This window comes from Paenibacillus macerans (assembly GCF_050565405.1).
In the GTDB taxonomy this organism is placed as follows: Bacteria; Bacillota; Bacilli; order Paenibacillales; family Paenibacillaceae; genus Fontibacillus; species Fontibacillus macerans_B.
Window position 1 is genome coordinate 1 of record NZ_JBNYYG010000014.1, and the last position, 57474, is coordinate 57474.

Consider the following 57474-nt stretch of genomic DNA (forward strand, 5'->3'; position numbering starts at 1 on the left):
GATTTTTCGTATATATTTCTCGCCTGATCCTTTCGGCATCCTGGGTTGGGGAAGCAGAGCCCCGGATGTTAATGCAACGCTAATGGCAGCAGGCCCAATTAGCCCCGGTTTGTTGTACGAAATACAACATTCTGGGATTTTCAAGCCGTTTTAGCCTTACATTGTTGTATGAAATACAATAATCGGAGAAAGGTTTGCGCGACAAAGGACCTCGCCAGCGGCGAGGTTTTTCTTATTCCCGCGTTCCTCCCGCGCCCCTCAGCCCCATTTGGCATCTTTCCCCGGAATGCAGTATACTCAGCATGAAATGATAGATAACTAGGCGCAAAAAAAGGCGGTATCGCATATGCTTGTTTTTCTATGTATCGTGATCATACTCATTGCTGGCATCCTCTTGTTTATCCGGCTGTACCCGGCTTTCGGCGGGAAACCTTCGACGGAGCAGCTCCGGCGTTACGCCCAATCTCCCAACTGGAACGGGAAGAAGTTTGCTTATCCCGAGGCCACCCGGTCTTTTCAGCCTTCGTCGGCCAATATGTTCTCGCTGCTGAAGGATTATATGCGCGGCAATCCGCGGGTGAGGCCCGACCGGCCGCTTCCGGTCGTGAAGCTGGACCGGCAGGCGCTGGAGAGCCTCGACCGGGATATGGCCGTTTGGCTAGGCCACTCGGCGCTGCTGCTGCATATCGGAGGGAGACGCCTCCTGCTGGATCCGATGCTCGGCCCGTTGCCCACGCCGGTCCCTCCTTTCGGCGGGAAACGGTACAACCCGCAGCTACCGTTCGGCGTGGAGGATTTGCCGGCAGTCGACGCGGTGATCCTGTCCCACGACCATTACGACCATTTGGATTACGGGACGATCAGGAAACTCAAGGACAAAACGGCGCGTTTTATCGTGCCTTTAGGCGTGGGCAGTCATCTGGAGCGGTGGGGCGTACCCCCTGAACGGATCAGCGAACACGACTGGTGGGAGGAACTCGAGTGGAGCGGTTTGCAGCTCGCCTGTACGCCGGCCCGCCATTTCTCGGGCCGGGGGCTCGCGAACCGGGACGGCACCCTGTGGTGCTCGTGGGTAATTGCATCGCCGGAGCGCAAGGTGTTTTTCAGCGGAGACAGCGGATATGGCCCGCATTTCCGGCAAATCGGCGAGAAATACGGCCCGTTCGATCTGGCCTTGATGGAGTGCGGCCAATACGATCCTCGTTGGATGGACATCCATATGCTGCCGGAACAGACGGTAGAGGCCCATTTGGACGCCCGAGGGGGCTTGATGTTCCCGATCCATTGGGGCGCGTTTACGCTGTCGCTGCATGATTGGAACGATCCGGTCCGGCGCGCGATAGCCGAAGCCGCGAAACAGGGCGTACCCGTTGTCACGCCGAAAATCGGCGAGCCGGTGTATATCGGGGACCTGACATACCCTAAAGAAGCATGGTGGGCATAAGCGATGACAAGCGAAGGGAAGGGGCTTTTCCGAGGTGTTGCACCTCGGGGAAGGCCCCTTTTTCTTTTTTCGCAAGGGTTGTAACGAAATCGGTGGCCGCTAGTCACAGGGATACCATTATTTTGCATGATCCGCTATCGAACCGGAATAATATAAACATCACGAGTAAGGAGCGGAGGAATGAATATCCTTAAGCGGTTGAAATCCTTCAAAAAAAAGGGCCCGATAACGAAGGCCGGCGCACCGGCCGGCAACGATCCAGCGGATGCACTCGCCGCCGCTGTCTCCGTGAACGAACAGGTGTTTCAACAAATTTTTGCCAACTGTTCCGATATCGTGTTCCGTCCGGTTACAGTTCGTGGGCGGACCCGCATGCTTTTGATTTACATCGATGGATTGGTAAACGCCAATATGCTGGACCAGGTTGTCTTAAAGCCGTTGATGTTCGAAGGCATGCCGGAAGGGGCGAAGAACGCCGATTTGTTGGGAAACGTCATTGAAGAACAGCTCGTCGCCATTGCTCAGGTAAAGAAGGTTCATCAGGTCAGCGAAATCGTTGAAGGCATCTTGCGGGGCAATATCGCCATTCTAACGGATGGAGAGAACAAGGCTTTGCTCGCCGGTCTGAAAGGATTCGAAAAGCGAGGTGTCGAAGAACCGGCCGCCGAACTGTCCGTCCGCGGACCGCGGGATGGATTTACGGAAACCTTACGCATCAACACCAGCCTGATCCGCAGACGCATTCGCAGCGATAAGCTCAAAATGGAGCCGCTTACCCTGGGCGAGTTCTCCCAAACGGATATCGTCATTGCTTATATAGAAGGCATCGTCTCTAATGAGGTACTGGAGGAAGTCCGCCGGAGAATCCGCCGCATCCAAATTGACGGGATTCTGGAATCGGGGTACATCGAAGAATTCATTGAAGATGTCCCGTGGTCCCCGTTTCCTCAAATTCAAAACACGGAGCGGCCCGACGTCGTCTGCTCCAGTTTGCTTGAAGGCAAAGTCGCCATTCTCGTTGACAATACCCCGTTCGCGCTGATTGCCCCGATGACTTTTTGGTCCGGATTCCAGGCGGTGGAGGATTATTACGAAAGATCCATGTATACGACTTTCGTTCGCTTCATTCGCTTCGCCTTATTGAATATTTCCCTGTTTCTTCCTTCGATCTACGTCTCGCTATCGACATTTCATCAGCAGCTAGTCCCTACGAACTTGCTCATCAGCATTGCGGCCGCCAGGGAAGGCGTCCCGTTTCCGACGGTTGTCGAGGCTTTGCTCATGGAGTTTATGTTTGAAGGTCTACGCGAAGCGGGCATTCGTTTGCCGAAGCCGGTCGGTTCGGCGGTCAGCATCGTAGGGGCGCTTGTCATTGGACAAGCCGCCGTGCAGGCCGGCATTGTCTCGGCCACCGTCGTGATTATCGTGGCCACGACGGGCATCGCTTCGTTTGCGATCCCGCGGTACAATCTCGGGGCGGCGTACCGGATGCTTCGGTTCCCTATTTTGATTTTGGCGGGGATTTTGGGCTTATACGGCGTCATCGCGGGCATGTTTCTCATTGTCATCCATCTCTTGGGTCTTCGTTCTTTTGGAGTTCCCTACATGACCCCGATATCGCCGCAATTTCCCGAGAACATGAAGGATGTATGGATACGCGCACCCCGATGGAGCATGCATCGGCGTCCCGTGCTTTCCACTGGGGCAAACAAACAGCGTGTACCGGAAGGCCAGCAACCAGGTCCGAGACGAGGGAGGACAGAAAGATGAACCGGATACGAAAAGGCAGTTTGTTCGCGTTCGTCATTTTGCCGCTGTTGTTGATGACGGGATGCTGGGACAGTTCGGAGGTCAACGATCTTGCCCTCGAGCTTGCATGGGGCTTGGACGCGGCGAAGGATGAGAGAATTCTGGTCAGCGCACAGGTGATTGTCCCCTTTTATATCGGCAGTGCGCGGGGAACCAGCGGCGGTGGTGGCGGTGGCGGCGACCAGGGAAAGCCTTATTTCGTCGCGAGCGGCATAGGAAAGGATACGCTGGATGCGGTGCAGCAAATGCAAACCAAGCTTTCGCGGCAAGTGTTTCGCGCCCACCGGCGAGTCATCGTGATTGGGGAGCCGCTCGCCAGAAAAGGGCTCAAAGAGGTGCTGGATACGTACAGCCGTGATCCGGCCCTCAAGCTGCGTAGCGACGTTTTTATCATGAAGGGAGGCACCGCCCAAGAGTTTCTGAAGGTTTCTTATCCGCTGGAGGACATTCCCGGCCTTGGGGCTTTAAAAGAATATGATCAGATCGGAACGCTCAAGGAAATGGGTTTCATCAACCTGATGATTTCCGCAACCAGTAAAGGAAACTGCCCGGCTTTGCCGGTTATTTCGATAGGTTTTGAATCGGGGAGTCAAGAAGGCGAAGAGGAGGAGGGTTCCGCCAGCAAGAAAGGCTTTCGTATTGATGGGACCGGGATTTTTGACAATGATCTGAAATTGCTCGGATTTATTAATACGCGCGAGGGCAGAATGCTGCGATGGGTCAAAGGGGATCTAAGAAAGCTGATCGTTACGGCCAACATTCCGGAGGATAAAGGCAACATCAGCTTAGATATGAACAAGTTGGACAGCAAGGTCCGGCCAATATTTCAAGACGACAAAATCAAATTCCAAGTCACGCTAACCGGTCAGGGCATGATTCGCGAGAACAACACGAGTCTGGACCTCACTCAACCGCATCATATCGCCTTGGTCAAAGAAGCGTTGGAAAAACAAGTCGAGGAGAGCGCCCTGGGGACCATTACCAAGGTGCAACAAAAGTTTGGCTCCGATGTTTTCGAGTTTGGCGAAACGATCCACCGAAAGCATCCGTCCCGCTGGAAATCCCTTATGAACAATTGGAACCGGGAGTTTCAGAAAGCCGAGGTTTCCGTCAAAGCGAATTTGACCATCCGGCGGATCGGCGTAACGGGATCCTCGCTGCATTTAAAGGAGGACAGCATCCAAAAATGAACAGATCATTTTTTTCGCAGCTTTGTCCGGATCCAAGTCACAATGAGCAGGATGGCTGGTAAGACGATAGTCATCGGCATCCAAATATAAGGAACCAGGATTTTAAAATGATGGAGATAAATATGCTCAGCGATGTTTCTCGACATCGTCATACCCAGGAATAAGGAGACAGCGGCCGCCGGGATGATGAGCGCGCGGTAATCCTTCATCTTCGTCAGTTGCTGAATGCCTTGGAGCGCGGTGAGCAGGTTGATCACGCTTTTTAACAAAGCCGTCGCAAAAAAATAGAGAACCCCGAACATCTGCAGGTTTTCGATGAAATTGCCTACGCTGATCACGCTCAGCAAGGTGTAAAGCGGATAGAGGAAACGCGAAAACAAGTCGCCGTATACCAAAACAGCCAAGAAGTCAAAGCTGGTGATGATGATCCCGGACAGCAGAGTGGCGAGCAGCGTGATTTTCGTGATCTTCCCCTGGTTTTTGACATCCGGCCAGAACATGGCGAGCGTGATCGTTTCCCCAAACGTCTGGGTGATTCCGCCCGGATAAACGACCTTCCAGATGGGTCCCCACCCCTTTTCCAAAACAGGTAAGATATGATGGAAATGCAGAACGCCCGAACCCATGAGCAGAATTGTCTCCGTCACGAACATCAGGATGACAATGGGGAAGATCAGTTCTCCCAGCCGTGCGGCAATCTCAATCCCGCCATAGACGCAATACGCGATGATTATGGTGAACAACGCCGTTATAACGATCAGCGGCGTTCCGGGCAAAATGGTGGTTGAAACCATATCTCGGATGTCCGCTATGATTCGCCCTGTAAGATACAAATACATAAGCGGGTACAAAAAGGCGATGGGCGTCCCGATCCAGCGCCCCAATTGGGCCGGAAACCATTCGACCAGAGTTAGGCCCGGATTCATGCGCATTAAGGCGATATATATTCCAATCACGCATAGGCCAAGCCCCAATGAACTCAGATCGCCGATCCACGCGTCCCGGCCGGCCAAGCCGCCAAACCCGAAGATGATGGTTGTCCCCAATTGAAAAATGAAGGTAATCGTAAATAACTGGTACGCGGAAATTTTGTAGGTCATATCCCCCTACCTCCTTAAAATCCAAAACAAAAGGAAGACGCATGGTAATCATTGTAACCATGGGGGAGATAGCACAAACCCTATTGACAAACCAACTATTACGTGTTACTTTATAGCTGTAGTAAGTAATACAGAATATCTGTCTTACAGAATAGCAAGGAGTGATTGTGCTGGAAAACCTGACGGAAATGCTCAAAGGCGTGCTTGAAGGCTGTATCCTTGAAATTATAAACCGCGGAGAAACCTACGGCTACGAAATCACGCGGCGGTTGAATGCTCTCGGCTTCACGGATGTCGTGGAAGGAACGGTCTACACCATTTTGGTGCGGCTTGAGAAGAGTAAACTCGTGGACATAGAGAAAAAGCCATCCGATATGGGGCCGCCGCGCAAGTTTTTCGTGCTCAACGACGCGGGGCGCAAGGAACTACGGAAGTTCTGGGAAAAATGGGAGTTCGTATCCTCAAAAATTAATGAGTTAAAGGAGAAGAGATCATGAATTTTTGGGAAAAAATCACAGGCAGCGACATGACGAAAGAATTTAAAAATTTTGAATCGCGAGTCCAAAAGCTGCCGGCCGATTATCAAGCGGCATGGGGGGAAATTATCGTCAATCTAATGCCGCATTCCGATTTCACCGGTCGCAACCTCATGCCCATTCTTGACAGTGTGCTTGGCCTGCTTGAAGAAACGGCGGCGGACGGTCAGAGTGTCCAAGAGGTTTTGGGTGACGATATCCCAGGATTTTGTTCAGCGCTGGCCGGCGAAGAAGGGGCAAAGTCTTTTCGCGACAAGTGGCGCGAGCAACTCAACCATAATATCGCTAAAAAATTAGGCAGATAGGAGGATCCACATGAGCATACAAGATATCATCAAAGGCAAAAAAGAGTGGCGGGCGCACGTGGCGCGTGTCAAAGCGCTCCCGCAAGATTATCAGATTGTTTATAAAGAGATTCAAAAATATCTCTTTAAGGTCGGCCCTGTCGAGCTAACCGACGGGACGGGTTTGCTCTCGGGGATCGTCGATCTGTTTGAAGAGGGCGCGGCCTTGGGGAAAGGCGTGCTCGAAGTGACGGGCAGTGACGTAGCGGCTTTCTGCGACGATCTAGTCAAAGATTCAAAAACTTTTGCTGACATCATTCAAGAATCTGCCCACCAAGAAGTTAACAAGACCATAAAAAAAGCGACGGATAAAAGAAAGTAAAAGGTCTGAGCCGATACCTGCGATTGAATCACAGGTATCGGCTCCTTCTATTCATTTTGGCAGCGCGGGTACGATCAGGATAATACCGGTAATCATGTAAGGGTGCCGGCTTTCTACATGAAGTCAAAGAAATACCGCGTCACGTGAAAAAAGACCGGCGACGTATAGGCCAAGCTGTCGACCAGGCTCAAATAGCTTTTTTGCAGGGCCTGGGCCTTGTCGTCATCGCCGATGAGCAAATCCCGCTTCAGCACAGAGACGGTCAGGCCGCCGATGAAGCCGCCTAGGGCGATCAGCGTACCGGCGAACAGGCCAAACGACGAGCCAAGCGGCGTAAGGAAGGGGGCGAGCAGATAAGCTGTCCCGGACGTAACCAGAAACGCGGCGACAAAGCCTTCCCACGTCAAAAGCGGATTGGCGGTCGGCGCCACTTTTCGCTTGCCGATATAATACGAGGCCAGATAGTGCACGATATCATTCAGCTGCGTCAGCACGACCAGAAACAGCACCAATCCCGCACCGTGCTGCGGCGTGGCGAACGGGAAATAGGCGAGATGGCTGAGACCGAACACCATCAGCATCAATCCCCACTGGACCCGGCTGACGCTGCGCAGAAATCCGGCCGTTCCTTTGTTGATCATGCGGGGAAGCGGCAGGAACAGGAACACGTACACCGGAATAAAGACGATAAACATGCCGTACCACTCGATAAATATCCAGTAAAACTGCGCCGGAATCGACAGGTAGGCCCACAGGTACAGCCGCCGCTCGGATTTGCGCGAACGGATCATGGAGAAATACTCTTTCAGCGCGAAAAAAGACAGCAGCATCACCGCCAGCAGCGACACGACCGGATTAAACAGGGTGGCCAGGCAAAGAATCAGCCACATGCCCCACCAGGTCCGCAGGCGCTGGCGAAAAGCCGAGTACTCCTTGCCGGGATGCCTCCGGTCCAGTACGAAATAAATGGAATGAATAGCCGTCAAGGCCACGAAAATCACGATCATCGTCCATTGCAGGTTGTTTATCATGCCAATCCCAACTTCCACAGGAGGTAGATTCCGCCAAAGGAATCATATGTTATTATGGAGGAATAGTCCACAAATGATAAGGGGAAATTTCGTCGATGTCAGCGGATCGCTCGGTGTTTATTTTGCTTACGAATACGGGGACGCTTTTCACCAAAATGATCAAGGGCTACACGGGAGCGCCTTACAATCATGCCTCGATTTCCTTCGACCGGGAGCTTTCGGAGCTGTACAGCTTCGGGCGGAAAAACCCGAATAACCCGCTCAACGGCGGCTTCGTGAAAGAGGATATCCAAACCGGCACGTTCAGCAAATATCCGAATACAACCTGCGTCATTTACGAGCTGAAGGTTACTCTGCGCGAGGTGGAGAAAATGGAGCGCGTGCTCCAGCTGTTCATCCGCAAGCGGCAAAAATATTTGTACAACATCCTCGGCATCATCGGCATCGCGCTCAAAGAGCCGGTAGAGTTCAGCAACTCGTATTTCTGCTCGCAGTTCGTCGCGGAAATCCTCGAGCGGTCGGGGATCAAGCTGTGGAACAAGCTGCCCGCGCTGGTGACGCCGGACGATTTCCGCCAGTGCGACCGCCTGCGATTGGTCTATGAGGGGAAGCTGAGCGAATACGAGCCTGGTTTTTGAAAGCCTCTTTCCATTTAGGAAAGGGGCTTTGCTAGGTTGGAGGGCCGGGAAAGCCCTGTAAAAATTTATTGACGCAACTCTGCTAGGATATTACAATCATCGACATGAACGGTCATGTTTTAACTACAAGCTGAAATTTACCTGCCCATTATCAAAGGAGACGTGGAAAGTATTCGTTACAAAGTCAATATCGTCTTGAAGAACATCGCCGTTCTTTTGCTATATGCGAGCTTCCTCTTCATTGAAAGTAGATTCTTTGCGGATATTCCCTATTCGATTCAGTTGCTCTTATGCGTCATCATGATTGTTCTTACCTATTTTGTCGCCTCGCCTGTATGGATGAAATCGTTCCCCAGAAAACGAAAATTTACGCTCTATCTGATGCTTAGCATCGTTTTGATTCTGAGCTACGCGTGGGATCTATTGAGAACGATAAATTCGGCCAATGTTTTTAGCATCGAGATTTTTATGGTTCCGATCGTATTGGCATTATTTTTCTTTTCCTTAAAGGAATCGATCATCGTTTTGATGACCTGCGTGCTCGCCAGCGCCATAAACGTGCTTGTTAATGTGGATAAGATTAAGATGGACGCGGTTTTCTCGGGCTTGCTGCAGGTCGGAATATGCGTCCTGATCATACTTGTTATGGATCGCGCCTTAAAAGTAAGATCACTGCTCTTAAACAAACAGAACATTTTGGTGGAAAATTCGCGCGCCTTGATCATCGGCATTGATCGCAATGGCAGGATTGACCTGTGCAATCCGGCGATGTGCCGAGCGCTGAACATGAAACAGTATGAAGTCGTGGATTATTTTTTTTGGGAAGTCGCCTCCCGCGATATCAACAAAGATTTGGATCATGTCTTTCAACTGCTTGCCCAGCGCAAAAAAATCAATCAGCTTGAAATGGAACTCACGGACAGACACCTCACTTCCACTTTTTTGACGGACACTTATCCGGTTGACGACGATGGTCTGGCCAGCGGGCTTATCGTCGTGATGAATGACATCACTGATAGGAAAATCGCGGAGAAGAAGCTCTATGAACTATCCGTGACGGACGACTTGACGGAGCTATCCAACCGGAGACATTTTGAGAAACGGCTCGATGAGGAAATCGCCAGATCCAACCGGTACGGTCACCCCCTTTCTTTAATGCTGATCGATCTGGACCATTTTAAACAGATTAATGATACCTACGGCCATCCTTTCGGGGATCTTGTTCTGACCACTGTAGCTAACCAATTAAAGCAGCATGTTAGGGATACGGATTTGGTGGCCCGGTGGGGCGGAGAAGAATTCGCCATTCTGATGGCCGAAACCGATTCGTGGGAAGCCAAGAATATTGGGGAAAGATTGCTGGAAACGATAGAAGCGACCTCGATACCGGTTATGGAGGGGGACGTGGATAGCGAGTTCGTGCATGTGACATTTTCGGCGGGGATCACCACCAGAACGTCCGATATGATCAAAGAACAAATCATCGAATCGGTGGACGCGGCCTTATATGCATCCAAAAACAAGGGCCGGAACCAAGTCACCCTCGGATAGCGGGAAGTGGAGGGCGAAAGGGCACAAATAGGGCCAATAAGGCCCTTATTTGTTGCCATAGCTACGCAGGTCATTTCTCCGCGATAAACACGCCGTAGGCTAGATGCTCGCGGTACCGCTGCAGGAAGGCTTCGTTTTCTCCGAAAAAAGCCGCGACGGCCGGGTTCTGCAGCGCCTCCAGGTCGATGAACCGGTAGGGGTCCCAGCCATTGTTCCAGGCAAACGGCGTTGTCTCGGCACTGGCATTGGCGTCAGCGGAGGCAGCTTCGGCGTGTCCGCCGCCCGCCGCCTCTCCGGTTTCCTCGGCCGCCGGCTCCCACAGCCTGCCATGCCTGCAGCCGGCGGCCTGCAGCATCCGCAGCCATTCCTCTGCGCCGGGCAGAAACGCGTTGCCGTACAGCGCGCGCATCTCCTGCTCCAGCGCGGGATGGTCGCGCGTCCGGTACAGCTCGCGATCCCACACCTGCCCGCCTTTGCGCAGCACGCGGTGATATTCGCGGTACGCCTTGACCGGATCGGCGGCAAAGATCGTCACCGATTCGGCGAAGACGACGTCATAGGCGTCGGACATGAGCGGAATCGCGGCGACGTCCCCCTGGATCCAGTCGATCTGGAGCTGCTGCAGTTGCGCCCGCCGGGCCGCCTTTTCCAGCATGACGGAGCTTTGGTCCATGGCCGTGACGCGAGCCCCCTTTTGCGCCAGCAGGCAGGCCGTCCTTCCCGTCCCGCACCCGACCTCCAGGATGCGCAGCCCCGGCTGAATGCCGATGTGTTCGACGAATTCCGCAGTCGCCGCAAATCCCCCGGGATGCGCCGAGCCCTCCCCGACGGCGGCGATGATTTCATGATAGTTCATTCCCTCCATAAGCCTCCTTCATGAGCCTGATGCACACCTCTCAACAGCAGAATATGCCGCAGCGCCCCCGGCGCGCTTAAGATAGGCTTTCACCCCGAGGGGGCGGATTCGGACATGGCCTGAACGCGCCGGCTTTATTTTTTCAATGGCGGGACACTTGCCCTTATCCGATAAGCGCCCGCCCGAATAGGATGAATGTGAGCATTCGAGAGGGGAGGCACGAATCCATTGCAACAGATCTATCCGGTTTGTGAAGAATCCTGCAAGCCGCACATCGGCAAAACGGTATGCGCCGTACTTCAGGACGGCAGATATTATGTAGGTACGATTACGGGCGTCAGCGACAAAGGCGTCGAGCTGAACGGGGGATACGCCTCGGACGCGAACGTTCTCTCCACCCAACCCGCCAAAGCGAAAAAGCAACTGCAGCACATGAAGTCGAAAACTAAAGCGCAAGCCAAGACCAAGGCGTTCGGTTATGGCCCGGGTTACCCGGGTCCGGGATACGGCTACGGTTACGATTATGGCCTGGGGCTGGACTGGGCGGCGATCGCTTTATTGTTCCTCATCCCGTTCTTGTTCATCTAAGAAGCTCGACGACGCCGGGTGGCATCGAGAGTCGATTTCGCGTCCGCGAAATTCGGCTCTTTTTTGTGCGCGAAATTGAAGTAAACGCCTCCAAGATTTTGATTCCCGTTGTATAATGGACTTGTAGACAAGTAGACAAGATTATTCGGAAAAGAGGTATGACCATGTTCAGAGCAACGGAGGATCAGGAATTCTACGAGCTGCTGAGTCCCACGATCCTGCCCAAGGCTTCGGGATTCCTGTGGAACGAAACGATGATGATTCACATGAACTGCCGCGGCTATGCGGTGGCCCAGTTCATGCAGCCGGAACCGGCGAAATATTCGCATGCGCCGAACCTGGAAGCGAAGACGTTCATGCAGCCGGAACAACCGTATTATGCGCACCATCCGGGCCGCTTCGTATTCGTGAAGGACGAGGAGAACGGCCGGGTGTTCTCTGCGCCGTACGAACCTGTCCGGGTGCAGGCCGACAGCTACGCTTTTGCGCAAGGAAAGAGCAGCATCGTCTGGAAAGTGGAGCATCAAGGCGTTTTGGTGGAAATGAGCTTGCGGTTGCCCAAAGAAGATCCGCTGGAGCTCTGGCGCGTGAAGGTCGCGAATACCTCGCAAACCGCCAGAAAACTGAGCGTATATCCTTATTTTACGGTCGGCTACATGTCCTGGATGAACCAGTCGGGCGAATACCGCGAGGACCTGCAGTCCATCGTCTGCTCCTCGATCACGCCTTACCAGAAATATCAGGATTACGATAAAATCAAACATTTTCGCGACAAAACCTTCCTGATCGCCGAGCATCCGCCGGCCTCCTGGGAAGTGAACCAGGAGGCGTTCGAGGGGGAAGGCGGCATCGCGATGCCGTCGGCGTTCGGACAGGACGAGTTGTCCAAGGGGGATGCGCGGTACGAGACGCCGGTCGCGGCGATGCAGTACCGCTTGACGCTGGCCCCGGGCGAGGAGCGGGAGTATCGCTTTGTATTCGGCCCGGCCCGGGACGAACGGGAGATCGCGCAGATCCGCGAGGACTACTTCCTGCGCCGGAACGCGAACGGCGAGGACGGCTTCGCAGCGGCCGAACGCGAATACGACCAATACATCCGGGAAGGCCGCGGCTGCCTTCGGATCAGCACACCGGACAAGGATTTGGACAACTTCGTCAATCAATGGCTCCCGCGGCAAATCTATTATCACGGCCAGACGAACCGACTGACCACCGACGCGCAAACCCGCAACTATTTGCAGGACCACATGGGGATGAGCTTCATTAAACCGCAGGTGGCGCGGGAGGCGTTCCTGACCGCGGCCAGCCAGCAAAAAGCGAACGGGTCCATGCCGGACGGCATCGTCCTGCATCCGGACGCCGAGCTGAAGTACATCAACCAGGTGCCGCACACCGATCACTGCGTCTGGCTGCCGATCTGCCTGAGCACGTATCTGGACGAAACGGGCGATTACGCGATTCTGGAGGAGCGGGTTCCATACGCCGACGGCGGGGAAGCCGAGCCGGTGCACGCCCACGTCGACCGGGCGATGCGCTGGCTGATGAACGATCGCGACGAACGGGGACTCAACTACATCAACCAAGGCGACTGGTGCGATCCGATGAACATGGTCGGCTACAAAGGCAAAGGTGTGTCCGGTTGGCTGACGATCGCCACGGCCTACGCGTTCCGGGTATGGGCGGACGTTTGCGAGGGCAGCGGCCGGCCGGAGCAGGCGCGGGAGTACCGCGCCGCCGCCGAGGAAACCAACGAAGTCGTCAACCGTTATTTATGGGACGGCGAGTGGTATGCCCGGGGCATCACCGACGATAACGTGGCGTTCGGGATCAGCACCGACAAGGAAGGACGGATTTTCATCAACCCGCAGGGCTGGTCGCTGCTGAGCGGCGCGGCCGATGCGGAGAAACGGGAGAAGCTGATGCGGGCGGTCCGCGAGCAGTTGGAAACGCCGTACGGCGTGGAGAAGCTCGCCCCTTCGTACACGGCGATGCGGGAGGACGTCGGCCGGGTAACCCAGAAGCATCCGGGCTCGGCGGAGAACGGCGCGGTTTACAATCACGCCGCGGCCTTCTATATCTACGCGCTGTATGCGGTAGGCGAGCGGGACGACGCGTTCCGGCTGCTGCGCAAAATGCTGCCCGGCCCCGACCGGGACGATATCGTGCAGCGGGGCCAATTGCCCGTGTTCATCCCGAACTATTACCGCGGGGCGTACCGGCAATTCCCGCGCACGGCGGGGCGCTCCAGCCACTTGTTCAACACGGGAACGGTGCCGTGGGTATATCGCTGCCTGATCGACGGGTTGTTCGGCGTGCAGGGCACGAAGGACGGCATCCGCATCAACCCGCAGCTGCCGGCCGATTGGCGCGAGGCCGCGGTATCCCGGGATTTCCGGGGGGCCAAGCTGGAGGTCGAGATGAAGCGGGAGGCCGGCGTGAACCGCACGGAGGTTTACGTGGACGGCGAGCCGGTGGAGGGCGGCATTCTGCGGAACGTGCAGCCGGGCCGGGAATACCGCGTGCTGGTGAAGCTGCCGGTGGAAGGGTAAGCGGACGTCCGGAGCTCAAGCAGACAGAAAGCGCAAGCGGGAGGGGATTCCCTCGCGGCTTGCGCTTTCTTTGCGTCGGCCCGGCCCGGGCTTACGCCTCCGTGCTGAACGGCGCGGCCGGCAGCCCTTCCCGATTGTACAAATTCGCGCCGGCGGGGTTGTTGCTCCAGGCATAGCGGACCTGGACCGGCCGCTTGATTTGCCCGTGCTTCACGACGACGGTATCCCCGTCAATGGCGGCATCGGCCTGGAGGAATGCGCCGTCCTCCCCGCAGACGGCAAATCCCCGAAGCGGCTCCCCGCCGCGCGTGGCCAGCCCGCTGCCGGCGTGGTCGAAATGCAGGCGGAGCGCCTCTTCCAGGCGTTCCAGCCACGCGAACAGCGGGCCGCTGCAGACCAGCTCCTCCTCGCCGTAGGCGAGCCGGCGGGCGCACAAGGCCAGCCGCTGTCCGAGCGTTTGTTTGTCCTGCGGATGCAGGTCGTTGTGTTCGCCGATATCGATGGCGACGGCCATGGCGGTGTTGGGGACGCCCAGTCCCTTACGCTGCTCCTCCCGGAGCTCCGCCCAGTTCGTCTTACGCTCGTCCTCCGGTCCGAAATTGGCCAACTGCACCGCAATCACCGGGAAATCGCCGATGTCCCAGGTATCGCGCCAGTCCTTGACCATCGCCCGGAACAAATTGGCGTACCCGGCGGGACGGCCCGTGTTGGACTCGCCCTGATACCATAAAACACCGGTGATCGGAACCTGCCGCAAGGGGGAAATCATGCCGTTGTAATTGCCCGCCGGCATGTAGTGGAAGAAGGTTTGCGCGTCCAGCGCTTCCGTCGCCGCGCCCACCCGGTACTTCCATATGCCGCGCAGGTCCAGCTCTTGCCCGCCGGCCTTCAGCTTATAGGGCATGTCCCGGACGAACGCCCCGGTGTTATGCGTCGTGATCACCCGGACGGCGAGGGTATTTCTCCCTGGCTTCAACACGCCTTGAGGCACGGTGTAGCGTCTCGGCGGGTACATATACCCCGTATTCCCGACGAGAACCCCGTTGACGTAGGCGTCGTCCGCATCCACGATCGTGCCGAGCTGCAGCTGCGCTTCGCCTGCGGCCATCGCCGCCGGGACGTCGATCTCCCTGCGGAACCAGACGGCGCCTCGAACGGCCTCCAGCTCGCTGCCTTCCCAAGAGCCCGGAAGCGCGAAGTCGTTCCAGCCGGTCGTCTCCCACGCTGCCCGATGCCAGCCTTCCCTTAGTCCGGCGTCCGCTTCGTTTAAGCGGGCCTGCCAACGCCGATTCCGCTCCTCGTCCCTTTGATTGGTAGCGATTACATATTCGTCGTCCTTGCATTGTTCCAGCGCGGCCTCGTATCCGCCGATGTCCCGCAACGTCCGCTCCGTCATCCAGGCCTCGATGGGGGTGCCGCCTACCGCCGTCTGAATCAAGCCGACCGGTACCCCGTAACGCTCATGGATCTCCTTGGCAAAAAAGAACCCCGCCGCGCTAAAGCCCAGCACCTCCTCCGGAGTGGCCGGGACCCATCGGCCGCCGGCCAGGTCCGTTTGCGGCGCATGAAAATCGTAGGCCTGCGGCACCGCGAACTGGCGGATCATCGGCAGGTTGACGCGGCGGACCTCCTCCGCCAGCAAATCCAGCGTCCGCCGGACCGGCAGCTCCATATTGGACTGGCCGGCGAGCACCCATACATCGCCGACCAGAATATCGCGGATCACGAGTTCCTCTTCCCCGGACGCAAGGATCATCTCATCGGGCCCGCCCGGTGCCAAATCCTCCAGAATCACTTTCCAGGCTCCATCGGCATCGGCCTTGCCCGAATAAGTTATCCCGCGGAACGAAACCTGCACCGTCCGGGAAGCATCGGTATGCCCCCCAATGGTCACTTTGGCCCGTCTTTGCAGTACCATGCCGTCGCTTAAGATGCCGGATCGTTTCATGGACGTTCATCCTTTCCGAAGTGTCTTTCCCATTCATCATATCTATGGGGCGTCCGGCAGGACTAGTCTTCTTTCAAAGCCGTTGGCTTCAAAATTTTACATGTTGCCCCTGTATTTCATCCAAACCGCACGGCTCCGTCATAAGCATTCTCAGTTCGACGGTGCTGAATTTGCGGATCGATTTTACGAAATACGAGCCATCCTATTTAACCTACAAAAGCCTGATTCTCATCAGCGATCATGTCGTCCGGTATGGCGCCGTCGGCACGCTGGTCGTAGGGTTCGTCTACGGATTTTTTACGAACTGGGGATTTTTCAAGCATCGGTGGGTCGGCGTGTAATTCGCGTTGTATCTCGTGCAGACGGTCATCGGTATCTTTGTGGTGGATAAGCTGATGGTGGCCAATATGGAGTTGCTGGAGACGGAGGGGGCGCTGGCCTTGAGCGATCCGGCGTTTCTGCAAAACCACGCGGTAAGGCTAGCTTTCGTCTGGTTTCAGGTCGCGGTCACCGTTTTTATCGTGATCATTTCCGTATGGAAGCCTTGGAAAAAGAAAAAAGCCTGACGGAAAAGGCACCTTGAAGAAGGTGCCTTTTCATAGATTCGGATGACTGGCTGTCCGGACGCTTTGCACGATTATCCCGTTTGATCAGATCATGGAGCAATGAAAGGGACAAACTCGGAGGAAGAACATATTTGGCGCAGATCTTATCTTAATCCCTAACCCTACCCCCTGCTCCTAGCTCCCTTAACAAAGGGGATAATCGTGCAAAGGAGCGTGAAGAGACAACAAGACACGAGATTTTGGTTTTGACTCGTTTTTATGCACATCGAGTATCTTGTCAGGTTTAATGCAACACTCCTGCACAAAAGGCCCTTATTCTTAAAACCCGAGCGGCAGGTACCTAATATCGCAAGAAATGCTTACTTTATCGTTAGCCCACATCGACCCGATCGATGTTCCGGAAGCTGAGGTAGGTGAGGAGGATGCCCAGCGCCGACAACGATAGCGGGATCGCGATGATCGAACTCAGGCTGACGCCGAAGTTGTTGGAGCACACCAGCGCCACAATGAGAATCGAGGAGACGATCGTGGTGGACACCGATTTCTTGCGCAGCCCGAAAGCCAGCGGCAGCAGGCTCATGCCGGCGGCTCCGAGGGCCTGCAGCAGCACGTTGAGGCCATGGCGGGCCAGCAGCTCCGCTTCCAGGGGTTCGGTCACGTAACCGACCGCGGAATTCAACGCCAGGAAGACGGCGTCGACGAATAGGTTGGCGAGGATCACGTTCGCCAAGGTCCAGGCGAAGACCATCGACAGCTTGGCGAAGATCAGCCGTTTGCGGTTGACCGGATAGGCAAACAGCAGGGCGATCGTCTTGTCCTTGAACTCGCCGATGATCAGCTTCGAGATCAGGACCGCGGCGTAGACGATAAATACGACGCGCACGAGCGTATCGATGAGGGTGAACATCTCCGCATAACCGTGGAAGATATTGTCCTCGATCGCATCGACGAAATACATCGTCGCCATCAGGGCGGCCATGATCAGATATGCCGTCAGCGCCCCCCATACGTAACCGGAGAAACGGCCCTTCTTCAATTCCAGCCTAATGAGATGCAGCATGCGACTCGCCTCCTTTGAGCATATCGAAGAAATATTCCTCCAGGCTATGATGCCTGCGGTTGATCGATTGAATCGGCACGTCGTTGGCGATAAGCCCTTTGGCCAGCGCCTCTTGGGATAACTTCGTTTCATAGATGCGGATGAGGTTGTCGCCCATTTGCTTGAAGTTCTCCACTCGCAGCACGTCCGCCAGGACAAAGGCCGCCTTGCGGACGTCCGAAGTCGCGATTTCCACGTATTCGGTGGTGGAGGCATGCACGCTTTCCATTGAGACTTCGCGGAGCAATCGTCCGCCGTCGATCACGCCGATCGTGTCGGCCACTTGCTCGACTTCCGAGAGCAAATGGCTGGAGATCAGCAGCGCGACCCCCCATTCGTCGCGCAGCCGGCGAAATAATTGGCGCATGGCCTGGATGCCTTCCGGATCGAGGCCGTTGATCGGTTCGTCCAGCAGCAGCAGCTCCGGCCGGGTCGAGATGGCCCGCGCGATCCCCAGCCGCTGCTTCATTCCCAGGGAGAACTGTTTGACCGGCTTGTCATGGGTGCCTGCCAGCTGCACCATCTCCAGCGCCTCGCGGATCGCGCCCTTCTTGTAATAACCCATATACTCGGCATGCAGCTCCAGATTTTGCTCAGCCGTCAGCTTCTCGTAAAACACAGGCGTTTCGATCAAATGTCCGATGCGCTTCAGGTGCTCCGTGGCACCCGGCGTCAGCTTTTCCCCGAACAGCTCGATTTCGCCGCCGGTTGGCATGGCCAGCCCCAGCAGCATCTTCATAACTGTCGATTTCCCGGCCCCGTTAGGCCCGAGAAACCCGTAAATTTCGCCGCGCCGTACGCTCATATTCACGCCGGCCACCACTTCCGCCGCTCCGTAGTTTTTGGTAAGCTGGCGCGTCCTTACGATTTCTTTCATGGTGTCACTCCCCTTGTTTTCATCTACACTTATCGTAACGGGGGAAACTCTCTTTTCTATGTCGGAGATCTTACTTATTTCTTACTTTGGACCGCGCCTTCGCATCAAGGCCGTTCCGAGCGGGGGAGGGTGACGGTAAAGCAGGTGCGGATGCCCGGCGTGCTCTCCAGCCCGAGGGTGCCCCCCAATCGTTCCGTGAGCCGCTTGGCGATGGTCAGGCCCAGCCCGCTGCCCTGCATATTCCGGTTGCGCGAGTCCTCCATAGTATACATCCGCTCGAACACCCGGGTTTGTTCCGTACGCGAAATGCCGCGGCCCCGATCGGTCACCCGGAGGTGCACGTCCTTCTCCGACAGCTGGAGCGACAAGCCCAGATAGCGGCCTTCCGCCCCGTAACGCATCGCGTTGGACAGCAGGTTGTCCAGGATGCGGGTTAAAGCTTCTTCGTTGGCATACACCCACGCCGGGTGCTCGGGCAGGCCGATGTCGACCTGGAAGCCTCGCTCGGAGAGAAGGTCGAAATAAGCCAGGATACGCTGCCGGCTTAGTTCCCCCGCATCGATCACCGACAGGGGGAGGTCCAAATCATCCGCTTCGAGCCTCGCCAAATCGAAAAAGGTGTTAATCAGCTCATGCACCTGAACGGTCTTCTTATGAATTTCCCCAAGCATGCGCCGGCGTTCCTCCGCCGGCAGGTCGGCCTGCTGCGAGAGCATCTCGGCATAGCCCATAATGACGGTGAGCGGCGTCTTCAAATCATGCGAGACATTCGATAACATCATGCGCATCGCCCGTTCCGTACCGGCGTAGTCCGCAGCCGATTGGCCGGCTCGGTCAAGCAGGGCATTGATCGCCTGCAGCAGCTCCCGCAGCTCGGGAAGGGGCGTATGGGTAAGGATGCGTTCCCGCGACAGGGGATGACGGATATCGGTCAGAGGCTCGAGCTTCTTGTTGATATAAGCCAACTCCCTGCGAAGAGCGCGGTTTGTCCTGCGTTCATGTATGTACAGCATCGCCAGGACGGCGATAGGGACCAACAGCAACCACCCGAACCCGGGCATTTACCGTTCCCCCAGCCGATAACCGATGCCCCACAGCGTACGGATATAACGGGGATTGGACGGATCGTCCTCAATCTTCTCGCGCAGCCGTCTCATATGTACGTTAATGACGTTGTCGTCGTTATAATATTCCTCATTCCAAATTTGCTGGTAGAGCATCGCCTTCGTATATACCCGGGTCGGATGCTGAAGGAACAGCTTCAGGATCTGAAATTCCTTCGGCGTCAGCAAAATCTCCTTGTCCCGTTTGGTCACTGTAAAATTATCGGGGTCGACCGTCATTTCGCCGATGGACAGCAGCTGCGAGGCGGGTTCCTGACCGGCCCCGCCCCGATTCGAGTATAACGTGGCCCGGCGGATGGAGGCCTGTACGCGCGCCGCCAGCTCCATCAGCGAGAAAGGTTTGGCGATGTAATCGTCGGCACCGATCCGCAGCCCCAGCGCTTTGTCAACCTCGCTGTCCTTGGCGGACAGGATCAGGATCGGGACGCTGCTCTCTTTGCGAATATGCTCCAAAATCTCCAGCCCGCTTCGTTTAGGCAGCATCAGATCCAGCAACACTAAATCGTAGCTCTCCGACGCGAATTGCCGAAGCGCGTGCTCGCCGTCATGGACCACGGTGATGCCATAGCCCTCTTTAGCCAAGTAATCCTTGACCATCGTGCTGATGGCGGGGTCGTCTTCGATCATTAACAGATTGCCCTCCATGACTTCGCCTCTTCCCGGTGGAATTTATCCCTATTCTAAGCCAGGGCGTTCTTTTCTACAAGAAATGAGCGCATGCGCGGCACCTGCTGAAATAACGTAGCATAGCGGACGGCCCTTGGGTTGGGGGAAAACTGTACGAGTTGGCCATTTGAAGAATGCAGGCGAACATATAAGGAAAAAAATGGCACTACTTCGGCAGGCGTTTGAAGCATTCGCGGATGACGGCCGTCGCGCTTCTATACATATACGTAAAAAATCTCCATCCTCCCTCTTTTCAGTAAGGAATTAGCGAGTTTTCCGGATTTAATTGACCGGACAGGCGTAAAATGCTACAATTTTTTTAAAAATTTACGTAAATTCCAGGTGAGGTGTAAAAATTGGCAACAATTAAAGAGATAGCCAAAGAAGCCGATGTCTCGATAGCTACGGTATCCCATGTCATTAATAAGACCCGTTATGTTAGTCCGGAACTGGTAGAGAGAGTGGAAGCCGTCATCAAGCGATTGGGCTACGACAAAAAAACTGCGATCACCGACGGTAAATTCAAAATCGGCAAGAAATCGGAGATCGCTTTAATTTTACCGGGCTTGTGGGGGACGCTGTATTCGCAATTGGCTTCCGCCATTTCGTCCTGTTTGACGGAGCAAGGCTATAACCTGACGGTGTATCTCCACCATGACGATATTACTCAGGAGAAGAATATTATTACCAATATCCTGAACAACAAGCGGATCGCGGGGCTCATTATCGTACCGGCCAGCACCGAGGCGAAGCCGTTCCAGAAGCTGGTGCAGCAGCAAATCCCCTTTTTGTTCCTGGACCGCAAGGTGAATCTCAAGGGTGTCGACAAAGTGCTGTCGGACAGCAAGGAAGGCATATACAGAGGATGCGTTCATCTATTGAAATCCGGACATGAGGAAATTGCCCTGATCATCGAGAAAGGCGACTTTTCCAGCATTGAGGATCGACTGGAGGGTTACCGTGAAGCGTTGAGCTCTTATAAAATCCCTTTCCGCAACGACCTTCTGATCGAAGTCGATCAGAACCGGCTGGAGGATTTCGAAAAAGGAATCAGGGAAGTCCGGGTCAACCACAAAAATCCGACCTTTGTGGCCAGCGGCAACCGGATCACACTCAATCTGCTCAAGGTTTTGAACAAGCTGGGGCTGGAGTGGCCGGCCGACGTTTCGGTCATTGGCTTTGGCGACGAGGAATGGTCGGAAATTATCAATCCGCCGTTGACCATGCTGAAGCAGGATACGAAGGAGATGGCTTTGCAAGCGGTCTCGTTGCTGCTGAACAAGCTCGATCCCGGTCCGGGGGAAGCCCGGGAAATCAAGGTTCAGATGGAGTTTTCCATTCAGAAGTCGACCCAGGTGATCGGCAAGGGGCCGTTTGGCGAGAAGCCGGTTTCGCCCGAGGGATTGACGCTGTCCAAGGAAGAGGCCGAAAAACTGACCGGCGGCTCCTATAAAGTCGGCATTTCCTTTCATTACGGCGGCACGGCCTGGACGAGGTTGTACGAAAACGGAATCCGCCATATTTTGGACAAGTACGGCATATCCATTATTTCCATTAGTAATGCCAATTTCGACCCCAATCTACAGGTTACGCAGTTGGAAGGCTTGCGGATGCAAAAGCCGGACGCGATTATCGCTATTCCGGTCGACGATGAGCTGACCGCGAAGAAGTTCCAGAGCATCTCGGCGGAAACGAAGCTGATTTTTATGAGCAATGTGCCGGAGGGCATGACTAAAGACCAATACTCCTGCTGCGTCTCGGTCAATGAACGGGAGAACGGCCAAAATACGGCGCTCCTGCTTGGCAATTATTTTAAAAACGAACAGAACGTAAAGATCGGGTTCATCGGGCACGGCGCCCCGTTTTACGGGACGCATTTAAGGGATGCCGTGGCGAACGACACGATCCGCAGCAATTTTCGCAATATTGAAATCGTCGACGAGCAATATTTTTACCAGATCGAGAAAACGTATGAAGTATGCAAGAAAATGATTAGGGACCATCCGGAAATCCAAGGGCTCTATATCTCATGGGACGGCCCGGCGCTGGAGGCGATCAAGGCGCTTAAGGAGCTGAAGCGGGAGGATGTGGCCATCTTTACCTTCGATTTGGACACCGAGATCGCCACGTATTTGGCCAAAGAAGAGATGGTTAAAGGCCTGTCCTCGCAAAGACCTTACGAGCAAGGTATTGCGGTAGGTTTGGCGACCGCCAAGGCGCTGCTGGGACGCGACCGGCATAAGTATATCGGGGTACAGCCCTATGTCGTGGAATCGAAAAATCTGCTGAAAGCCTGGAAAAATATTATTTTAGAGCCAGCTCCTACGGAAATCGAAGAACTAATTTTGAAAAAAATTACGTAAATAATAAAAAAAATATTAAGTTTAGTTAAATAACAAATAAAATGTTTGACACAACACTGGCCATATGATACATTTTACGTAAAGAAATTGGAAACGGTTTATTGTGCAGTGCAAACTGTGCACACAGTGAACAAACCGTGGACGTTCTTTCAGCACAAATTCACCTTGGGGGGCTGGTTTATTGTGAACAAACATTTTTTTAAGCTTGCTTTGATAGCGCTTACCGTATTGGCGCTTGCGGCCTGCAGCAACGGAAAAGGCACGGAAGCAGCGAATCCGGCAGGGAACGGAGATAAGGGCGGCGACGAGACTTACAGCTTTGCATTTTTAACGAATACCCAGAATAACACGTTCCAAACGGCCATGAACGAAACCTACGAACGATTGGCCAAGGAAAAAGGCTACAAATATACGATGCTGGACCCGGATTATGATTTGAACAAACAGATCAATCAAATGTCGGACGCCGCCAACCAGGGCTTTGATGCCGTGTTCGTCATCCCGGTCGACTCCGCGGGAATCCGCCAGGGCCTAGAAGCGATGAGTGACCGCAATATCCCGGTATTCAACGTCGATACAGCCGTCATTAAAGAAGATAGAGACCTGGTGAAGAGCATCGTCGCCACCGACGCCTTCATGGCTGGTAAACTGATGGGCCAACAAATGGTTAATGATTATCCGGATGGTGCGAAAATCGCGATTTTGGATTTTCCTTCCAATGAAAGCTGTGTTCAGCGGGTAAAAGGCTTCATGGAAGGCCTTGGCTCCCAAGTTTCAAAATTTGAGATTGTGGCCCAGCAGGACGGCAAGGCCGCCTTGGATGCCTCGATGCCGATTGCCGAAGACATCATCCAGGCGAATGCCGATATCGACGCTTTCTTTGCGATCAACGACCCATCCGCTTTGGGTGTGGCGGCGGCGATTAAGGCCAGCGGCAGAACCGACATCGGCGTGTATTCCATCGACGCTTCCCCGGACGGCAAGGAGGCCTTGCTTGACGGCTCGTTCACGGCGGTCTCGGCTCAGGTGCCGATTCAAATCGCCGAGACTTCCTTCAGTATGGCGGTCGATCATTTGGAAGGCGAAGCGGTAAGCAAGGAAGTTCTGTTGCCTTCTCATATCGTCACGAAGGAAATGGCGAAAGAAACCGCCGGCAAGTGGCAATAAGCGCCTTATTTAGAATGCAAGCGTTCCTTGCATTCTAAATTTTTTTTAAGATAATACGCTACGGAGGTGAACAACCTTGGCAGACAATCTGCTAGAGATGCATGGAATCGCCAAAAGCTTCGGGGGAACCCACGCGTTAAAAGGGATCGACTTCGAACTGAAAGCCGGCGAGATTCACGCCTTGTTGGGAGAAAACGGCGCCGGCAAATCGACGTTGATCAAAATCCTGGGCGGAATCCATAAACCGGACCGGGGGCAGATCTTTATCGGCGGCGAGGCCGCTAATATCGATAGCGTCCAAAGCGCTCGGGCTTACGGGATCGGCATTATTCATCAGGAAATCGTCCTTGTGCCATATCTGAGCGTGGCCGAAAATATTTTCCTGGGCCGCGAGCCGGTCAATAAATGGGGGTTCAAGGACGAGAAGATGATGCGGGACCAGGCCAAACGCATGATCGAGCAGCTCGGGCTGAGCATAGATGTCACTACACTGGTGGGCGAATTGACGGTTGCCCAGCAGCAGCTTATTGAAATCGTAAAGGCGATTTCTTTCAATGTGAAGATTCTGGTGATGGATGAACCGACTTCCTCGCTGTCCGATGAGGAGGTAAGCCGCCTGTTTGTCACGATGAAGAAGCTGCGGCAGCAAAACGTCGGCATTATTTATATCTCGCACCGGCTGGAGGAGTTGTTCAAAATGGCAGACCGCATCACGGTTATTCGGGACGGCAGCTATGTCGGAACGAAGCGGACCTCCGAGACCAACACGGAGGACTTGGTTGCGATGATGGTCGGCCGGGAGCTGGAAAGCTTCTATACCCGCACCTATTCCGTACAGGATGAGGAAGTGCTGAAGGTGGAGGGATTGTCCAGAGATAAAGTATTCGAAGACATTTCCTTCCGGGTGCGCAAAGGCGAGATTCTCGGTTTTTCCGGCCTGGTGGGGGCGGGCAGAAGCGAGCTGATGCAGACGATTTTCGGAGCATACAGGCATAACCGGGGACGGATTTATCTGAACGACGAAGAGGTAAGCTTCAAAAATTGTCGCCAGGCCATCGACAAGGGGATCGCCATGGTGCCTGAAGACCGTAAGGACCAGGGACTGGTCCTCGATAACTCGGTCGGCTTTAATATCACGTTAACCAATCTGGATCAATTGATGAGCAACCGGTTTCTGGTCAGCGAGAAAAAGCGAAGCCGGCAGATCGGCCAATACGTAAACGACCTGAACATTAAGACCGCCTCGCCGGACATCGAGGTGTCCAGTTTATCGGGTGGCAACCAGCAAAAGGTGGTCATTGCCAAATGGTTGGCAACCAAGCCGCAGCTTCTGATTCTTGATGAGCCTACCCGCGGGGTCGACGTCGGCGCCAAATCGGAGATCTATTCGATCATCAACCGGTTGGCAGGTGAGGGGCTGGCGATTATTATGGTCTCCTCCGATCTCCCGGAAATTATCAATATGTGCGACTCAGTATGCGTTATGCGGAGCGGCAAGCTAGCGGCGCAACTAAGCCGGGAGGAGCTATCCCAGGAGAACATTATGCGCTATGCGACAGGAGGATAAGAAACCGATGAGAACAAAAAATAGCGCTGTAACAGCGATGCTCAGAAATAATATAGGCATTATATTCGTATTATTGATTTTATGCGTGATTTTATCTATTGTGTCGCCGGTCTTCCTGACGACGGATAATTTGATTACCGTGCTGCGCCAGGTATCCAATAACGTCTTTCTTGCACTCGGCATGACGCTGGTCATGATTCTCGGCGGCATCGACCTCTCCGTGGGCGCCATTGTAGCCGTCTCCGGAACCTTGACCGTCGGTTTTATGGTGAATAACGGCATCCCAATGCCTGTGGCGATTGTGCTGGGCATGTCGATAGGCACGCTGCTCGGATTTTTTAATGGGGTCATCATCACTCAATTTAAATTGCCCGCTTTTATCGTGACCTTAGCGACCATGAACATTGCCCAAGGGATAGCTTATATCTACAGCGGCGGTCGGTCGGCCCGCATTACCAACGATGCCTATACCCAATTGGGGACGGGCAAGCTGTTCGGATTTCTGCCTCTGCCGGTTCTATATATGATCATCCTGATCGTGATCTTTATTGTGCTGTTGAACAAAACGAAATTCGGAACCAACATCTATGCGATCGGGGGCAATCGGGAAGCGGCCCGTCTCTCGGGCGTGCGGATCAAGAAGGTGGAGATTGCGGTGTATACGCTGGCCGGCCTGCTCTCCGCGCTGGCCGGTATCGTGCTCTCGGCGAGAATGTACTCGGGCCAGCCTTCGGTAGGCCAGGGCTACGAAATGGATGCCATCGCAGCCTGCGTGCTGGGCGGGGTATCCATGGCCGGCGGCCGGGGCCGCATCAGCGGAACGATCTTCGGCGTCATGATCATCGGCGTAGTGAGCAACGGCCTGAATTTGATGGGCGTCAGCTCATTTTGGCAGCTGCTGGTCAAAGGCCTGATCATTCTGATCGCCGTCCTGATCGATGCCCAGAAGGGCAAAAAACTCCCGTTCTCTTTAAAATTGAAATAACCCGCAGCTAATCAGCAGCGCTTAGCCCAACTTAGAATGAAGAGAGGTTATTACCTTGGATACGCGAGAACAAGCATTCAAATATAAATTTCAAATTATGCTGAACAATCCGGACCATCTACCGCGGACAAATGAACCGGTCATCACCAAGCTGAATTTCTCCGATTACCGGGTTCACCCGGGCAGCCTTGAGCTGCGCGACGATCAGGACCGTAAGGTCCCCTTTCAACTCGTCGATGTGATGCTTGACGGGGAATTTGTCCGGGAAGCGTCGATCGTCTACATCGTCAGCATGGATCGCCTGGTTGCCTCGTACTGGCTGTACGCCGGGGACGAATCCTTGGCCCGGTCCGATGAGTTTCAGGGCATTAGGCAGCTCGAAGTCGTGCAGGCGGACGGCTTCCGTAGACTGGATACCGGCTACTATATTCTGGAGCTGTGCTCCGGTACCGCCGATGGCACCTCTTATGGCAAATGGGGTATCCGGTATTTTGAAGCCAAGGAAGAGCGGAAAAATTTAATCAAGAACTATTCCAATGCGATCGGGGGATTTTACGGCCCCTTCTTCACCCCGAAGAACGGGCTGATCAACCCGCCGGAGCATACGAAGGTGGAGTACGTCATTGAGGCCGAAGGCCCGGTCTACTGCCGGTACCGCATGAATGGACAAGTGCCCGACGGCCTGGATGAAAATCTGAAAGGGAAGAAGTTTTCCGTGACCTGGGAGTTTTTCTACAATTCGCCCTGGTTCCGGAGAAAATACGAGGTCGACGATTTTTCCACCACGGTGGACGGCATTCCGGTCGTCAACAAAATTACCGTCGGGGACGAATTCGAGAGCGGGCAAGGCAACCGGGTGTTCACCTCCTTTGCTTCCTACGGGAGAACGTATTACCGGGAAGGCGATTTGTACGCCAATATTTTGTCCGAGGGGGTTCATCGGCTGCTTGCGGACGCCGACAAGCTGGGCAATGCCAAGCTGAAACAATATAGGGAGAGCATCGGGGACAATATCAACGAGGTATCCTGGGATTATTTCTGGCGAATCTTTTGTATCCGGGACGGGATTCTTACGCCGGATGAAATCAGGGAGCATATCGCCGAGATCATTCCCGAATCGCATCGGCAGGTGCATCGGGGCGAGCGGAACGAGAACGTCTTATTCCGGAAAACGGTGGATGTGAACGACGCTCCCGAGCAAACCATTTTCCCGATGAGCGCCAATAAAACCGCGGAGATTAACGACGAGACCAGCTATGCCATGGTGTGGTACACGAGCGAGGTGGTATCGCGCTATCAGATCGTTCAGCGGAACGATTCCGGCTGGGTCAACTGGGGAACGAACGGCGAGAACGAGCACCCCGAGCTGCCTACCGGCTCGACGATTTATTCGGCTTACGGCAAGTTCGGCGATTGGGAGAAGCAGGCGGACGCTATGGAGAAGAACATTGACTCCAAGCAGGGCCTGGCGCAAATGATTAACGATTAAAGCAAATCAAACGTTCAATCCATAAGGGATATTTTCAGGAAAGGGGTGGCTTGCTTGTATTTTGGGGCCATAGAAGCAGGGGGGACCAAATTTGTCTGTGCCGTCGGGAACGACGATTACGAGGTCGTCGAGAGAATCTCTTTTCCGACGACCGCGCCGGAGGAGACGCTGCGAAGAGCGTTTGCCTTCTTTGACCGGTTTGATCTGAAAGCGATCGGGATTGGCTCCTTCGGCCCCATCGACGTGACCCCCGGCTCCCGGACTTACGGCTATATTGGGAATACGCCCAAGCCGTTCTGGGGAAAATTCGATTTGCTCGGCAGCGTCCAAAGGAGATACGGCCTTCCGGCCGGCTGGTCTACGGACGTCAATATTGCGGCGTTAAGCGAGGCGGCCGTTGGCGCCGGTAAAGGTCTGGACAGCGTGCTGTATTTGACCGTGGGTACCGGTATCGGCGGCGGCGCTGTCATTCGGGGCCGGATATTGGAGGGATTCAGCCATCCGGAGATGGGGCATATCCGGATTCGCCGCCATCCTCTGGATTTCTTCGGGGGAGCCTGCCCTTACCACAGGGATTGCCTGGAGGGGATGGCCGCAGGCCCTTCGATCGAAGCCAGACTTCGCCAAAAGGGCGGCGAGATCGATCCCGACCATGAGGTGTGGGATTATCTGGCCGATTATTTGGCGCAAGCTTTGTACAATTATACGATGACGCTTCGTCCCGATATCATCGTGCTGGGTGGAGGGGTGATGAAAAGTCCGGCGCTGCTGCCGAAAGTCAAAGCCTTTTTGCCGGAGCTCATCGCAAGTTATGTGGAAATTCCGCCGGTCGATAAATATCTGGTCCATCCGCAGCTGGCCGACAACGCCGGCATTGTCGGCGGATTTATCCTGGCGGAGCAAGCGTTGGACGAACGGTAGACCTCATCGTGCACCGTGGAGCCTCACTGGATCGGTCACGGGATCCGCCTCAACTGATATGATTGCGTACGCAATAGTATGTTAATATGCATTTCTTGATTCTAGAGGGGATAACCGCATTGAGTAATTATGAAAAAATCTCCCAAGCGGCCAGGGAGCTTGCTTCGCGGCCGCCGGCCGACCAGATCGGCTACGAGGATATCCTGGGAGGGGAAGGTTTATCAAGAGCAGCATTGGCTGCGCCGCGATACTGATCCGCAATCGCTAACCCTCTATACACAAACCGTGCTTAACGAGATCATCCTGTCCTGGCTGCTTGCCCCAAGGGGCTGGAGCTGGAGAAATTCGCGCATGACGCGGCATTGCTGCTATGGGATGGGGTGTCGCCATAGGAAGCGCGGTTTAATCGTTACCCGGCTTCCCCGGTTTATCCGGTGGAAGCCAATTTTATGCCAATACCGTACCCGCAAATACGTTATTAATATAGATTGCATAATAGGAGTGACAGGCAGGCGATGTTCCATATTTTGTAGTTAGCGCTTCTTGCCCCCATCGAAGCGGTGGAGAAATTGTTCCCCAGAGAAACACCGACGGCAGAATTTTAAGAAAAACTTTATTTTTATCCCCATTTCTTCTTAAATAGTTCCCCTTATGCTAAAAAGGAAGAAAGGTTAGGAGGAAGCGCGCAATGAAGAAATGGTTTGTATGCCTGGTTATCCTGGTTCTGCTCGGATACGGGTTCACGAAATTCAAGACGAGCATGGCCGATTTCGGGGACATGTCGGACATCAAGAACGAAATGCCGCCGTCCGCCGGGAATGCCGCAGCACCAAACCAGTCCGGTTCGGCCTCTCGGGATGACCGGGAGTCGGCCGGGGACGGGTTTTCGATAAAGGTAACCCCCGATATGATCTATCAGGGCGATTTGCTGCTGGTGAATAAAGACTATCCCGTGCCGGAAGGGCTGCATCCCGAAGACGAGGCGGTGAGCCTGGTCAAGAATCCCGAGCTGATCGACGGTTTCGGCGTGCTCGACAACAAAATTTTGCTGTCCCCCCGGCTGACCGACAAATTCACATCCATGGTCAAGGCTGCCGGAGAGGAAGGGATCAATCAATTCCTGATCAGCAGCGGGTACCGGGATGAACAGAAGCAAGATGAATTGTACCGCGAGATGGGCTCCAAGCTGGCTTTGCCGGCGGGATTCAGCGAGCACAACCTCGGCTTGTCGCTGGATATCGGTTCGTCCCAGGCCGAAATGAACCAGGCCCCCGAAGGCCGGTGGCTGAAGGACAACGCCTGGAAATACGGGTTCATCCTGCGTTATCCCGACGACAAAACGGCGATTACCGGCATTCAGTTCGAGCCTTGGCATTTCCGTTACGTCGGCCTGCCGCACAGCGCGATCATTCACGAGAACGGATTGGTGCTGGAGGAGTACCTGGATTACCTGAAGGAGCGGCAGAAGGTGAGCACGACGGTTCAGGGTCAAAGTTACAAGGTGTTCTATTATCCGGTGTCCAAGAACCAGACGATTCAGGTTCCGGCGCAAGGCAAATACGAGGTCTCCGGCGACAATATGGGCGGCATTATCGTGACCGTGCGCGAGTAGTCAGGCTGCAAAACTAGACATCAGAAGGCGAGGGAAACGAATGAAAACGAAAAGTTGGCTGAATTACGCAAGCGTCCGGGTGCTGTTTGCCTTGTATCTATGGCTATTGGTCAAAATCATCCTGTTCAAGTTTCACGACGTAGGGCTTGGCTTTCTATGGAGACAATTGCAATACAGCTTGCATAACCCCGGGATGGTCTACTGGAGATTGCAGGAGGGGAATCTCGTCCCCATGAAGGAGATCGCGCGTTCGTTCGAAATGATGACCGGCCACGAACTGATCAACCTGGTGGGAAATGTAGCGATCTTCCTGCCGTTCGGCGTTTTGCTGGGCATCATGTTTCAAAAAGAAGGGATCTCCGGCATCGAGACGTTTATTTATGCGCTGGCCGTCAGCATGGGTCTGGAATGCGCGCAGCTGCTGTTCGCGATCGGCCAATTTGACGTAGACGATTTGCTGCTCAATGCGTCGGGAGCTTGCCTGGGATACATGTTATACAGAATCTACGCCATTCCGTTCAGGCCGCAAACCGCGTTCCGTGCCGGGGACGGCGCCGCATAAAGAAAAACCGCCGAACCGGCGGTTTTTTTGTGCGCGTGGATTTGCGGATGCGCCTATTAATCGGCGTAGGCTTCCTCGGGAGCGTCGAGGAAGATCGCTTGCTCCCGAGACGCGTTCGACGCGATCGCCGGTCCCGAGACGGCGATACCCGTCGGCAGCCCGGAACAGGCTTCCTTTTTACAAACTTTTTGTTAGTTGCTTGACAAAAGGAACTGACTAGGCTATCATTATCTCATATTCGAATAATCCAAATTAAGGATATTGAAGAAGTTCGCGATTTATGCTTGGTGGTGTGACTAATGGGTTTTTGGGGAAAATTATTTGGTAGCAGAACTACCACAATCGAGGAGGAAAATACGGTGTCGAAATTGAATATCGGGATTATTTTGGGAAGTACTCGTGATGGCCGCGTAAGTCCGCAAGTGGGAGAATGGGTGAAGAAACATGCCGATGCCCGCGGCGACGCCAACTATGAAATCGTCGATATCGCGGACTTTAAGCTGCCGCTGCTGGGCGAAGCGGACGCGACTGAGCAAGCAACCGCTTGGAACGCCAAGCTGGCCGGCCTGGATGGCTTCGTGTTCATCGTGCAAGAATACAATCACAGCATTTCCGCCGCTTTGAAGAACGCGCTCGACTATGCCCGCGAAGCTTGGAACGATAAAGCGGCAGGGATCGTCAGCTACGGTTCCGTAGGCGGCGCTCGCGCCGCCGAGCATCTGCGCGGCATCCTGGGCGAATTGTCCGTAGCCGACGTGCGCGTGCATGTAGCTCTTTCGCTGTTCACCGACTTTGAGAACTACAGCGTCTTTAAACCGGCCGATCTGCACCTGACCAACCTGAACGGCATGCTGGACCAAGTGAACGCTTGGAGCGGCGCTTTGAAGACGTTGCGTTAATTGCCGGCTCATCATACACGAACCCCTGCGCCTTATTCTAAAGCACGGGGGTTTTTGACAATCTTTTTCCAAGTGTTTATAATTCCTTGTTCTTCTGTTATGTCTCTATAAAGGACTATAATCCCCTTCTTATAAATAAAACGGCGGTGCGAGGAAGTTATTCCTGCACCGCCGTTTTATTTGATCGAGTTTTTGAATGAAGCTCGGCCTCCGGACGGATGCCGATTTCCATCCGCCGCAGGTGTTGCGGGAGGCGGGTAAGCAGTAAACTTGCACTATCAATGTTAGGAGGAATTCCATATGGCACAAATAACGAAAAAGGCACCGGGCAACGGCGATTGGGCGATCGAGGCGCAGGGCCTCGTGAAAACTTACGGAAGCCATCGCGCGGTGGATGGTGTCGATCTGAAGGTAGGTACCGGCTCGATCTATGGCGTACTTGGACCGAACGGGGCGGGGAAGACGACCACGATCCGCATGCTGGCCACCTTGCTGCGGCCCGACGCCGGTTCGGCGCGCATTTTCGGGCACGATGTGGTGAAGGAGCCGCAAATTGTACGGCAATTGATCGGCGTGACCGGCCAGTATGCATCGGTCGACGAGTCGCTCAGCGCGACGGAAAATTTGCTGATATTCTCCCGGCTGCTGGGGCTCGGACGTCCCGAAGCGAAGCGCAAGGCGGCGGAGTTGTTGGAGGAATTCGGCTTGTCGGAAGCCGCAAAACGGCCGCTGAAAAATTTTTCCGGCGGGATGCGGCGCCGGCTGGATTTGGCCGCGAGCCTCATTGCGCAGCCGCCGCTAATTTTCCTGGATGAGCCGACGACGGGGCTGGATCCGCGCACGCGGACGCAAATGTGGGAGACGATCCGCCGCTTGGTTCAAATGGGCTCGACTGTGCTGCTGACGACGCAGTACCTCGATGAGGCCGATCAGTTGGCCGACCGGATCGCGGTGATCGACCGCGGCCATGTCGTCGCCGAAGGCACCGTGGACGAACTGAAAACATCCGTAGGCACCTCGTCGCTGCAACTGCGGGCCAAAAACCCGCAGGATATCGAGTCTGTCCGGCGTATCATCGAACGGGTGCTTCAGGTTCGGTCCAATATCTCGGCCGAAGCGGGAAAGATCACCGCACCGATGGCCGAAGCCGACCGGGTCACCGATCTGTTGATCGCGCTCCGTGAGGCTGGGATTCCGCTTGCCGAGATGAGCGTGCAGAAGCCGACGCTCGACGAAGTATTTTTGACCATTACGGGCCATGGCGTCAAGGAAGCAGAATCGTTCGAAGCAGATGGAACAAGACAGGTGGAGGCGGTAAGAGCATGAATACGGCAGCAATTCATCCCGGCGCCGAGCGCGCCTTAAAAAATCGGGCCGGCTTCGGCCAGTCGGTACGCAATTCGCTAACGATGGCTTATCGGGGGCTACTGAAGATCCGGCGGACCCCCGAGCAATTGTTTGACGTTACGTTCCAGCCGATCATTTTCACCTTGATGTTTACTTATATTTTTGGCGGGGCCATTTCCGGCGACGTAAAAAGCTACCTGCCGGTGATCATTCCCGGCATTCTGGTGCAGACCGTCATCTCGACCTCCATCGTCACCGGTGTACAGCTTCGCGAAGACATGGAGAAGGGGGTGTTCGACCGCTTCAAGTCGCTGCCGATATCCCGGATCGCCCCGCTGGCGGGTGCTCTGCTTGCCGATACGATCCGGTATACGATCGCTACCGTGCTGACCTTTCTGATGGGCTATCTGATGGGCTATCGGCCGGAGGGCGGCATCGGATATGTGGCGCTTGCCGGAGTTCTCGTGATTGCCTGCTCCTGGGCGATCAGCTGGATTTTCGCTTTCTTCGGCGTCATCGCGCGCACGGCTTCCAGCGTACAGGGGATCTCGATGCTGGTGCTGTTTCCGCTGACGTTCCTGTCCAACGCGTTCGTGCCGGTCGACACGATGCCGAACTGGCTGCGGTGGTTTGCAAACGTCAATCCGGTTTCGCATTTAGTCAGCGCTGTCCGCGACCTGGTCAATTACGGAACCGCGGGAATGGATCTCACCTACTCGCTGGTTGGCGCCGCCGTCATCGTGGCCATTTTTGCCCCGATCACCGTACGCGCTTATATGCGGCGGACGTGAATGACAACGGCGGCTATTGTGACAATTGTCATATCTAGCAAGCCTCCAATTTTGCTAATTGTACCTTAGGAGGTGGATTGCGAAATGAAAGTCAGTTATCCATTGAAGGGAACCGCCGAGATCAAAGAAGTCAAAGAGTCCCTCAAGCCGTTTGGCGGACGCTGCGCCAAAATCGTAGAAGGAACGCTGGAATATCAAGTCAAAGATGAAAATGAAAAAGACGCGTATGAGGCCATGAAGGAAAAAGGTTACATCGAATAGAATATACTCGCAAAAAGAGGGTGTCCCCAGTCATTTCATGACTTTTAGGACACCTTCTTTTTTTTCAGGAGAGATGCACATAAAACGTGGCGGACTCGCGAACCGTGCTTTTGGCATAGATCTTGCCTCGATGCTGCTCCACGATCGATTTGGCGATGGCCAGCCCGAGACCGTAGCCGCCTTGCTTGCGCGCTCGCGAAGCGTCCGTCCGGTAGAATCGGTCGAAGATCCGCGGCAGGTGCTCGGGCGGGATGCCTTCGCCGGTGTTGGCGACTGCCAGTACCGCCTCGTTATGCTGCTTTTTCAGCGACAGAGTGATCGTCCCTTGCGGGTTGGCGTATTTGACCGCATTGTCGAGCAAAATCATGACCACCTGCTTGATTTGTTCCGGGCTGCCGTTCACCGTGAGCCGGGGCTCGATGTCGTATTCCAGCGACAGCTGCTTTTCGAAGATGACCGCCTCCATCGTCAACAAGACGCTTTCTACGGCCTCGCTCAGATTAAACTTGGCAAACATCACGGCCGCTCGGGCGTCGTCCATTTCGGTCAAATATAACAGGTCGCGGGTCAGCTTGGACATCCGTTCCGTTTCCGATTTGATGTAATGCAGCCATTTCGCCTGCTGCCGGATCGTATCCTCCGGGTTGGCCAGCAGTACATCCGCGTTGGTGTTAATGATGGCCAGCGGAGTTTTCAATTCGTGCGAGGCATCGGCGATGAACTGCTTCTGTTTGTTGAAAGCTTCCTTGACCGGAGCGATCGCCCGGTTGGCGAAGAACCGGCTGGCGAAAAACAACGCGACCAGCATCAGGAACCCTACCGCGGAGAAGGTGTAGATCAAGTTGGTCAGGATTTCTTTCCTGGCCGTCACGTCCAGGAAGACCAACATGTAGCCGTCGTTCGCCGGCCGTACGGTATAGATCCAGCGGCTCCCGTCCAGGCTGAATTGCCCGGTCTCGCGATCCTCGGCCACCGCTTTCTGCAAGGCCTGCTCGTAAAATTCCTCATCCATGTCGAACTTGGACTTCCAGGCGGTCATGTTGAAATCCGCGTCGGTTTGCAGCATGAAAGAGACCGATCTTTCCGGCGGCGCCTCTCCGGGATCAAAAGGCCCGTCGGCGTACGGCAAGCCGCCGACCGGGCCGCCGTTCGCCATGCCGCCGCTGTCCGCCAATCCTCCGTCGGCTTCCGTGCGGCCATCGTCCGGCGGAAACGTTGGGTCGGGTCCCCCTCCGGCCCACGGCCCGTTTTTGCCGGGGGATTTCTGATAAGAGTCCATGATTTTGTGCAAATCCATGTCGATATCGGTTTGGACGTCCCGGTAAGTAATGATGTAAATCGTGGCGAAGGCCACGAGCATCATGACGGAGATGGTGATCAGGTTCACGACCAGAAACCGGTTCCTCAGCTGGGTAAACATTACGGCGTCACCTCTAATACATAACCGACGTTCCGGATCGTGCTTATGCGAACCGCGGAATTCAGGAACGTCAGTTTTTTGCGCACAAAGGAAATATAGACCTCCACATTGTTGTGCTCCACCTCGGAATCGAATCCCCACAGCTTTTCGATGATCTGTTCCTTGGACGTGATGGCTTGCTTGCGGGACACCAGAAGCTCCAGCAACTCGCTTTCCTTCAGGTTCAATTTGATTTCCTTCCCTTGGGAGGAGAGCTTCAGGTTCGTCGTATTGAGTTCGATGTCCCCGAATTTCAACGCATCCTCCGGAACGACCTCGCCTTTGCGCCTTAACGCGGCCCGGATGCGGGCCATCAGCTCTTCCGTCGAAAACGGCTTGGCGATATAGTCGTCGGCCCCGTAGTCGAGCCCGGTCACCTTATCTTCGATTTCCCCTTTGGCGGTCAACAGGATCACGGGCGTGGAAACCCCTTCGGCCCGCAGCGTTTTCAGCACGCAAAATCCGTCCATTTCCGGCATCATCACGTCAAGCAGCAGCAAATCGTAAATCCCGCTCAAGGCGTAATCCAGCCCCGACCGTCCGTCGTGAACCACGTCCACGGAATAATGATGTTTCTTCAAAATTTGCGTTAGCGCCTCGGCCAAATGGACCTCGTCTTCCGCGATTAGTATTCTCATGGTGGTTTGCCATCCTCCGCTTGATTTTTTGATCCTTCTAATGAAGCCATTATAGCAGGATTACCTTTAGTCAACCTTAACCGGGACATGGAGTGAATTGAACCGCCGTTTCAAAGAAAGTTCAAAAAGTCGGTTTTTTAGCTACCGAAGCTTAGGCTTCCGATGTGCGTTTTTGCAAAACGCTTGAGGTCGGATGATGCCAGGGACTCCCTGTAGCGCGGCTGCGCGGGACTCCCGGTAGAGCGGCTGCGTAACGGACCGTAAAGACCTTATTTGCCCATTTCCCGGCTATTTCCCGCTGTAACGGACTCCAGAGACCTTATCAGGCGCTCAGGGCGGCTATTTCGCCGCTTTTGCCCGAAATAAGGTCTCCTCGGTCCGTTAGAATCGGAAACTATCCTAAAGCGGGCCAATAGCGTTCCTGGTGTCCGTTAGCTTGCTGGATCCTACGTGAGCAACTGAAATGTATCCGCAGGAAACATACTTCGGAGGCATGGGCTAGTCCCGGGTGAATTCAAGATTCGATGCCGATTAGACTCCGTGAAACTACTTCGTGATAAGAAAAACATCTATCGACGTACATTCCGGGAAGACAGACCGCGATTAGAGGCAGTTTTTCTTGCGATATAAGGAAGCTGATGCTTGAGACGTCTATTCTTTCTTATATCTTCAAAAGCCGGCTTTTTGAGACCCCTTATTAAGATTCATTAAAGGTTCGGGGATTAAGATACAACCATGGCAAGCGGAGACAACCCGCGGCACACGTAAAGCAGAAAGGAATGAAACGCATGGCGATCGAGGTATTCAACCGGTACGAGAACAAGTATGTATTCGACGATGCGGCTTACCGCCGATTCTATAATGATTTGCTTAACTATATGGAACCGGACGATTACAACAAGCAGCACGAGTTTTACGCCATCAGCAATCTTTATTTTGACACGAAGCATGACAGCCTGATCCGCAACAGCTTGGCCAAGCCCAAATATAAAGAGAAGCTCCGCCTGAGAGCTTACGGCGTTCCGGACCCGGATGCAAAGGTATACCTGGAGATCAAAAAGAAGGTGTTCGGGCTGGTCAACAAGCGCAGAACGGCGCTTCGGCTGCAGGAAGCCTATGAGTTCGTCAGGACCGGAAACGAACCGGAATACCGGAATGATATGAACAAGCAGGTCCTGCATGAAATTGCCTATTTCCTGCAGCGGTACGAATTGGAACCGAAGGTATACCTGGCTTATGACCGGAAGGCTTTGTTCTGCAAAAACAACCGCGATTTGCGGATTACCTTCGACACGAATATGAGAAGCCGGCGGTTTGACCTTAAGCTCGAACTAGGCGACTACGGCGAACCGCTCGTCGAGGAAGGGATTTGGCTGATGGAAGTGAAGGCCGAGAAGACCGTCCCGGTTTGGCTGGCCAAAATGCTCTCGGAGCACCGGATGTTCCGGACCAGCTTCTCCAAATACGGCAACGAGTACAAAAAAATGCTGAAATCCCGCGATACCGAAAAGGAGAGTGCCCTTTATGCTTGATTCCATCTTGAATGCCGGTTTGACGGCCGCCGATCTAAGCTTCACGAGCGCCGTCGTGACCATCCTGGTCTCGATCGCGCTGGGCGGCATCATCAGCCTGACCTACATGAAGACGAACCCCCAGGGGTATTCGCAAAACTTTACGCTGACGATGGTGCTGCTGCCCTCGATCGTGGCCATCATCATTCTTTTGATCGGCAGCAACGTAGCCAGAGCCTTCAGCCTGGCGGGGGCGTTCTCGATCATCCGTTTCCGCAGCGCGCCCGGCGATCCGAAGGATATCTCCTATGTGCTGTTTACGATGGCGGCCGGTCTGGCTTGCGGGGTGGGCTCCTTCGGGTATGCCGTTTTGTTCACCCTGATCCTTTGCCTGCTGATGGTGCTGCTGAACCGGTTCCGTTTCGGCGAACGGAAAACGCAGCAGAAAACGCTGAAAGTGACGATCCCCGAGAGTCTCGGATATGAGGAAGCGTTCAACGAGGTGTTCAGGAAATACAAGGTCGGCTACGAGTTGAAAAAAATCCGCACCACCGAGCTGGGCAGCTTGTACGAGCTGGTCTACGCCATCACGATCGATCACTTGACCAATCAGAAAGAGTTCCTCGACGATATCCGCTGCCGCAACGGCAATCTGGACCTCTCGCTGACGATGAGCCCTACGACCTCGGACTATTAATCACGACCTGAAAGGATGGATGAAAGATGAATCAACTTAGTTCATGGAGCATGGAAAGCAAATGGGGGATCGTGCTGTTATGCGCCTCGATGTTGTCGGCCTGCGGAGCGGCTTCGGCTACGGAGAATCAGGCGAAAGGGGCGACAGCCGCGGCGGAACTGACGGCTTCCACGGCAAACGCGCAACTGGAAGGGGCAACCGTCGCCGACCTCGTAACGTTCAAAGAGCTCGACACGAAGACGGATTGGATCGCGGAGACTTCGACGTCCATCACGCTGAACGGAACAAGCGCGACAGTGAGCGGTTCCGGGGCCGAAGTCTCGGGCAGCACGGTGAAAATTACGGCCGCGGGAACCTATGTCCTCAGCGGCAAGCTGAGCGACGGGCAAATCGTGGTCGAAGCTGCGGACGAAGACGATGTGCAACTGGTATTGAACGGCGTGGAGCTGCACGATAACGACAGCGCCCCGATTTACGTCAAAGCGGCGGGCAACGCGATCATTACGCTGGGGGAAGGCACGGAGAATGTCGTGTCGGACGGCAAAACCTACGTTTTCCCGGATGCAACCGCGGATGAGCCGAATGCGGCCATCTTCAGCAAAGCCGACCTGACGATCAACGGCACCGGCAAGCTGTCGGTCACCGGCAATTACAACAATGGCATCAACGGCAAGGATGACCTGAAAATCGTCGGCGGCACGGTGGAAGTCGAGGCCGTGGACGACGGCATCCTGGGCAAGGACATGGTGGCCGTACAAAGCGGGGATATCACCGTGAAGGCCGGCGGCGACGGAATCAAATCGACCAACGATATCGATGCGGAGAAAGGTTTTGTAGCGATCGCCGGCGGTGCGTTTAACATTACGGCGGACGCAGACGGCATCCAGGCCGAGACGATGCTGGTCGTCGATGGCGGCACGTTCAACATCGTCACGGGCGGCGGGAACGAGAACGGCGAAGCGAAAACGCGGGATAACGGCCAGGGCGGCCAATGGGGCAAGCCAGGCGCCATGAATCCCGCGGACGCCGGGCAAGCGGCGGCTGAGACGACCGAAACATCCGCGACGACGACCGCGGCCGCCGAAACGGAATCGCAGAGCAAGAAAGGCTTGAAAGGAAGCGGAGATATCATCGTCAACAACGGCAGCTTTACGCTGGACTCCGCGGACGATGCCGTTCACGGCAACGCTAACGTCAGCGTCCTGGACGGCAAGTTCGGCATCGCCTCCGGGGACGACGGCATCCATGCCGATGCAGCGCTAGCGATCGCGGGCGGCAGCATCGACATCACGAAGAGCTACGAAGGCCTCGAAGGCGGCGACATTACGGTGTCGGGAGGCGAAATCCGACTGAGCGCTTCGGACGACGGCGTAAACGTCTCGGGAGGCAATGACGCCGCCGCGATGGGCGGCAGCGAAGCACAAGACGCGTTCAGCGAATCGGCAAGCAACCTGCTGGCGATCAGCGGCGGATATGTATACGTGAATGCCGTAGGCGACGGTTTGGATGCCAACGGTTCGATCGCGATGAGCGGCGGCACGGTCCTGGTGAGCGGTCCGACCTCGAGCGGCAACGGGACGCTGGATTACGACGGCAGCTTCGAGCTGACCGGCGGCATTTTGGCGGCGGCGGGAAGCTCGGGGATGGCGCAGGCTCCATCCGACGCCTCGAGCCAGTACTCGGTGGCGATGACCTTCCCCGAAACGCAGCAGGCGGGAACGTTGGTTCACCTGGAAGATAGCGAAGGCAACGAGATCATGACCTTCGCGCCGGCGAAAAACTACCAGACCGTCATCCTCAGTTCGCCGGATCTGAAACAAGGCTCCTATGCCTTGTATACCGGGGGAAGCTCGACCGGCAGCCAACGGGACGGCATGTATGCGGACGGGAAGTACGCGGGAGGCACGAAGGCCGTTGCGTTTGATATTACCGACAGCATCACGACCTGGCTGAACGAATCGGGAGTTACGACCGGCAATGCCAATCGCGGTCCGGGCGGCGGAGGCGGCGGCCGGGGCGGCATGAGACCGCAAGGCGACCGCGGGATGCAAGAGCCCCCGGCAGACGTGCAGCCATAACGAAAGATCCGGCAGAGCTGTCTCAAGTCGCTTCGGCGTCTTTCGGGGCAGCTCTTTCGTTCGTTCCCGGCTTGTTTCCTCGGAGGTACGGAATCGGACGCTCAGAGAATATCAGGTGAATGAGGCGAGTGCTGCTGCGGGTCCTCTTTGCAGGTGATAGGCGTATGGATCATCCGGATCAGGAGAGCCAGCGTAAGCGGCATGGCCGACGGCGGGTAAACCAGATAGACATCGCGCCAGACGGGAGCGAATTTGTTCTTGTAATCATAAAGTCCCTTGAAATTATAGATCCGGTTTCCGTATTTATAGATCCACTTCGCCATCGGAAGGTCGAGTGCGTTGGCCAACGGGGCCACTCCCAAACTGCAGTAATCGTATTGGCGTTCCTTGGCCCACAGGAACAGGGAGGCGAATAAGACATCCATGGCCCCGTGCGGGCAAGCCTTCGTATAACGCATCAGGTCAACCGTCATTTGGCGGGCGACGGCGGGTTTTTGCCGTACCGTCGGAGACATGGGGAGGTCGCCGCCTAAGGAAGCGAACGCCTCGCACTCTCCGTCCGGACCCAAAAGCACGGCTACGGGGAAGCGGTTGACGTAGTCGCGGGAGAAAGCCCCTACGGAGAAGCTTTTCTCCTTCCGCTGGCCCAGCCATTCCTCGGAAACGGCTTGAAGCCGGTCCAGCAAGCGGTCCTCGTACGGGGGCAGCAAGACATCGAAGGAGAAGCCGGTCCGCTGCAATTTGCTCATCCGGTTGCGCAGCTTCAACCAGGCCTTGCCGGATAGATGGAATTCGGGCAGATGCACCTGGGCCTCCTCCCCGATTTTCAGGCAGTCGAAACCGAACTGTCTATACAGCGGCAGTAGGGACGCCTTGGCTTGGTAAAAGACCGGTATATGCCCGTTGACCCGGCAGCTGTCCGTAAACTGGGCGATCACCCGGGGGATGGCCTCGGGTTGGCCCAGGGGGTCTCCCAGCACGATGCAGCGGTTACCGGCGCGGCGGTACGCGAGGCACGCTTCGTGTTCCATGTCCCAAAACCATGTTTTATCGCCCAGGTAATACAAATGGGTATGCGAGTTGTGCCCGCAGCTCTGCAATAGACGATGGAGGCGGTGTTCGTGGCTTTTATGGCGTTCGTTATGAAATGGCGCGATATCGAGCAAAGGAACATCTCCTAAACAAGTTGATTCTAAGGTGATCGGATGTCGATTTGGGTCGAATAGTATTATCATCGGTTTTTGGGAAGGGCGATTGAAGAGATGGCGGCCTCGGGAACCATGGCACTTCATGGAAAAAGGGACCCGGGTTCGGGTCCCTTTCGATTCATGGAGTCCTGCCGCTTAAATCAGCTTATGCGCAAACCACTTCTTCCCGCGGAAACGCCAGAGGAAGATCGCGCCGCGCACGCCCCATTCGCAGCACATCGCCAGCCAAACTCCGAGGATGCCCAGGCCGAACGTGATGCCCAGGACGTATCCGAAGATCACCCGGAACAGCCACATCGTCAACATCGAAGTCACGGAGGTGAAACGCGAATCCCCCGCGGCCCGCAGCGCGGACGGCAGGATGAAGCTGACCGGCCAGAGGGGAATCTGGGCGATCGCGCTCACCAGCAGCACGAGGAAGATGTCGCCGACGATCTCGGACGGCGGTTCGAAAATGCCGACGAGCAGCTTGAAGAACGGCAGCAGGATCAGGCTGATCAAAGCCAGCGAACCCGAACCGAGCCAGAGGAAGGATTTGATGAACTTCCTGGCGTCGGGGATGTTGCCGCGTCCGATGCATTGGCCGACGACCGTGACGATCGTCAGCGACAAGGCGCTGGCCGGAATTTGGAACACCCCCGCCAGCGCGCCGCCGATGGCATTGGTGGCGATCGCGTAGGTGCCCAGGCTGACGATGAACACCTGGGTCAGCAGCTTGCCCCCGTTAAAGAACATCTGCTCCGCCGCAAAGGGGAGCCCGATGAACAGGATTTTGCGCAGCATCTCCAGCGGGAAATGGAACAGGTCGCGAAGATGCAGATGCAGCGAAGCCTCCATTTTGAACAGATAGTACAGGGCGCAGGCCGCACCGGCATAGCGGGCAATATTGATCGCCAGGGTCATGCCGAGCACGCCCATATCCATTAGCGTAATCAATACGATATTCAGCAGCACGTAAAGCAGGTTCATGATGAGCGATAGAGCCAGCGAAGCCCGGGTTTTGCCGATCCCCCGCAAGGCGGCGCACACCGCCTGGACCACCGCCAGGCCGGCATAGGAAATGCTGCTGCCGATCAGGTACACGCGGGCGCTGTCCAGAACATCGGCGGAGGCGGCGCCGAACAACAAGCTCAGGATCGGATTGTGAAAGCCGATCAGGAGCAGGGCGATCCCCAGGGACAGCAAGGACACCGAGGTCACCGTCGCCGCGGAAGCGCGGGAGACGTTTCGGTCATTGCCGCTGCCTTTGTACTGGGCGACCACCACCGTACCGCCGGTGGCCACGGCCACGAATACGTTGATCAGGAAGATGTTGAGCGAGTCGACGATGTTTACCGCGCTGACCGCCGCCACGCCGGACGAACTGATCATGGCGGTGTTGACCAGATTGAGGCCGATGATAAAAGCCTGGTCGATCAAGATCGGCAAAAACAAGGCGATGATTTGCCGGTAATCCATCGTCTCGCCGGACAGATGCTTTTCCAGAAAGGCGTTAGTTTTCTGACGTGCCAGAACCTGCTTCAATATTCATCACATTCTTTTCATATAATGGAGAACGCGCTTCGGGACGGGAATCGGGTCAGGCCCGGGATTTGAAGATGCCGAAAGGTTGGCCGACCGGCAAAAAGACGCGTCCCAAATGCGTGTTCAATACCGCTGCTCCGGCTCCGTATAACGAGAGGAGGGCAATGCCCATCTCGGCGAAAGCCGCCAGATTGTGGAAGAAAGCCGGAACGATTTCGAAGGCGTCCAGCGTTAAGCCCAGAAACAACAGATCGATCAGCACGAAAATAAAAAACAATACTTTATGGGTTTCCGTTGCCCCAATCGTCATGAACAGGGTGAAGATCAGATACCCGGCAAAAGCAAAGCCAAGCTGTTTGCCGTCCGCCGCATCGGCCAGGACGTTGCCGAACACGCCCAGCTTGATGAGCCAGGAACCGGCGGTCGCCAGCCAGAAGAAGGCATAGGCGCCGAAGGCGGTCATCCCGAAGGTGTTGTTATGCTTTGCGTCTTGGATTGCGGCGAACAGCTGCGCGCAAGCGCCAAGGAAGATGGCCCACGGGATGACAAGACTCAGGCCTTCGGTTAAGCCGAGCTTCTGCGAAGAAGCGACGAGGGTCACGATAGCAAGGCCAAACAAGCCGATAGCGCTGGGGTCGGCCGTGACGATTTTGACGTTGGAATGAGGTGCGTTGTGCATGTTAGTCTAGAAGCCTCCAAGTTAAAATTGCAGGATCATCCTGCCCGGTTTTTTACACTGACCTAGTTTACCGGAAAATCGTGTCTTCGTATAGGAAAGAATTAATATCGTTTTATTGACTGCTCTCCGGAAAATGATAACATGTAGGGGAAACGGCAAAAGACGACCTGGGAGGAGATTCTATGAAAGCGCTATTTATCGGGGGTACGGGAACGATCAGTTCCGCCATTACCGAACAATTGGCGGAAAGCGGATGCGAGCTATACCTCTTGAATCGGGGAAGACGGAATGAGGGATTGCCGTCCGGCGTACGGTTCATCCAGGCCGATATCAACAACGAAGCCGAAGTGGCGAGTCTCCTGGAAGGCCATGCCTTTGACGTGGTGGCGGACTTCATCGCCTTTGAACCGGCCCAGCTGGAGCGGGATTATCGCTTGTTTCAGGGGAGAACCAAGCAGTTCATCTTTATCAGCTCGGCCTCGGCGTATCAAACCCCCTTGTCGGATTACCGGATTACCGAGGGGACGCCGTTATCCAACCCTTACTGGGCGTATTCCCGCAACAAAATCGCCTGCGAGGATTATTTAATGAAGCAGTACCGCGAGCGGGGCTTTCCGGTCACGATCGTAAGGCCAAGCCATACCTATGACGAACGGTCCATTCCGCTGGGCGTTCATGGCGACAAGGGCTCCTGGCAGGTGGCGAAGCGCATGCTGGAGAACAAGCCGGTCATTATTCACGGGGACGGCACGTCGCTTTGGACGTTGACGCATAACCGCGATTTCGCCAAAGGCTTGATCGGACTGATGGGTAACATCCATGCCATCGGCGAGTCGATTCACATCACCTCGGACGAAAGCGTAACCTGGAACCAGATTTACGAGGTCATCGCGGACGCCTTAGGGGTGAAGCTACGCGCGGTGCATGTCGCTTCGGAATTTCTGGCGGCCTGCAGTCCCAATGATTTGCGCGGCGGGTTGCTGGGCGACAAAGCAAACACGGTCGTTTTCGACAATTCAAAGCTGAAGCGCCTGGTACCGGATTTTGTGGCGACCACGCGGGTGGATCAGGGCATCCAACGGACGGTGGAACATATATTGGCTCATCCGGAGTATCAAACGGAGGATCCGGAGTTTGACGCCTGGTGCGATAAAGTCATCGGCGCGTTGGAGGCGGCTGCAAAGGCTGTAGCGGAATAAGGTTGTTTATCTATAAACGGGTGTCCGTCTGAATAGACGGGCATCCTTTTTTTTCTGATGATTGTTACAAACGTCACAGTGCATTTGCACAATACATTTCGTCCCTTTATCAATATTTTTTTGGAGGGACAAACTTTATACTGAAAGCGTGTTCAACAATTGGGCAACTACTTCCACGTGACGGCGGGAGCCATGAAAATGACGATCAAACAGCGGATGGGCCTCATTCCTTACGAAGCCATCGTCGGTGGGACGATGACCATCGCGGCAACGTTAATCTACGGGTTTTTCTTCTAGGAAATCCGGTTTCTTTCCAAGATCATATAGGGGTGAGAAAATGAAAACGAAAACATTCGTGCTGGCGCCGGATTCATTCAAAGAAAGCATGACGGCCATGGAAGTGTGCGTGGCGATGGAAAAAGGTCTGCGCAAAGTGTTCCCGGCGGCGAACTATATTCATGTTCCGATGGCGGACGGCGGAGAGGGAACGGTACAATCTCTGGTGGATGCCTCCGGAGGGCAAATTTATTCCAAGGTGGTGAAGGGACCGCTGGGAGAGCCGGTTACGGCACAGTACGGCATTCTTGGGGACGGAGTAACTGCAGCGATCGAAATGGCTTCGGCCAGCGGAATTCATCATGTGACCAAGGGAAACAAGAACCCGCTAATTACGACCACGTACGGCACTGGAGAATTGATCCGCGAATGTCTGGATAAGGGGATAAAGAAGTTGATCATCGGCATTGGCGGGAGCGCGACGAATGACGGCGGCACGGGGATGGCCGAGGCGCTGGGCACCGGATTCCTCGATGCAGCCGGTCATGCTCTTCCCCGCGGAGGGGGATATTTGGACCGGCTGGAGCGGATCGATATTTCCGCGCTGGATCCCCGGCTCCAACAGGTGAGCATGATCGTGGCCTGCGATGTAACCAATCCGCTTTGCGGCGAGCATGGCGCGTCTCGCGTCTTCGGCCCGCAGAAAGGCGCTACCCCGGAAATGGTGCGGCAGTTGGACGCCGGACTGGCCCATTACGCGGAAATCGTCAAGCGGCAGCTGGATAAAGACGTGCGCGATATTCCCGGGGCAGGCGCTGCCGGCGGCTTGGGCGCAGGCCTGCTCATCTTCACGCAAGCCGTGCTTCGGAAGGGGATCGAAATCGTGATTGAACATACCGGCTTGAAGCAAAAGATCGCTGAAGCGGACGTCGTGTTTACCGGCGAGGGCGGCATTGACTTTCAAACGAAATTCGGCAAGACCCCCTACGGGGTGGCCAAGGCCGCGAAAGAATCCGGCAAAAAAGTCATTGCCGTAGCGGGTTATATTGGCGATGGGATTGAGGCGCTGTACGAGGAAGGAATTGACGCGGTATTCGGGATCGTCCCCGGCGCAGGCGAATTGGAGCAACTGCTGGCCGAAGGGCCGCAAAACGTAACACGCACCTGCGAAAATATCGCCAGGGTGCTCAAATTGAGCGAGTAGACCAAGACGGGCGGCCTCGAACCATTTGGTTCAGAGCCGCCATTCGTTACTTGTACAAAGACAGCAAACCATGCGTAAGCTCGAAGAGCTGCAGCAGATTTCGCGGGTCTTTTCCGGTCAGGGATTGAATCCGCTTCAGGCGGTATTGGAGCGTGTTGCGGTGAATATTTAAATCGGCGGCCGTGAAGGTGACGCTGCAGTTGTTGTTAATGAAGCTAGTTAACGTTTCCATCAGGTCCACGGTATCCTCCAGCTTGCCGACGACATTGATATTGCCTGTCAGATCCGCATGGCTCATTTTGACGAGGAATTCGACTTCTTCGAAGGAAATGGCTTTTGCAGGAAGCTTCAGGGCAAGGCTGATATTCATGGCCGATTTGGCCTGCCGGTAGCTCTCCGCGATATGGGCTTCCCATTTGCCGATGGAAATCAAGGCACCGGGTTGACTCTTCTTCATCAACCGTTTGATGAGCATATCCGTATCGGCCTGATTTTGCACCAAAATAAGATGGCTGTCCTCTTCCATAATAAAAGAAGGGTACGGCAGCAGCAGCTTGGACAGTCCGTCATCCAGCTTTAAGTTTTTAATGTACAGCACCAAGGTTTTTAGCAGCAGATCGATCTTATAGGCTGCCGCTTCTTTTTTGATTTTCTGGGAATAGGCGCCCTGATGGCCCAGCAGCATTTCCAGGAAAGCCTTTTTACGGCTCGCCTCATGGGCCTGATTCTCCATCGCGGTTTTCTGCTCGATCAGCAGTGATACGGTTGTTCTTACGATATTGCAAAAAGGCCGGACCTCGTCCGGATTGCCGCTGATCCCTATGACGCCGACGCGCCTGCCGTCGATGACGATCGGCTCGTTGGTGCCTTTTTTCTCAAAGCGCTTGTCCTCCCGCACCTCTACCATTTTCCCCGTAGCCAATGCCTTCACGGCTCCTTGGTGAACAGTGCCGACCCTTTCTTTTTTGCCACTCCCGACAATAATGCCTTGGTCGTTCATAATGTTAATGTTGTAGGGAATATCCATCATCATCTTATCCACGATTTCCTGGGCCTGCTTCTCGGAAAGCTGAAACATGCGGGGGCCTCCTTTTGAAAAAAAGAATCTGGCCGCAGCCAATTGTCCTCTAGCGAGAAGTATATCTCATTTGTGCATATGCACGAAATAAGAGGTTCTAAAATGGTAACGGACTGTGGCGACCTTATTCCCCGCAAATCTGCTGATAGCGGCCGGCCGAATATCTTCCGGGAATACGATTTTGCGGAAGCGCGCAGTTTATGGACTGGGCGCTTTTCTTTTGCCATTATGAGAAAAGTATAGTAAAATACAAAAATATAGTTAATAAAATGAAGCGGGAGGAAACATAGATGGAAATCGGCATCAGCACGTTTGTGGAAACAACGCCGGATGTGGTCACCGGTGAATTGATCAGCCATGCGCAGCGTTTGCGCGAGGTGGTGGAGGAAATCGTCCTGGCCGACCGGGTAGGGCTGGATGTGTTTGGCGTAGGGGAACATCACCGGCAAGATTATGCCGCATCGTCCCCTGCACTCGTGTTGGCGGCGGCTGCGCCGCAGACCTCGCGCATCCGCCTTACCAGCGCGGTGACCGTGCTGTCCTCCGACGACCCGGTGCGGGTGTTTCAGGACTTCGCCACCTTGGACGGCATTTCGAACGGACGTGCGGAGATTATGGCCGGACGCGGTTCCTTCATCGAGTCCTTCCCGCTGTTCGGATACGATTTGAACGATTACGACGAGCTGTTCGACGAGAAGCTGGATCTGCTGCTGAAGCTGCGCGAGTCGGAGAAAGTGACCTGGCAGGGCAAGCACCGACCGGCGATCCGCAATTTGGGCGTATACCCGCGTCCGGTGCAACAGCCGTTGCCGGTTTGGATCGGAAGCGGCGGCAATACCGAATCGGTGATTCGCGCCGGCGTGCTTGGCCTGCCGCTGGTGCTGGCGATCATCGGCGGCAGACCCGTCCAGTTCGCGCCGCTGGTGAAGATGTATAAACGGGCCGCCGCCCAAGCCGGGCACGACGTCTCGAAATTGACCGTCGCTTCGCATTCGCACGGGTTCGTCGCCGAGCGGGAGGAGGTGGCGGTCGAGAAGTTTTTCCCGTCCACGCAGGCGGTCATGAACGTGATCGGCCGGGAGCGGGGCTGGGGCCATTACGGCCGCTCCAGCTACGATGCGGCCCGCAGCCTGGAGGGCGCGTTGTACGTAGGCGATCCGGAGACCGTTGCGAACAAGATCATCTATCTGCGCAAGCATGTCGGCATTACCCGGTTCATGCTGCATTGCCCGCTGGGCACGATGCCGCACGAGGACGTCATGCGGGCGATCGAACTGCTCGGCACCGAAGTGGCCCCGCGGGTCCGGGAGGAAATTGCCCGCTGGGAGGCCGAAGGCGGGGAGGAAGCCTAAATTTCACAAATCTAGGGCCATACCGTTCTAAACAAGGCTGTCCGCTGAGGACAGTCCATCAAGCCATCACACCTCCGCCCGAAACGTTTTTCCCAGCGGCTCGCCAAGACCGAAATAATGCCGGAAGTTGTAGATCAACGGGCTCCATTTGCCCGGGTCGATGTGATGATCGCCAAGGATCATGTCCCGGTGGACATGGACGGCAACCGCCCGGGCTTCGATAATGGCAAAGAACGGCGAATATTCCGGCACGCGAACCGCTTCCACGACGGCCTCGATTTGCAGCGGGCACTCCCGGATGCGCACAGGCCGTACCTGGTGGGAAGCCGCCGGCGTTAAGCCGCTGACCGTATATTTGTCTTGTTCGTGCCTGAAGCCCATCGCTTGCTTGCTCTCCGGCACAGGCGATTTTCCTGTCGTCGGAGCCAGCCGCTCTACCTGCTCCCACAACGACGGATCGGGCAGATTGGCGACGCATTCCGGGCGGCGCTCCAGATTTTCGAAGGCTTTCCCGTTCACGCCGACGCCAAGCACCAGGATGTCTCCCAATGCCCATGAGGAAGAGATCGGGCTGATATTGGAGCTCCCGTCCTCATTTTGCGTGGTGAGCAGCACGACGGGCGTTCCATAATATAAAATTTGCGGCTGAATGAGCTTGGTCTCCGCGGTCTCTGTTTGAGGGTCCAGGTTCATCTTCGTTTCCTCCCTGATTCAATTCGATTCCTCCTCATTGTATAATGGGGACATTACCACTATCATCGAAGTATGGATTACATGCGCCAAAAGGAGGATGATCCGGCTTGAAACCAGTAACGGCAAATAACCAAGCGGCCATTGTCGCCTCGCTGATCGGGGATTCCAGCCGTTCGGCGATCCTGACCGTCATGCTGGACGGAAGGTACCATGCGGCCGGGGAATTGGCGCAAATGGCGGGAATTCAACCGCAGACGGCCAGCTTTCACCTGGCCAAGCTGACCGAAGCCGGCCTGGTCGTCGTCGAGAAACAAGGCCGGCACCGCTATTACGGCATCGGAAATCCGGAGGTCGCCCAAGTGATGGAGTCCCTGCTGTCGATCGCGCCGCCGGCGGCGATCAAATCGCTCCGGCAGGCGAACGAAGACCAGGCGCTGCGCTACGCCAGAACCTGCTACGACCATTTGGCGGGAACCCTGGGGGTTCGGCTCACCCATTGCCTGGTGCGGGATGGCATGCTTCGGGAGGGAACCGCGAGATTCGAGGTGACGGAGAAGGGTACGGCCTTTTTCGAACGTTTCGGCATCGATCTGCTGCAGGTTCTCCGCAAACGCCGCTCGTTCTCCCACAAATGCCTGGATTGGAGCGAACGGCGCCACCATCTGGCCGGATCGCTCGGCAACGCCCTGTTGGAGAGGTTGATCGAGCTTGGTTGGGTGGAGCGCCTGCCGCACAACCGGGCGGTCAGGATCACAGCGAAGGGGCAGGCGGGGTTGAAGGATACTTTTTCATTGGACATGGAACATCAGGTTTGAACAAAACGATGCCGGCCCTAACGCTGACCGATGCGGAAGAAGACCCGAAATACCGCACAAAGTACGCGGCTGTCCGGAAAAAATAAGCTGCAGGCCTAATTCGCATCGCCACTTCCCTTCGTATAATGTAGCAACGTTCGCGTGGAATCGATCGGGAAAGAAGGGGAGCATGATGTCAGCCAAGCCATCCAGGTCCAGAACCGGATCGGGAGCCGCCTCCGCGAAAACCGTAAAAACCGCCAAAGCGGGCTTATCCGGAAAGACCGGGAAGCCGCTGCGCCCGCTGGTTTCACAACCATCCGGGCTCCCGGCCCGCGCATATGTCAAGCAAGCGGCCAAAGCGGCGTCCGTCAGATCCGGCAAGAAGCCGGCTTTCGTGCCGGCGAATACGGCGGCTCGGTCATCAGGCCGTTCGGGGTCCGCTTCGTCCGCGAGATCGGCGGGCGGATCCAATGCCGGACGGTCTCGCGGATCGTCCTCCGGCGGGTCCGGCGGCAACGGGCCGACGCTCCTCAACCGGCGGCTGGCGGCATATGCCTGGCTCCAGGCGGTAGGGACCAACCTTACGGCGATCGGCCAGTCGAAGACGTTATCCACCCGCAGGGCGGTGCAGGAGGACGGAGAGAAGCTGATCATCGTCGGCAATGCCTTGCAGGCCATTGCCAACGGCGTGCAGGCGGATTTGACCTTGCAGCAGGGCAACACGGAGACGAACCGCCTGAACTCGATCGGCAACCTGCTGCAGTCGCTGGGAAACACCCTGCAGGTCTTTGCCGATCTGACGGACCCGGACAACGGCTGAGCACGGTGCTTACCACAGAGCTTATATCTCTTTTTTGTTACCGAAATCAGGATTTTTACAGGAATAGAGTGTCGCAGCGTCGTTAGAATTTTTATATCGTAGGATTCGCCATAATAGCGCTTATCATCAGCGTTAGAGTCAATCACCCGGGACTTGCCCATCATCCGCTGAAGAGAGCGGCAACCGAGGACGTAACCGAAAACGAAAATGGCGATGCAGGGAAACTCCCTTGCACCGCCATTTCCAATGTTTTTTCGGGCATGCGAAACTCCCGGGGGTTATTTTAATTTGATCCGAACCCGTTTCGTCGTGGCCCGTATGATCCATAAGGTAACGCCAACCAGCAGGAGCGTTCCGGTCAATGACCCCCAAACAGGGAAGTCCAAAATATCACCAAGATACACCACCCGTTGAATTGTCTCTTTGAGCTCGAACTCCCACATCACATCGGAGATGAGAATGACCGCAAGAGCCAGAACGATATACAACATCCCGCCGATCTTGCCGAACCGGTAAAACCCGGCGCCGATGAGATAACCGGCCACGTAATACACCAGAATATTCAAGCTGTAGACGAGGACGGTTAACGGCCAGGAGAAGTTCTCCCCGAGGAAGTTTCGCGTTTGCGCAACGGGGAAGAGGAGCTGCTGCAAGCTGCCGAGCACCCCGACAAACCCCATAAGAACCAAAGCTACTGCCGCCGCCGCGAGGGACGAACCGTAGAAGTACGCTTTGCGCGTGACCCCCTGCTTGACGAAAAAGGTCAGGAAGCCGGATACCGAGAGGATGCCGATGACCAGCATAAACACCTTGGACGGCTGATAAGCGAACGGCAGGAAATTTTGCGCGTCTATTTCTATTAATGCGTAAAACAGAATCACGAAGCTGATAAACCAGGCGGACCAAATGAGCTGGAGCCAGGACATGTCCCTGGCGATCATGAACGCGCGTTTGGCGTTTGTCACGGGTTTGGCGGCAGGATTAGGATTGAGTTTCATGGGAACCCTCCTCCCCGGTTAAATGGATAAACAAATCCTGCAGCGAGACCGGGCCGATATCCAAGCCTTTTTGTTCGGCGAGACGGCGCCGGGCTCCGCTGATTTCCCCATACACCATTGCCGCCTTGGTTCCCCCTAGTTGCTGAACGTTCAACGGCTTCATGCCGCGAACGAATTCATCGACGTCGGCAGCAGCTCCGGTAATGGACGCGCCGCGTTCCAGCAGTTCGTCGATCGGTTCATGGAGCAGCACCCGCCCCTTGTGCAAAATGACCACATCTTCGAACAAATAATCCATCTCCGAGACCAGGTGGGTGGACAGGATGATCGTTCGCGGGTGATTGGCATGGTCCTCCAGCACTTGTTTGTAAAAAATCTCCCGGGTCGGCGCATCCATCCCGCGGTAAGCCTCGTCGAAGATCGTCACCGGCGTGCGGTTCGCCAGCCCGATGACGGCGTTCAGGGCCGACTGCATCCCGCTGGACAGCTTCTTCATCGGCACGTCGAGGGGCAACCCGAACATCCGGGCCAGTTCATCGGCGTAAGCCCGGTCGAAGCCGGGCCGGTACCGCTCGGCTGCCTCCAGCATGCCTTTCACTTTTTCGCTCTCCTCGCTGTAGTTGGTTTCGTAAACGAAGGTGACCTGGGCCATCGTCCCGGCATCCTCGAACGGGTTGCGGCCGCCGATGCGCACCTTGCCCCCGGTAGGCTCCATGTAGGAGGCCAGCAACGACAGCAGGGTGGTTTTGCCTGCGCCATTCCTTCCCAGCAGCCCGTAGATCTTCCCGGGCTCCAGCTCCAGCGTGATGTCCGTTAGCGCGTTATGGCGTCCATAGGTTACGCTTGCCTGTTCCAGCGTTACTTCAAGGCTCATTTTCAATCCCATCCTTTGCTTGTTTCATCAGCAGGTACATGTCGTTCTCGGCGATCCCCAGCTTTGCGGCCTCCCGTAGCATCGGCAGAACGTATTCGTCGAGAAACCGCTCCTTGCGCTGCTCCAGCAGCTGTTCCTTCGCTTGCTCGGCTACGAACATGCCGACCCCCCTTTTCTTGTACAGAATTCCGGCGTCAACCAGCAGATTGATGCCTTTGGCGATCGTCAGATGGTTGATTTTATAGAACTGCACGAGCTGCGTCGTCGAGGGAATCTGCTCGTGCTCCTTCAACTGATCGTTGACGATCTGGTCTTCGACAAGCTCTTTGATTTGCAGAAAAATCGGCTTCTTGTCATCGAAAGACGGACTCAACGGGAAATCACCTCCATATCTCCTTATAAGTTATATGGTTATATAGTCATGTATATAACTATATAAATAAAAAAGCAGTCCGTCAAGCGCAAACCGCCCAAGGCTCCCTTTTAACGAAAAAACGGGCTGCTCCGGTCAACGAAGACTGGGGCAACCCGCTTGCCGCTAGATTCTATCCTGCAAAAACACCTTGATCTTCGCCAATGTGGCGGCCGGATCGATGTTTTGCAGCAAATAATCCGATTCTTTCTTGTGGACGACCTGCTCGGAATAGTTACGCAAATACTCTTCGACTACCTCGGGAGGCGCGCCTTCCCGCTCTTCCCGCAGCCGGATGTCCTCCTTGGTGACGTAGAGGAATACCCGGATCGCCTGCGGCCCGTATCGATTGCGAAACGCCTGCACGCCTTGCCAATTGACGACCATGAGGGCCGCACCTCGCTGTTCCAGCGCTTCCGCCAGCTCGCGCTCGGCGATGCCGTAGCTCCCCCGCTCTAAGCGGGCGCTTTGGCAAAATTCCTGCCGGTCCGCCATGGCTTGAAATTCCGCGTCGGAGACGAAATGATAATGTGCACCGTTCTGTTCCCCCGGGCGAATCGCGCGCGTCGTATAGGGCCGCACATAGGGGATGCCCAGGTCGGCGCTTAGCTGCGTAGCCACGCTCTTGCGCCCGGATCCGCTCGTGCCGGTGATGATGATCACCTTGGGCCGGTGGGCTGCGTCTTCGGGCACAGCCGAGTCGGCAGCGTTAGGGGCGGGTGCTGGTGGGGCAGGGGATGCTTTTGATGATTTCAGCCATTTCCACATGGTTCTCCATGCGCGCAAGCAGGCCGTGATCCCATCTTTCGCCTGTCCGCCGCACGGATTCACCTCCTTACCGAAATATTCTCTATACTTTATATTTCGGCAGAAAATGGCAAGCATGTTACCTGTTTGGCGAATTTGAGCCGATCCTGACCATTGCCCTATGAAAAAAGCCCGCGGGCAGGGGAATTCCCCCCTCCGCGGGCTTTGGCGTTCCGGGATTTGCCGGCCGGCCTGTCGCGCCGCCGGCTCTACAGCACCCGGCGCGCGGTGACGAAACGATCCCGCCACTGGCCGTCAAACTTCTCGATATGCACGCCTTGCTCTTTGGAATAGGTGTGCAAAATTTGATTATCGCCGATATAGATGCCGACGTGGCCGATATCCAACCCGCGCGCGCCGAAGAACAGCAGATCGCCTTTGCGCAGCTCGTCCAGGCCGACCTCCTTGCCTTCCTTGGCTTGATCGTAGGAAACGCGCGGCAGCCCGATCGAAAGCGTATCCTCAAATACGCGTTTCACGAAAGAAGAGCAGTCGAACGTTTGGGTCTGATCCGGGGAAGCTCCGAATTCGTAAGGCGTTCCCTCGAACGTTTTGCCGTAGGCGATCAGCTCGTCCGCCTGTTTGCCGGCGAGGGAATCGCTGGAATAGTCGGTGTATTTCGGCTTGGCCGAAACGTAGCCGCTTATCCCGTCCGGGGTGCGCACCTCCAGCCAGAAGGCGCCCGCCTCGCGCACGACGTGCAGCTTGCTGCCGGCCGGGAGTAATTCATTGCGGGCGGCTTCGCTATCCGCATCCGGCTCGCTCCGCAGGTTGACGCCCCATTCTACGGTGGTCTCATAGTCGTACGCCGAAGTAATCCGTACCGTTCGTCCGGCGCCGTCCCAGATCACCTCGCTGCCCAGCGCTTCGCTCACGAACCGCAGCGGGACGAGCGTCGCGCCGTCCGAGATTCGTCCGGGCATCGCGAGCGCCATCGTCCGGCCGTTCAGCTGCGCCACCTTGTCGCCGATCCGATACACCAGCGTCGCGTCGCCTTTGGTCGCCGTGACGGTTTTACTCGCACCGTCCCAAGCCAGCTTGGCGCCCAGCGCCTCGAACACGCTGCGCATCGGCACGAGGACGCTGCCGTTCTCCAGCACCGGCGGCGTCTCCGGCTGCAGCCGCTGTCCGTCCAACTCGATCGCTACGCCTCCTCCGCCGACGTCGGTCACGGTCGAAGCGGAAGTACCCGCGTTCCCGGCAGCTTCCGCAATTCCGGCCTGCAGCGGGGCGGATAATACGAGGGAAGCCGCCAACAGCCAGGCGATGGCGCATTTCCGTTTCGTTAAAACGGGTTTCATCACAATAAATCACCTATTTTCTGGATGGATTTATATAGTTGGACGAAACCGGGGCGGAATAGTTGTGTGGAAAATGTTACCTTCCGCCCGGCGAGAGCCGTTCCAGCCCGTTCATATACGGGCGCAGCGCCTGAGGAATGCGGATGCTGCCGTCCTCCTCCTGATGGTTCTCCAGCAGGGGAATCAGGATGCGCGGCGAGGCTACCGCGGTATTGTTCAGCGTGTAACAATACTGCAGATTGCCGTGCCGGTCCTTGAAACGGATATTCGAGCGCCGGGCCTGAAAATCCAGCAGCTGCGACGACGAATGGGTCTCCCCGTAAGCCTGCCGGCTGGGCATCCACGTCTCGATGTCGCATTGCTTATACGTTTTTTGCGACATGTCGCCGGTGCAAACCGCCATCACGCGGTAGGGGAGTTCCAGCAGCCGCAAAATTTCCTCGGCGTTATTCGTGATTTCCTGGAACAGCCGTTCCGACAGCTCCGGATTGTTTTCGCACAACACGACCTGCTCCACTTTCGAAAATTGGTGCACGCGGTATAAGCCATGCACGTCTTTGCCGGCCGAACCGACCTCGCTGCGGAAACAGAGCGAGGCCGCGGCCAGCTTGAGCGGGCTTGCGACGTCGACGATTTCGTGCTGGTAATAGGCGACGAGCGGCACCTCCGAGGTACCGGCCAACCAGCGATCCTCCTCGGCCATCCGGTAGGTCTGATCCTGTCCCAGCGGGAAAAAGCCGGTATTCAGCAGCGCCTCCGAGCGAACCATGAGCGGAACCTCCAGCAGCGCAAACCCTTTGGCCGCGAGCAGGTCCACGGCCAGCTGCTGCACCGCCCGGTGCAGCCGAACCCCGGCCCCGGCGAGGTAATAGTTGCGGCTGCCGGCCGTTCGGACGCCGCGGGGGATGTCGATCATCCCGTGCAGCTGGCCGAGCGCGACGTGATCCTTCGGCTCAAAGCCGATATCCCGAGGCTCGCCGACCCGTTTCATTTCAACGTTGTCGCGGTCCGACAAGCCTTTGGGCGTATCCGGCGAGACGATATTCGGCACGAGCTGCATCAGCCTTAGGTACTCGCGCTCCGCCTCTTGTCGTTCTGCTTCAAGCCCGTTAAGACGGCGATTGATCTGCTTGACCTCTTCCTTAAGAGGTTCGGCCTGGCCCGTCTCCCGCTCCCGAAGGTGCGCCTGAATCCGTTCCGTCAGCCTGTTGCGCTCCCTCCGCAAACGTTCCGTTTCCTGCAGCAAAACCCGGCGTTGGTCGTCCCAACGGAGAAGCCCGGCGATCGAAACCTCGATTCCTTTGTCCTCCGCTACCGATTGAACCTGCCCGGCATGCTCCCGAATCCATTTGATGTCCAACATGGCAATCCGCTCCTTTGCGATTGAAATACAAAAAGCGCCCTTCGTCCGATTGGGACGAGGAGCGCTGTATGCTCGCGGTGCCACCCAAATTGACCAAACCGGCTTTGATCCGGTTCGATCCCCTTTAGTTCCGCGGTAACGGGCGGACCCGGTTAGCTTAGGAGGAGATTTTTGCGCGTTTGGCGCGCTGTTCCCCTTGACGAAAACGCCTCCGAGTTGGATGCTCTTCATAGGCATGATTCCCAATATAGGTTTGTTACAGCAGTATACCGTAATGCAGCGATTGAATTCAAGAGGGAGGAGG

At 55.6% G+C, this 57474-nt stretch carries 54 protein-coding genes and 1 pseudogene; 34 read left to right on the top strand and 21 right to left on the bottom strand.

Annotated elements, in window-relative coordinates; all coding sequences use genetic code 11:
* Positions 1-346 precede the first annotated feature (346 nt).
* From ACQ4N8_RS11035 to ACQ4N8_RS11045, 3 genes are all read left to right on the top strand, one after another.
* Entirely contained in the window at positions 347-1444 is a 1098-nt protein-coding gene (locus ACQ4N8_RS11035; protein WP_430704407.1) for an MBL fold metallo-hydrolase, read from the top strand.
* 180 nt (positions 1445-1624) lie between these two features.
* Positions 1625-3214 carry a spore germination protein gene (locus tag ACQ4N8_RS11040; RefSeq protein WP_430704408.1) on the top strand — a complete coding sequence of 530 codons (1590 nt, stop codon included), beginning with the start codon at positions 1625-1627 and terminating at the stop codon, positions 3212-3214.
* Positions 3211-4443, top strand: coding sequence for a Ger(x)C family spore germination protein (locus ACQ4N8_RS11045; protein ID WP_430704409.1), 1233 nt, complete (start codon positions 3211-3213; stop codon positions 4441-4443). The genes ACQ4N8_RS11040 and ACQ4N8_RS11045 overlap by 4 nt, the downstream gene beginning before the upstream one ends.
* A 5-nt stretch (positions 4444-4448) precedes the next feature.
* Here the strand turns inward: ACQ4N8_RS11045 and ACQ4N8_RS11050 are convergent, their stop codons facing one another.
* Positions 4449-5543 carry a GerAB/ArcD/ProY family transporter gene (locus ACQ4N8_RS11050; protein WP_430704410.1) on the bottom strand — a complete coding sequence of 365 codons (1095 nt, stop codon included), beginning with the start codon at positions 5541-5543 and terminating at the stop codon, positions 4449-4451.
* Positions 5544-5713: 170 nt separating this feature from the next.
* Here ACQ4N8_RS11050 and ACQ4N8_RS11055 point away from each other — a divergent pair, with 170 nt between their 5' ends.
* Genes ACQ4N8_RS11055 through ACQ4N8_RS11065 form a run of 3 tightly spaced genes read left to right on the top strand, consistent with a single transcriptional unit; the run spans position 5714 to position 6745 of the window.
* A complete protein-coding gene (locus ACQ4N8_RS11055) occupies positions 5714-6040 on the top strand; it encodes a PadR family transcriptional regulator (protein WP_430704506.1) in 327 nt (108 codons plus the stop codon).
* On the top strand, positions 6037-6384 hold the full coding sequence (locus ACQ4N8_RS11060; protein ID WP_430704411.1) for a DUF1048 domain-containing protein: 348 nt from the start codon (positions 6037-6039) through the stop codon (positions 6382-6384). The genes ACQ4N8_RS11055 and ACQ4N8_RS11060 overlap by 4 nt, the downstream gene beginning before the upstream one ends.
* Positions 6385-6394: 10 nt before the next feature.
* Positions 6395-6745 (top strand): DUF1048 domain-containing protein, encoded by a 351-nt coding sequence (locus ACQ4N8_RS11065; protein WP_430704412.1) that lies wholly within the window; start codon positions 6395-6397, stop codon positions 6743-6745.
* Between the two features lie 113 nt (positions 6746-6858).
* Here the strand turns inward: ACQ4N8_RS11065 and ACQ4N8_RS11070 are convergent, their stop codons facing one another.
* Positions 6859-7773, bottom strand: a complete 915-nt coding sequence (locus ACQ4N8_RS11070; protein ID WP_430704507.1) for a phosphatidate cytidylyltransferase — start codon at positions 7771-7773, stop codon at positions 6859-6861.
* A 98-nt stretch (positions 7774-7871) separates the two neighbouring features.
* On the opposite strand from ACQ4N8_RS11070, the gene ACQ4N8_RS11075 reads away from it, so the two are divergent.
* Together ACQ4N8_RS11075 and ACQ4N8_RS11080 are read left to right on the top strand one after the other, a co-directional pair.
* The gene (locus ACQ4N8_RS11075; RefSeq protein ID WP_430704413.1) at positions 7872-8414 is read left to right on the top strand and encodes a hypothetical protein; all 543 of its coding nucleotides are present in this window, start codon (positions 7872-7874) and stop codon (positions 8412-8414) included.
* A gap of 162 nt (positions 8415-8576) precedes the next feature.
* On the top strand, positions 8577-9965 hold the full coding sequence (locus ACQ4N8_RS11080) for a diguanylate cyclase domain-containing protein (protein ID WP_430704414.1): 1389 nt from the start codon (positions 8577-8579) through the stop codon (positions 9963-9965).
* A 70-nt stretch (positions 9966-10035) separates the two neighbouring features.
* Here ACQ4N8_RS11080 and ACQ4N8_RS11085 read toward each other — a convergent pair whose 3' ends face one another.
* The gene (locus ACQ4N8_RS11085) at positions 10036-10821 is read right to left on the bottom strand and encodes a class I SAM-dependent methyltransferase (protein ID WP_430704415.1); all 786 of its coding nucleotides are present in this window, start codon (positions 10819-10821) and stop codon (positions 10036-10038) included.
* Positions 10822-11049: 228 nt separating this feature from the next.
* On the opposite strand from ACQ4N8_RS11085, the gene ACQ4N8_RS11090 reads away from it, so the two are divergent.
* Together ACQ4N8_RS11090 and ACQ4N8_RS11095 are read left to right on the top strand one after the other, a co-directional pair.
* Positions 11050-11409, top strand: a complete 360-nt coding sequence (locus tag ACQ4N8_RS11090; RefSeq protein WP_430704416.1) for a hypothetical protein — start codon at positions 11050-11052, stop codon at positions 11407-11409.
* A 164-nt stretch (positions 11410-11573) separates the two neighbouring features.
* Positions 11574-13958, top strand: coding sequence for a GH36-type glycosyl hydrolase domain-containing protein (locus tag ACQ4N8_RS11095; RefSeq protein ID WP_430704417.1), 2385 nt, complete (start codon positions 11574-11576; stop codon positions 13956-13958).
* Between the two features lie 91 nt (positions 13959-14049).
* On the opposite strand, the gene ACQ4N8_RS11100 is transcribed toward ACQ4N8_RS11095, so the two are convergent.
* Positions 14050-15906, bottom strand: coding sequence for a sialate O-acetylesterase (locus ACQ4N8_RS11100; protein WP_430704418.1), 1857 nt, complete (start codon positions 15904-15906; stop codon positions 14050-14052).
* 161 nt (positions 15907-16067) lie between these two features.
* On the opposite strand from ACQ4N8_RS11100, the gene ACQ4N8_RS11105 reads away from it, so the two are divergent.
* Both ACQ4N8_RS11105 and ACQ4N8_RS11110 read left to right on the top strand, forming a co-directional pair.
* Positions 16068-16247: a hypothetical protein gene (locus tag ACQ4N8_RS11105; RefSeq protein ID WP_430704419.1), complete on the top strand. Its 180-nt coding sequence runs from the start codon at positions 16068-16070 to the stop codon at positions 16245-16247.
* A 6-nt stretch (positions 16248-16253) separates the two neighbouring features.
* On the top strand, positions 16254-16472 hold the full coding sequence (locus ACQ4N8_RS11110; protein ID WP_430704420.1) for a hypothetical protein: 219 nt from the start codon (positions 16254-16256) through the stop codon (positions 16470-16472).
* Between the two features lie 370 nt (positions 16473-16842).
* Here ACQ4N8_RS11110 and ACQ4N8_RS11115 read toward each other — a convergent pair whose 3' ends face one another.
* From ACQ4N8_RS11115 to ACQ4N8_RS11130, 4 genes are all read right to left on the bottom strand, one after another.
* Complete coding sequence (locus ACQ4N8_RS11115) at positions 16843-17532, bottom strand: ABC transporter permease (protein WP_430704421.1); 690 nt, start codon at positions 17530-17532, stop codon at positions 16843-16845.
* Complete coding sequence (locus ACQ4N8_RS11120; protein ID WP_430704422.1) at positions 17516-18448, bottom strand: ABC transporter ATP-binding protein; 933 nt, start codon at positions 18446-18448, stop codon at positions 17516-17518. Before ACQ4N8_RS11120 ends, ACQ4N8_RS11115 begins: the two co-directional genes overlap by 17 nt.
* A 104-nt stretch (positions 18449-18552) precedes the next feature.
* Positions 18553-19509 (bottom strand): sensor histidine kinase, encoded by a 957-nt coding sequence (locus ACQ4N8_RS11125; protein WP_430704423.1) that lies wholly within the window; start codon positions 19507-19509, stop codon positions 18553-18555.
* Positions 19510-20217: a winged helix-turn-helix domain-containing protein gene (locus ACQ4N8_RS11130; protein WP_430704424.1), complete on the bottom strand. Its 708-nt coding sequence runs from the start codon at positions 20215-20217 to the stop codon at positions 19510-19512. It lies immediately after the preceding gene.
* A gap of 377 nt (positions 20218-20594) precedes the next feature.
* On the opposite strand from ACQ4N8_RS11130, the gene ACQ4N8_RS11135 reads away from it, so the two are divergent.
* From ACQ4N8_RS11135 to ACQ4N8_RS11195, 13 genes are all read left to right on the top strand, one after another.
* Entirely contained in the window at positions 20595-22601 is a 2007-nt protein-coding gene (locus ACQ4N8_RS11135) for a LacI family DNA-binding transcriptional regulator (RefSeq protein WP_430704425.1), read from the top strand.
* Between the two features lie 183 nt (positions 22602-22784).
* On the top strand, positions 22785-23768 hold the full coding sequence (locus ACQ4N8_RS11140) for a sugar ABC transporter substrate-binding protein (RefSeq protein ID WP_430704426.1): 984 nt from the start codon (positions 22785-22787) through the stop codon (positions 23766-23768).
* A gap of 76 nt (positions 23769-23844) precedes the next feature.
* The gene (locus ACQ4N8_RS11145) at positions 23845-25335 is read left to right on the top strand and encodes a sugar ABC transporter ATP-binding protein (RefSeq protein ID WP_430704427.1); all 1491 of its coding nucleotides are present in this window, start codon (positions 23845-23847) and stop codon (positions 25333-25335) included.
* A gap of 7 nt (positions 25336-25342) precedes the next feature.
* Positions 25343-26320, top strand: coding sequence for an ABC transporter permease (locus ACQ4N8_RS11150; RefSeq protein WP_430704428.1), 978 nt, complete (start codon positions 25343-25345; stop codon positions 26318-26320).
* 55 nt (positions 26321-26375) lie between these two features.
* Positions 26376-27809: a hypothetical protein gene (locus ACQ4N8_RS11155; protein WP_430704429.1), complete on the top strand. Its 1434-nt coding sequence runs from the start codon at positions 26376-26378 to the stop codon at positions 27807-27809.
* 54 nt (positions 27810-27863) lie between these two features.
* Positions 27864-28730, top strand: a complete 867-nt coding sequence (locus tag ACQ4N8_RS11160) for an ROK family protein (RefSeq protein ID WP_430704430.1) — start codon at positions 27864-27866, stop codon at positions 28728-28730.
* Positions 28731-28849: 119 nt separating this feature from the next.
* Positions 28850-28984 (top strand): hypothetical protein, encoded by a 135-nt coding sequence (locus tag ACQ4N8_RS11165; RefSeq protein WP_430704431.1) that lies wholly within the window; start codon positions 28850-28852, stop codon positions 28982-28984.
* Positions 28985-29418: 434 nt separating this feature from the next.
* Complete coding sequence (locus tag ACQ4N8_RS11170; protein ID WP_430704432.1) at positions 29419-30342, top strand: M15 family metallopeptidase; 924 nt, start codon at positions 29419-29421, stop codon at positions 30340-30342.
* Between the two features lie 40 nt (positions 30343-30382).
* Entirely contained in the window at positions 30383-30904 is a 522-nt protein-coding gene (locus ACQ4N8_RS11175) for a VanZ family protein (RefSeq protein ID WP_430704433.1), read from the top strand.
* Between the two features lie 359 nt (positions 30905-31263).
* A complete protein-coding gene (locus ACQ4N8_RS11180; protein WP_430704434.1) occupies positions 31264-31803 on the top strand; it encodes an NADPH-dependent FMN reductase in 540 nt (179 codons plus the stop codon).
* 300 nt (positions 31804-32103) lie between these two features.
* Positions 32104-33129 (top strand): ATP-binding cassette domain-containing protein, encoded by a 1026-nt coding sequence (locus ACQ4N8_RS11185; protein WP_430704435.1) that lies wholly within the window; start codon positions 32104-32106, stop codon positions 33127-33129.
* Positions 33126-33941 carry an ABC transporter permease gene (locus ACQ4N8_RS11190; protein ID WP_430704436.1) on the top strand — a complete coding sequence of 272 codons (816 nt, stop codon included), beginning with the start codon at positions 33126-33128 and terminating at the stop codon, positions 33939-33941. The genes ACQ4N8_RS11185 and ACQ4N8_RS11190 overlap by 4 nt, the downstream gene beginning before the upstream one ends.
* Before the next feature lie 84 nt (positions 33942-34025).
* The gene (locus tag ACQ4N8_RS11195; protein ID WP_430704437.1) at positions 34026-34202 is read left to right on the top strand and encodes a hypothetical protein; all 177 of its coding nucleotides are present in this window, start codon (positions 34026-34028) and stop codon (positions 34200-34202) included.
* A 64-nt stretch (positions 34203-34266) separates the two neighbouring features.
* On the opposite strand, the gene ACQ4N8_RS11200 is transcribed toward ACQ4N8_RS11195, so the two are convergent.
* Both ACQ4N8_RS11200 and ACQ4N8_RS11205 read right to left on the bottom strand, forming a co-directional pair.
* A complete protein-coding gene (locus tag ACQ4N8_RS11200; RefSeq protein ID WP_430704438.1) occupies positions 34267-35622 on the bottom strand; it encodes a sensor histidine kinase in 1356 nt (451 codons plus the stop codon).
* Positions 35622-36299: a response regulator transcription factor gene (locus tag ACQ4N8_RS11205; RefSeq protein WP_430704439.1), complete on the bottom strand. Its 678-nt coding sequence runs from the start codon at positions 36297-36299 to the stop codon at positions 35622-35624. The genes ACQ4N8_RS11200 and ACQ4N8_RS11205 overlap by 1 nt, the downstream gene beginning before the upstream one ends.
* A gap of 788 nt (positions 36300-37087) precedes the next feature.
* On the opposite strand from ACQ4N8_RS11205, the gene ACQ4N8_RS11210 reads away from it, so the two are divergent.
* Genes ACQ4N8_RS11210 through ACQ4N8_RS11220 form a run of 3 tightly spaced genes read left to right on the top strand, consistent with a single transcriptional unit; the run spans position 37088 to position 40585 of the window.
* Positions 37088-37831 (top strand): polyphosphate polymerase domain-containing protein, encoded by a 744-nt coding sequence (locus tag ACQ4N8_RS11210; RefSeq protein ID WP_430704440.1) that lies wholly within the window; start codon positions 37088-37090, stop codon positions 37829-37831.
* Positions 37824-38507: a DUF4956 domain-containing protein gene (locus ACQ4N8_RS11215; RefSeq protein ID WP_430704441.1), complete on the top strand. Its 684-nt coding sequence runs from the start codon at positions 37824-37826 to the stop codon at positions 38505-38507. Before ACQ4N8_RS11210 ends, ACQ4N8_RS11215 begins: the two co-directional genes overlap by 8 nt.
* A gap of 26 nt (positions 38508-38533) precedes the next feature.
* Entirely contained in the window at positions 38534-40585 is a 2052-nt protein-coding gene (locus ACQ4N8_RS11220; RefSeq protein WP_430704442.1) for a carbohydrate-binding domain-containing protein, read from the top strand.
* A gap of 101 nt (positions 40586-40686) precedes the next feature.
* Here the strand turns inward: ACQ4N8_RS11220 and ACQ4N8_RS11225 are convergent, their stop codons facing one another.
* The 3 genes from ACQ4N8_RS11225 to ACQ4N8_RS11235 all read right to left on the bottom strand — a co-directional run bounded on the left by ACQ4N8_RS11225 (position 40687) and on the right by ACQ4N8_RS11235 (position 43996).
* Positions 40687-41751, bottom strand: coding sequence for a phosphatidylglycerol lysyltransferase domain-containing protein (locus ACQ4N8_RS11225; RefSeq protein ID WP_430704443.1), 1065 nt, complete (start codon positions 41749-41751; stop codon positions 40687-40689).
* Positions 41752-41928: 177 nt separating this feature from the next.
* Complete coding sequence (locus tag ACQ4N8_RS11230; RefSeq protein WP_430704508.1) at positions 41929-43251, bottom strand: MATE family efflux transporter; 1323 nt, start codon at positions 43249-43251, stop codon at positions 41929-41931.
* A 121-nt stretch (positions 43252-43372) separates the two neighbouring features.
* The gene (locus ACQ4N8_RS11235) at positions 43373-43996 is read right to left on the bottom strand and encodes an acetate uptake transporter (protein ID WP_430704444.1); all 624 of its coding nucleotides are present in this window, start codon (positions 43994-43996) and stop codon (positions 43373-43375) included.
* Between the two features lie 182 nt (positions 43997-44178).
* Here ACQ4N8_RS11235 and ACQ4N8_RS11240 point away from each other — a divergent pair, with 182 nt between their 5' ends.
* The 3 genes and pseudogenes from ACQ4N8_RS11240 (at position 44179) to ACQ4N8_RS11250 (ending at position 46675) form a co-directional block, all read left to right on the top strand.
* Positions 44179-45195: an SDR family oxidoreductase gene (locus tag ACQ4N8_RS11240; RefSeq protein ID WP_430704445.1), complete on the top strand. Its 1017-nt coding sequence runs from the start codon at positions 44179-44181 to the stop codon at positions 45193-45195.
* Between the two features lie 162 nt (positions 45196-45357).
* Positions 45358-45492 (top strand): annotated as a pseudogene (locus ACQ4N8_RS11245) (GntP family permease); the annotation flags it as partial.
* Between the two features lie 40 nt (positions 45493-45532).
* Positions 45533-46675 carry a glycerate kinase family protein gene (locus tag ACQ4N8_RS11250; protein WP_430704446.1) on the top strand — a complete coding sequence of 381 codons (1143 nt, stop codon included), beginning with the start codon at positions 45533-45535 and terminating at the stop codon, positions 46673-46675.
* Between the two features lie 46 nt (positions 46676-46721).
* Here ACQ4N8_RS11250 and ACQ4N8_RS11255 read toward each other — a convergent pair whose 3' ends face one another.
* Positions 46722-47753: a CdaR family transcriptional regulator gene (locus ACQ4N8_RS11255; RefSeq protein WP_430704447.1), complete on the bottom strand. Its 1032-nt coding sequence runs from the start codon at positions 47751-47753 to the stop codon at positions 46722-46724.
* A 290-nt stretch (positions 47754-48043) separates the two neighbouring features.
* Between ACQ4N8_RS11255 and ACQ4N8_RS11260 the strand changes: the two genes are divergently transcribed.
* Positions 48044-49105, top strand: coding sequence for an LLM class flavin-dependent oxidoreductase (locus tag ACQ4N8_RS11260; protein ID WP_430704448.1), 1062 nt, complete (start codon positions 48044-48046; stop codon positions 49103-49105).
* 66 nt (positions 49106-49171) lie between these two features.
* Here ACQ4N8_RS11260 and ACQ4N8_RS11265 read toward each other — a convergent pair whose 3' ends face one another.
* Complete coding sequence (locus ACQ4N8_RS11265) at positions 49172-49798, bottom strand: flavin reductase (RefSeq protein WP_430704449.1); 627 nt, start codon at positions 49796-49798, stop codon at positions 49172-49174.
* A 107-nt stretch (positions 49799-49905) separates the two neighbouring features.
* Here ACQ4N8_RS11265 and ACQ4N8_RS11270 point away from each other — a divergent pair, with 107 nt between their 5' ends.
* On the top strand, positions 49906-50613 hold the full coding sequence (locus ACQ4N8_RS11270; RefSeq protein ID WP_430704451.1) for an ArsR/SmtB family transcription factor: 708 nt from the start codon (positions 49906-49908) through the stop codon (positions 50611-50613).
* 172 nt (positions 50614-50785) lie between these two features.
* Positions 50786-51415 (top strand): DUF6944 family repetitive protein, encoded by a 630-nt coding sequence (locus ACQ4N8_RS11275; protein WP_430704452.1) that lies wholly within the window; start codon positions 50786-50788, stop codon positions 51413-51415.
* Positions 51416-51693: 278 nt separating this feature from the next.
* Here the strand turns inward: ACQ4N8_RS11275 and ACQ4N8_RS11280 are convergent, their stop codons facing one another.
* The 6 genes from ACQ4N8_RS11280 to serS form a co-directional block, all read right to left on the bottom strand.
* Positions 51694-52413 (bottom strand): hypothetical protein, encoded by a 720-nt coding sequence (locus ACQ4N8_RS11280; RefSeq protein ID WP_430704453.1) that lies wholly within the window; start codon positions 52411-52413, stop codon positions 51694-51696.
* Positions 52397-53287, bottom strand: coding sequence for an ATP-binding cassette domain-containing protein (locus tag ACQ4N8_RS11285; protein ID WP_430704454.1), 891 nt, complete (start codon positions 53285-53287; stop codon positions 52397-52399). The genes ACQ4N8_RS11280 and ACQ4N8_RS11285 overlap by 17 nt, the downstream gene beginning before the upstream one ends.
* Positions 53277-53660 (bottom strand): GntR family transcriptional regulator, encoded by a 384-nt coding sequence (locus tag ACQ4N8_RS11290; RefSeq protein ID WP_430704455.1) that lies wholly within the window; start codon positions 53658-53660, stop codon positions 53277-53279. The genes ACQ4N8_RS11285 and ACQ4N8_RS11290 overlap by 11 nt, the downstream gene beginning before the upstream one ends.
* Before the next feature lie 165 nt (positions 53661-53825).
* Entirely contained in the window at positions 53826-54392 is a 567-nt protein-coding gene (locus ACQ4N8_RS11295) for a guanylate kinase (protein ID WP_430704456.1), read from the bottom strand.
* 323 nt (positions 54393-54715) lie between these two features.
* Positions 54716-55807: a stalk domain-containing protein gene (locus ACQ4N8_RS11300; RefSeq protein ID WP_430704457.1), complete on the bottom strand. Its 1092-nt coding sequence runs from the start codon at positions 55805-55807 to the stop codon at positions 54716-54718.
* 76 nt (positions 55808-55883) lie between these two features.
* Positions 55884-57170, bottom strand: a complete 1287-nt coding sequence (gene serS, locus ACQ4N8_RS11305) for a serine--tRNA ligase (protein ID WP_430704458.1) — start codon at positions 57168-57170, stop codon at positions 55884-55886.
* Between the last annotated feature and the right edge of the window lie 304 nt (positions 57171-57474).

Excerpts from the sequence above, each read along its gene's own strand:
- ACQ4N8_RS11275 (WP_430704452.1), top strand. The coding sequence starts at position 50,786 with ATGTCAGCCAAGCCATCCAGGTCCAGAACCGGATCGGGAGCCGCCTCC.
- ACQ4N8_RS11205 (WP_430704439.1), bottom strand. The coding sequence starts at position 36,299 with ATGAGAATACTAATCGCGGAAGACGAGGTCCATTTGGCCGAGGCGCTA.
- ACQ4N8_RS11040 (WP_430704408.1), top strand. The coding sequence starts at position 1,625 with ATGAATATCCTTAAGCGGTTGAAATCCTTCAAAAAAAAGGGCCCGATA.
- ACQ4N8_RS11150 (WP_430704428.1), top strand. The coding sequence starts at position 25,343 with ATGAGAACAAAAAATAGCGCTGTAACAGCGATGCTCAGAAATAATATA.
- ACQ4N8_RS11115 (WP_430704421.1), bottom strand. The coding sequence starts at position 17,532 with ATGCTGCATCTCATTAGGCTGGAATTGAAGAAGGGCCGTTTCTCCGGT.
- ACQ4N8_RS11065 (WP_430704412.1), top strand. The coding sequence starts at position 6,395 with ATGAGCATACAAGATATCATCAAAGGCAAAAAAGAGTGGCGGGCGCAC.
- ACQ4N8_RS11085 (WP_430704415.1), bottom strand. The coding sequence starts at position 10,821 with ATGAACTATCATGAAATCATCGCCGCCGTCGGGGAGGGCTCGGCGCAT.
- ACQ4N8_RS11235 (WP_430704444.1), bottom strand. The coding sequence starts at position 43,996 with ATGCACAACGCACCTCATTCCAACGTCAAAATCGTCACGGCCGACCCC.
- ACQ4N8_RS11250 (WP_430704446.1), top strand. The coding sequence starts at position 45,533 with ATGAAAACGAAAACATTCGTGCTGGCGCCGGATTCATTCAAAGAAAGC.
- ACQ4N8_RS11210 (WP_430704440.1), top strand. The coding sequence starts at position 37,088 with ATGGCGATCGAGGTATTCAACCGGTACGAGAACAAGTATGTATTCGAC.
- ACQ4N8_RS11170 (WP_430704432.1), top strand. The coding sequence starts at position 29,419 with ATGAAGAAATGGTTTGTATGCCTGGTTATCCTGGTTCTGCTCGGATAC.
- ACQ4N8_RS11175 (WP_430704433.1), top strand. The coding sequence starts at position 30,383 with ATGAAAACGAAAAGTTGGCTGAATTACGCAAGCGTCCGGGTGCTGTTT.
- ACQ4N8_RS11190 (WP_430704436.1), top strand. The coding sequence starts at position 33,126 with ATGAATACGGCAGCAATTCATCCCGGCGCCGAGCGCGCCTTAAAAAAT.
- ACQ4N8_RS11095 (WP_430704417.1), top strand. The coding sequence starts at position 11,574 with ATGTTCAGAGCAACGGAGGATCAGGAATTCTACGAGCTGCTGAGTCCC.
- ACQ4N8_RS11215 (WP_430704441.1), top strand. The coding sequence starts at position 37,824 with ATGCTTGATTCCATCTTGAATGCCGGTTTGACGGCCGCCGATCTAAGC.
- ACQ4N8_RS11260 (WP_430704448.1), top strand. The coding sequence starts at position 48,044 with ATGGAAATCGGCATCAGCACGTTTGTGGAAACAACGCCGGATGTGGTC.
- ACQ4N8_RS11195 (WP_430704437.1), top strand. The coding sequence starts at position 34,026 with ATGAAAGTCAGTTATCCATTGAAGGGAACCGCCGAGATCAAAGAAGTC.
- ACQ4N8_RS11100 (WP_430704418.1), bottom strand. The coding sequence starts at position 15,906 with ATGAAACGATCCGGCATCTTAAGCGACGGCATGGTACTGCAAAGACGG.
- ACQ4N8_RS11285 (WP_430704454.1), bottom strand. The coding sequence starts at position 53,287 with ATGAGCCTTGAAGTAACGCTGGAACAGGCAAGCGTAACCTATGGACGC.
- ACQ4N8_RS11050 (WP_430704410.1), bottom strand. The coding sequence starts at position 5,543 with ATGACCTACAAAATTTCCGCGTACCAGTTATTTACGATTACCTTCATT.
- serS (WP_430704458.1), bottom strand. The coding sequence starts at position 57,170 with ATGTTGGACATCAAATGGATTCGGGAGCATGCCGGGCAGGTTCAATCG.
- ACQ4N8_RS11130 (WP_430704424.1), bottom strand. The coding sequence starts at position 20,217 with ATGGAGGGCAATCTGTTAATGATCGAAGACGACCCCGCCATCAGCACG.
- ACQ4N8_RS11185 (WP_430704435.1), top strand. The coding sequence starts at position 32,104 with ATGGCACAAATAACGAAAAAGGCACCGGGCAACGGCGATTGGGCGATC.
- ACQ4N8_RS11280 (WP_430704453.1), bottom strand. The coding sequence starts at position 52,413 with ATGAAACTCAATCCTAATCCTGCCGCCAAACCCGTGACAAACGCCAAA.
- ACQ4N8_RS11060 (WP_430704411.1), top strand. The coding sequence starts at position 6,037 with ATGAATTTTTGGGAAAAAATCACAGGCAGCGACATGACGAAAGAATTT.
- ACQ4N8_RS11265 (WP_430704449.1), bottom strand. The coding sequence starts at position 49,798 with ATGAACCTGGACCCTCAAACAGAGACCGCGGAGACCAAGCTCATTCAG.
- ACQ4N8_RS11220 (WP_430704442.1), top strand. The coding sequence starts at position 38,534 with ATGAATCAACTTAGTTCATGGAGCATGGAAAGCAAATGGGGGATCGTG.
- ACQ4N8_RS11120 (WP_430704422.1), bottom strand. The coding sequence starts at position 18,448 with ATGAAAGAAATCGTAAGGACGCGCCAGCTTACCAAAAACTACGGAGCG.
- ACQ4N8_RS11200 (WP_430704438.1), bottom strand. The coding sequence starts at position 35,622 with ATGTTTACCCAGCTGAGGAACCGGTTTCTGGTCGTGAACCTGATCACC.
- ACQ4N8_RS11125 (WP_430704423.1), bottom strand. The coding sequence starts at position 19,509 with ATGCCCGGGTTCGGGTGGTTGCTGTTGGTCCCTATCGCCGTCCTGGCG.
- ACQ4N8_RS11230 (WP_430704508.1), bottom strand. The coding sequence starts at position 43,251 with ATGGATTACCGGCAAATCATCGCCTTGTTTTTGCCGATCTTGATCGAC.
- ACQ4N8_RS11035 (WP_430704407.1), top strand. The coding sequence starts at position 347 with ATGCTTGTTTTTCTATGTATCGTGATCATACTCATTGCTGGCATCCTC.
- ACQ4N8_RS11240 (WP_430704445.1), top strand. The coding sequence starts at position 44,179 with ATGAAAGCGCTATTTATCGGGGGTACGGGAACGATCAGTTCCGCCATT.
- ACQ4N8_RS11255 (WP_430704447.1), bottom strand. The coding sequence starts at position 47,753 with ATGTTTCAGCTTTCCGAGAAGCAGGCCCAGGAAATCGTGGATAAGATG.
- ACQ4N8_RS11075 (WP_430704413.1), top strand. The coding sequence starts at position 7,872 with ATGTCAGCGGATCGCTCGGTGTTTATTTTGCTTACGAATACGGGGACG.
- ACQ4N8_RS11300 (WP_430704457.1), bottom strand. The coding sequence starts at position 55,807 with ATGAAACCCGTTTTAACGAAACGGAAATGCGCCATCGCCTGGCTGTTG.
- ACQ4N8_RS11045 (WP_430704409.1), top strand. The coding sequence starts at position 3,211 with ATGAACCGGATACGAAAAGGCAGTTTGTTCGCGTTCGTCATTTTGCCG.